35 protein-coding genes, 1 tRNA gene and 3 pseudogenes are annotated in these 47,494 nt (G+C 67.6%); 25 read left to right on the forward strand and 14 right to left on the reverse strand.

Going from position 1 to position 47,494, the window contains the following annotated elements; translation table 11 throughout:
• Positions 1–219 precede the first annotated feature (219 nt).
• From ureA to ABT115_RS26500, 10 genes are all read left to right on the forward strand, one after another.
• Positions 220–900, forward strand: a complete 681-nt coding sequence (gene ureA / locus ABT115_RS26455) for an urease subunit gamma (RefSeq protein WP_351794628.1) — start codon at positions 220–222, stop codon at positions 898–900.
• Complete coding sequence (locus ABT115_RS26460; protein WP_351794631.1) at positions 897–2,585, forward strand: urease subunit alpha; 1,689 nt, start codon at positions 897–899, stop codon at positions 2,583–2,585. The genes ureA and ABT115_RS26460 overlap by 4 nt, the downstream gene beginning before the upstream one ends.
• An 18-nt stretch (positions 2,586–2,603) precedes the next feature.
• Positions 2,604–3,617 (forward strand): agmatine deiminase family protein, encoded by a 1,014-nt coding sequence (locus tag ABT115_RS26465; RefSeq protein ID WP_351794634.1) that lies wholly within the window; start codon positions 2,604–2,606, stop codon positions 3,615–3,617.
• Positions 3,618–3,620: 3 nt separating this feature from the next.
• Positions 3,621–4,244 (forward strand): TetR/AcrR family transcriptional regulator, encoded by a 624-nt coding sequence (locus tag ABT115_RS26470; protein WP_351794637.1) that lies wholly within the window; start codon positions 3,621–3,623, stop codon positions 4,242–4,244.
• Between the two features lie 130 nt (positions 4,245–4,374).
• Positions 4,375–5,709: an MFS transporter gene (locus tag ABT115_RS26475; RefSeq protein ID WP_351794640.1), complete on the forward strand. Its 1,335-nt coding sequence runs from the start codon at positions 4,375–4,377 to the stop codon at positions 5,707–5,709.
• Between the two features lie 279 nt (positions 5,710–5,988).
• Entirely contained in the window at positions 5,989–7,593 is a 1,605-nt protein-coding gene (gene cimA / locus ABT115_RS26480; RefSeq protein WP_351794643.1) for a citramalate synthase, read from the forward strand.
• A 76-nt stretch (positions 7,594–7,669) separates the two neighbouring features.
• A complete protein-coding gene (locus ABT115_RS26485) occupies positions 7,670–9,034 on the forward strand; it encodes a hypothetical protein (protein ID WP_351794646.1) in 1,365 nt (454 codons plus the stop codon).
• Positions 9,035–9,198: 164 nt separating this feature from the next.
• Positions 9,199–11,901, forward strand: a complete 2,703-nt coding sequence (locus tag ABT115_RS26490; protein ID WP_351794649.1) for a SpoIIE family protein phosphatase — start codon at positions 9,199–9,201, stop codon at positions 11,899–11,901.
• A gap of 218 nt (positions 11,902–12,119) precedes the next feature.
• Entirely contained in the window at positions 12,120–12,362 is a 243-nt protein-coding gene (locus ABT115_RS26495) for a metallothionein (protein ID WP_351794717.1), read from the forward strand.
• 422 nt (positions 12,363–12,784) lie between these two features.
• Positions 12,785–13,309 (forward strand): hypothetical protein, encoded by a 525-nt coding sequence (locus tag ABT115_RS26500; RefSeq protein ID WP_351794652.1) that lies wholly within the window; start codon positions 12,785–12,787, stop codon positions 13,307–13,309.
• Between the two features lie 310 nt (positions 13,310–13,619).
• Here the strand turns inward: ABT115_RS26500 and ABT115_RS26505 are convergent, their stop codons facing one another.
• The 3 genes from ABT115_RS26505 to ABT115_RS26515 form a co-directional block, all read right to left on the reverse strand.
• Positions 13,620–14,039, reverse strand: a complete 420-nt coding sequence (locus ABT115_RS26505) for a hypothetical protein (RefSeq protein ID WP_351794655.1) — start codon at positions 14,037–14,039, stop codon at positions 13,620–13,622.
• Between the two features lie 332 nt (positions 14,040–14,371).
• Complete coding sequence (locus tag ABT115_RS26510) at positions 14,372–14,782, reverse strand: VOC family protein (protein ID WP_351794658.1); 411 nt, start codon at positions 14,780–14,782, stop codon at positions 14,372–14,374.
• A 104-nt stretch (positions 14,783–14,886) separates the two neighbouring features.
• Entirely contained in the window at positions 14,887–15,282 is a 396-nt protein-coding gene (locus tag ABT115_RS26515; RefSeq protein WP_351794661.1) for a helix-turn-helix domain-containing protein, read from the reverse strand.
• Positions 15,283–15,635: 353 nt separating this feature from the next.
• Here ABT115_RS26515 and ABT115_RS26520 point away from each other — a divergent pair, with 353 nt between their 5' ends.
• Positions 15,636–15,881 (forward strand): hypothetical protein, encoded by a 246-nt coding sequence (locus ABT115_RS26520; protein ID WP_351794663.1) that lies wholly within the window; start codon positions 15,636–15,638, stop codon positions 15,879–15,881.
• 33 nt (positions 15,882–15,914) lie between these two features.
• Here the strand turns inward: ABT115_RS26520 and ABT115_RS26525 are convergent, their stop codons facing one another.
• Positions 15,915–16,484 (reverse strand): DinB family protein, encoded by a 570-nt coding sequence (locus tag ABT115_RS26525; protein WP_351794666.1) that lies wholly within the window; start codon positions 16,482–16,484, stop codon positions 15,915–15,917.
• A 383-nt stretch (positions 16,485–16,867) separates the two neighbouring features.
• Positions 16,868–16,941: transfer RNA gene (locus tag ABT115_RS26530), tRNA-Ala, on the reverse strand.
• Between the two features lie 1,012 nt (positions 16,942–17,953).
• On the opposite strand from ABT115_RS26530, the gene ABT115_RS26535 reads away from it, so the two are divergent.
• From ABT115_RS26535 to ABT115_RS26555, 5 genes are all read left to right on the forward strand, one after another.
• Complete coding sequence (locus ABT115_RS26535; RefSeq protein WP_351794669.1) at positions 17,954–21,484, forward strand: laminin G domain-containing protein; 3,531 nt, start codon at positions 17,954–17,956, stop codon at positions 21,482–21,484.
• Positions 21,485–21,702: 218 nt separating this feature from the next.
• Positions 21,703–28,161: an RHS repeat-associated core domain-containing protein gene (locus ABT115_RS26540; protein ID WP_351794671.1), complete on the forward strand. Its 6,459-nt coding sequence runs from the start codon at positions 21,703–21,705 to the stop codon at positions 28,159–28,161.
• A gap of 191 nt (positions 28,162–28,352) precedes the next feature.
• A complete protein-coding gene (locus tag ABT115_RS26545; protein WP_351794674.1) occupies positions 28,353–28,553 on the forward strand; it encodes a hypothetical protein in 201 nt (66 codons plus the stop codon).
• Positions 28,554–29,212: 659 nt separating this feature from the next.
• Positions 29,213–30,055 (forward strand): DUF4253 domain-containing protein, encoded by an 843-nt coding sequence (locus ABT115_RS26550; RefSeq protein ID WP_351794677.1) that lies wholly within the window; start codon positions 29,213–29,215, stop codon positions 30,053–30,055.
• A complete protein-coding gene (locus tag ABT115_RS26555) occupies positions 30,034–30,186 on the forward strand; it encodes a hypothetical protein (RefSeq protein WP_351794680.1) in 153 nt (50 codons plus the stop codon). The genes ABT115_RS26550 and ABT115_RS26555 overlap by 22 nt, the downstream gene beginning before the upstream one ends.
• A gap of 812 nt (positions 30,187–30,998) precedes the next feature.
• Here the strand turns inward: ABT115_RS26555 and ABT115_RS26560 are convergent.
• Positions 30,999–32,390 carry an IS1380 family transposase gene (locus tag ABT115_RS26560; RefSeq protein ID WP_351794683.1) on the reverse strand — a complete coding sequence of 464 codons (1,392 nt, stop codon included), beginning with the start codon at positions 32,388–32,390 and terminating at the stop codon, positions 30,999–31,001.
• 214 nt (positions 32,391–32,604) lie between these two features.
• Here ABT115_RS26560 and ABT115_RS26565 point away from each other — a divergent pair, with 214 nt between their 5' ends.
• Positions 32,605–33,030: a hypothetical protein gene (locus tag ABT115_RS26565; RefSeq protein WP_351794686.1), complete on the forward strand. Its 426-nt coding sequence runs from the start codon at positions 32,605–32,607 to the stop codon at positions 33,028–33,030.
• 492 nt (positions 33,031–33,522) lie between these two features.
• Here ABT115_RS26565 and ABT115_RS26570 read toward each other — a convergent pair whose 3' ends face one another.
• The 5 genes and pseudogenes from ABT115_RS26570 to ABT115_RS26590 all read right to left on the reverse strand — a co-directional run bounded on the left by ABT115_RS26570 (position 33,523) and on the right by ABT115_RS26590 (position 35,086).
• The gene (locus tag ABT115_RS26570) at positions 33,523–33,795 is read right to left on the reverse strand and encodes a DUF1905 domain-containing protein (RefSeq protein ID WP_351794688.1); all 273 of its coding nucleotides are present in this window, start codon (positions 33,793–33,795) and stop codon (positions 33,523–33,525) included.
• Between the two features lie 56 nt (positions 33,796–33,851).
• Positions 33,852–34,030, reverse strand: a pseudogene (locus ABT115_RS26575) (beta-1,3-glucanase family protein); the annotation flags it as partial.
• Positions 34,019–34,141, reverse strand: a pseudogene (locus tag ABT115_RS26580) (helix-turn-helix domain-containing protein); the annotation flags it as partial. The pseudogenes ABT115_RS26580 and ABT115_RS26575, both read right to left, overlap by 12 nt.
• A gap of 97 nt (positions 34,142–34,238) precedes the next feature.
• Positions 34,239–34,628 carry a TetR family transcriptional regulator C-terminal domain-containing protein gene (locus tag ABT115_RS30945; RefSeq protein ID WP_502969169.1) on the reverse strand — a complete coding sequence of 130 codons (390 nt, stop codon included), beginning with the start codon at positions 34,626–34,628 and terminating at the stop codon, positions 34,239–34,241.
• Complete coding sequence (locus ABT115_RS26590; RefSeq protein WP_351794691.1) at positions 34,616–35,086, reverse strand: ArsI/CadI family heavy metal resistance metalloenzyme; 471 nt, start codon at positions 35,084–35,086, stop codon at positions 34,616–34,618. Before ABT115_RS26590 ends, ABT115_RS30945 begins: the two co-directional genes overlap by 13 nt.
• 80 nt (positions 35,087–35,166) lie before the next feature.
• On the opposite strand from ABT115_RS26590, the gene ABT115_RS26595 reads away from it, so the two are divergent.
• The 3 genes from ABT115_RS26595 to ABT115_RS26605 are packed head-to-tail and all read left to right on the forward strand — an operon-like array spanning position 35,167 to position 37,077.
• Positions 35,167–35,568: an ArsR/SmtB family transcription factor gene (locus ABT115_RS26595; protein ID WP_351794693.1), complete on the forward strand. Its 402-nt coding sequence runs from the start codon at positions 35,167–35,169 to the stop codon at positions 35,566–35,568.
• The gene (gene arsB, locus ABT115_RS26600; protein ID WP_351794696.1) at positions 35,565–36,677 is read left to right on the forward strand and encodes an ACR3 family arsenite efflux transporter; all 1,113 of its coding nucleotides are present in this window, start codon (positions 35,565–35,567) and stop codon (positions 36,675–36,677) included. The genes ABT115_RS26595 and arsB overlap by 4 nt, the downstream gene beginning before the upstream one ends.
• Positions 36,670–37,077, forward strand: coding sequence for an arsenate reductase ArsC (locus tag ABT115_RS26605; RefSeq protein ID WP_351794698.1), 408 nt, complete (start codon positions 36,670–36,672; stop codon positions 37,075–37,077). The genes arsB and ABT115_RS26605 overlap by 8 nt, the downstream gene beginning before the upstream one ends.
• 480 nt (positions 37,078–37,557) lie before the next feature.
• Here the strand turns inward: ABT115_RS26605 and ABT115_RS26610 are convergent, their stop codons facing one another.
• Together ABT115_RS26610 and ABT115_RS26615 are read right to left on the reverse strand one after the other, a co-directional pair.
• Entirely contained in the window at positions 37,558–37,821 is a 264-nt protein-coding gene (locus ABT115_RS26610; protein WP_351794701.1) for a DUF397 domain-containing protein, read from the reverse strand.
• Complete coding sequence (locus tag ABT115_RS26615; protein ID WP_351794704.1) at positions 37,818–38,555, reverse strand: helix-turn-helix domain-containing protein; 738 nt, start codon at positions 38,553–38,555, stop codon at positions 37,818–37,820. Before ABT115_RS26615 ends, ABT115_RS26610 begins: the two co-directional genes overlap by 4 nt.
• 196 nt (positions 38,556–38,751) lie before the next feature.
• On the opposite strand from ABT115_RS26615, the gene ABT115_RS26620 reads away from it, so the two are divergent.
• From ABT115_RS26620 to ABT115_RS26640, 5 genes are all read left to right on the forward strand, one after another.
• Positions 38,752–39,234: an ATP-binding protein gene (locus ABT115_RS26620; RefSeq protein WP_351794707.1), complete on the forward strand. Its 483-nt coding sequence runs from the start codon at positions 38,752–38,754 to the stop codon at positions 39,232–39,234.
• Between the two features lie 24 nt (positions 39,235–39,258).
• Complete coding sequence (locus tag ABT115_RS26625) at positions 39,259–40,743, forward strand: AAA family ATPase (protein ID WP_351794710.1); 1,485 nt, start codon at positions 39,259–39,261, stop codon at positions 40,741–40,743.
• Positions 40,744–40,973: 230 nt separating this feature from the next.
• A complete protein-coding gene (locus tag ABT115_RS26630; protein WP_351794712.1) occupies positions 40,974–44,849 on the forward strand; it encodes an endo-alpha-N-acetylgalactosaminidase family protein in 3,876 nt (1,291 codons plus the stop codon).
• A 442-nt stretch (positions 44,850–45,291) separates the two neighbouring features.
• Positions 45,292–46,875 carry an acyl-CoA carboxylase subunit beta gene (locus tag ABT115_RS26635; protein WP_351794715.1) on the forward strand — a complete coding sequence of 528 codons (1,584 nt, stop codon included), beginning with the start codon at positions 45,292–45,294 and terminating at the stop codon, positions 46,873–46,875.
• Between the two features lie 65 nt (positions 46,876–46,940).
• Positions 46,941–47,144 (forward strand): acyl-CoA carboxylase subunit epsilon, encoded by a 204-nt coding sequence (locus ABT115_RS26640; protein ID WP_093897832.1) that lies wholly within the window; start codon positions 46,941–46,943, stop codon positions 47,142–47,144.
• Positions 47,145–47,311: 167 nt separating this feature from the next.
• Here ABT115_RS26640 and ABT115_RS26645 read toward each other — a convergent pair.
• A pseudogene (locus tag ABT115_RS26645) lies at positions 47,312–47,494 on the reverse strand (ATP-binding protein); the annotation flags it as partial.

The raw sequence follows: 47,494 nt of genomic DNA on the forward strand, positions 1-47,494 counted from the left end.
ACCGAACTTCCCGGGGTCAGCCCTCAGATACAGAAGCGGCTGGATGCCGCGCATCACAGTGCCTCGCTCTGGGTGGAAGTTGGTTCCTGCCGGGCGCGGCCTTCGTCGTGTTCGCGGGTGGTCGCAGGATTGGAGCGCCACTCAAGAGTGACTAAGAACAATTTTCAATTCCCGTTGATCCATAGTTAGAGTGCTGCTCTAAACAGGAGGTGTGCGGGCGTGCGACTGACCCCGACGGAACGTGACCGGCTGCTGCTCTTCGGCGCCGCCGAACTGGCCCGGGCCCGCCGCGCCCGAGGGCTGAAGCTGAATGTGCCCGAGGCGACCGCCCTGATCGCGGACACGGTCTGCGAGGCGGCTCGCGACGGGCGCAGGCTCGCGGAGGCCATCGAGGCGGGACGGTCCGTGCTCGGCCCCGACGACGTCCTGCCGGGGGTCGCCGATGTCGTCACCGAGGTCCATGTGGAGGCCGTTTTCGACGACGGCTCGCGGCTCGCCGTGGTCTCCCGGCCGCTGGGCAGCGGGCTCGGCGATGACGCGCCCGGGGCCGTCGTTCCCGGTCCCGCCACACCCGAGCCGGAACCGGCGGCGCGCCTGATGGTTCATAACACCGCGACCGTGCCGGTCTCCGTGACGTCGCACTTCCACTTCTTCGAGGCCAACCCGCGGCTCGACTTCGACCGGGCGGCGGCGTACGGGATGCGGCTCTGCGTCCCCGCCGGCTCCTCCGTCCGCTTCGGGCCGGGGGAGTCGGTGGACGTGGGGCTGGTGCCGATCGGCGGAGACCGGATCGCCATCGGGTTCGCCGGACTGGTCGACGGACCGCTCGACGCACCCGGCGCACGCGAAGAGGCCCTGCGGCGCGCGGCGGCCTGTGGATACCTGGGAGCAGAACGATGAGCATCGATCGTCACGAGTACGCCTCCGTGCACGGCCCGCGCGCCGGGGACCGGGTCAGGCTCGGTGACTCCGGGCTGACCGTCCGTGTCGAGTCCGACGCACAGCGGTACGGCGAGGAGTTCCTCGCCGGATTCGGCAAGACCGCCCGCGACGGGCTGCACCTCAAGGCCGCCGCCGTCCGGGACACCTGCGATGTCGTCATCAGCAATGTGCTGGTCATCGATGCCGTGCAGGGCATCCGCAAGGTGTCGATCGGTATCCGCGAGGGCCGGATCGAGGCGATCGGGCGGGCCGGAAACCCGGACACCCTCGACGGCGTCGACGTCGTCGTCGGCACCGGGACCACCATCGTCTCCGGCGAGGGATTGATCGCGACGGCGGGCGCTGTGGACACCCACGTCCATCTGCTCTCGCCGCGGATCATGGAGGCATCGCTCGCCTCCGGCGTCACCACGATCATCGGCCAGGAGTTCGGGCCGGTCTGGGGCGTCGGCGTCAACTCGCCCTGGGCCCTGCGCCACGCCTTCAACGCGTTCGACGCCTGGCCGGTCAACATCGGCTTCCTGGGGCGCGGTTCGTCCTCCCACCAGGCTCCGTTGGTCGAGGCCCTTGCCGAGGGCGGGGCCTGCGGCTTCAAGGTCCACGAGGACATGGGCGCCCACACGCGCGCCCTGGACACCGCGCTGCGGGTCGCCGAGGAGTACGACGTCCAGGTCGCCCTGCACAGCGACGGGCTGAACGAGTGCCTGTCGGTCGAGGACACCCTGCGTGTCCTCGAAGGCCGCACGATCCACGCTTTCCACATCGAGGGCTGCGGCGGCGGACACGTCCCCAACGTCCTCAAGATGGCGGGCGTCGAGAACGTCATCGGCTCGTCCACCAACCCGACGCTGCCCTTCGGCCGGGACGCAGTCGCCGAGCACTACGGGATGATCGTCTCCGTACACGACCTCAAGACGGACCTGCCGGGCGACGCCGCCATGGCCCGCGACCGCATCCGTGCCGGAACGATGGGCGCCGAGGACGTCCTGCACGACCTGGGCGCCATCGGCATCACGTCCTCCGACGCACAGGGCATGGGGCGTGCCGGTGAGACGGTACGCCGCACCTTCGCGATGGCCGGGAAGATGAAGGCCGAGTTCGGCCCGATGGACGGCGACGGCCCGGCGGACGACAACGCCCGGGTGCTGCGCTACATCGCCAAGCTCACCATCAACCCCGCCATCGCCCATGGCCTGGCGCACGAGATCGGCTCCATCGAGACCGGGAAACTCGCCGACATCGTGCTGTGGCGGCCCGAGTTCTTCGGTGCCAAGCCGCAGCTCGTGCTGAAGTCCGGCTTCCCGGCGTACGGGGTCACGGGCGACCCGAACGCCGCCACCGACACCTGCGAACCCCTGGTCCTCGGACCGCAGTTCGGAGCGTACGGAGCCACCGCGGCCGATCTCTCGGTGGCCTTTGTCTCGCAGGCCGCGACCCAGCTCGGCGCGGACCTGATGCCCACGCGCCGGCGCCGTGTCGGAGTGCGCGGCACCCGCGGCATCGGCCCCGGCGACCTCCTCCACAACTCCCGTACCGGAGAAGTCGCGGTGGACGCCCGCAGCGGTCTGGTCACCCTGGACGGCGAACCGCTGCGCTGCGAGCCCGCCGACTCCGTCTCCCTCAACCGCCTCTACTTCCTCTGACGCTCATCAGGACACTTCATGACCTTCCGTATGCCGCCCGAGTGGGCCCCGCACGAACGCACCTGGATGGCGTGGCCGGGCCCCAACCCCACCTTCGACACCGGCGCCGAGCTGGCCGAGGCCCGCAATGCCTGGGCCACCGTCGCCCGCGCCGTCCGTCGCTTCGAACCCGTCACGATGGTCGTCGGCCCCGGCCAGGAGGACAGCGCCCGCGCACTCCTCGGCCCGGACATCGAGCTGGCCGTCCGCCCGCTCGACGACGCCTGGATGCGCGACATCGGTCCCACCTTCGTCAGCGACGGGCATCAACTGGCCGCCGTCGACTGGACGTTCAACGGCTGGGGAGCCCAGGACTGGGCCCGCTGGGAGCACGACCAGCACATCGCCCGCTCCGTCGCAGAGCTCGCTGCCGTACCCGTCCACAGCTCCACGCTCGTCAACGAGGGCGGCGCCATCCATGTCGACGGCGAGGGGACCGTCCTGCTCACCGAGACCGTCCAGCTCGGCAAGGAACGCAACCCCGACCGGACCCGCGAGCAGGTCGAGGCCGAGATCCACGCCAGGCTCGGCACCGAGAAGGCCATCTGGCTGCCTCGCGGACTGGCCGGTGACTACGGCACCTACGGCACCCTCGGTCATGTCGACATCGTCGCCGCCTTCGCCCGCCCCGGCACCGTCGTCGCCCACGTCCAGCCGGACCCGGCCCACCCTGATCACGAGATCACCCGTGAGACCGTCCGCATCCTGCGCGCCGCCACCGACGCCAGGGGCCGCCCCCTGAACGTCGTGGAGGTCCCCGCGCCCACCGTGCTGAAGGCCGACGGGGAGTGGGTCGACTACTCCTACATCAACCATTACCTCTGCAACGACGGCGTGGTCCTCTGCGCCTTCGACGACCCGCGCGACAAGGAAGCGGCAGCGATCTTCGGTGAGCTGTTCCCCGACCGTACGGTGACACTCGTCGACGCCCGTACGATCTTTGCCGGCGGTGGAGGCATCCACTGCATCACGCAGCAGCAGCCGAAGGTCTGAACCGTGCCCCCTGCTCCACGCCGTCGCAACACCGCCCCGCCACGCGGGGAACTGCTGGCCGCCGCCATGGCCACCATCGCCGAACGGGGCCTCGACGGCCTCACCATGGCCGGGCTGGGCCGTGAGGTCGGCATGAGCAGCGGCCACCTCCTCTACTACTTCCGCACCAAGGACGAGCTGCTGCTCCAGACCCTGGAGTGGAGCGAGGGCCGGCTCGGCGCGGAGCGGCGCACCCTGCTGTCCGGGCGGGCGACGGTCCGCGAACGGCTCGACGCGTACATCGATCTGTACCTCCCCGACGGCCACCGCGATCCGCACTGGACGCTCTGGCTGGAGGTCTGGAACCGTTCGCAGAACGCCGACGACGACGCACGCGCCCGGCAGGCCGCGATCGAGGGAGCCTGGCACCGCGACCTGGTGGCGCTGCTCGCGGAGGGCGCCTCGCGCGGGGAGTTCCGTACCGTCGACGCCGAACGGTTCGCGACCCGGCTGCGCGCCCTGCTCGACGGGTTCAGCGTCCATGTCGCCGTCGGTATCCCCGGCACCAGCCGCGCCCAAGTCGTAGCCCAGGTCCGGGAGTTCATCGATGACTCGCTCACCGCCCCGGAGCGGCCCGGGCTGTCGTGAACTGAACGCGCACAAGACCGACCGGCACACGGGGGCGGCGTCCCCCATGTGCCGGCCGGTCCAAGTACGCGTGATTGTTGCCCGTTGCGGCCTTGTCGTGTTCCCGGTTGTTCGGGCACGGTGACGGACCATGGGACGAGAGCAGTGGAAGAAAATCTGGGTCGGCTCCGCCGGCAACATGGTCGAGTGGTTCGACTGGTTCGTGTACGCGACCTTCGCGGTCTACTTCGCGGATTCGTTCTTCCCCGAAGGCAATGAGACCGCCAACCTCATGAACACCATGGGTATCTTCGCCGTCGGCTTCTTCATGAGGCCGGTCGGTGGCTGGCTGCTCGGCCGGATCGGCGACCGCAGAGGACGCAAGGCCGCGCTCACCCTCACCGTCACGCTGATGTCGGCCTCCGCGATCCTCATCGCCGCCGCGCCGACGTACGACGTGGCGGGGTACGGCGGTGTCGCCGTCCTGCTGGTGGCCCGGCTGCTCCAGGGGCTCAGCGTCGGGGGCGAGTACGCGGCCAGCGCCACCTATCTGACCGAGGCGTCCGCGCCCCACCGGCGCGGCTTCGCCTCCAGCTTCCAGTACGTGTCCATGACCGCGGGACAGCTCATCGGCCTCGGCCTCCAGATCATCCTGCAGCGCAACATGTCCGATGCGGCCCTGCACAGCTGGGGCTGGCGCATCCCGTTCATCGTCGGTGCACTCGGTGCCGCAGTCGTCTTCTATCTGCGCCGCTCGATGCTGGAGACCGAGGTGTACGCGGAGTCCGGCGCCGCCGAGCAGGAGGACCGCGGCACGCTGAAGGCGCTGTGGCAACACAAGCGCGAGGCGTTCCTGGTGATGGCGCTGACCATGGGCGGGACCGTCGCGTACTACACGTACACGACCTATCTCACCAAGTTCCTCTCCAAGAGCGCCGGCATGGAGAAGTCCACCGCCTCGCTCGTCAGCTTCTGCGCCCTGTTCGTCTTCATGTGCATCCAGCCGCTGGCCGGACTGCTCTCCGACCGGATCGGCCGCCGCCCACTGCTGATCACCTTCGCCCTCGGCTCCACCTTCCTGACCGTGCCGATCATGACGATGCTCAAGCACGCGGGCACTTTCTGGCCCGCGTTCGGCCTGGCGCTCCTCGCCCTGGTCGTCGTCACCGGGTACACCTCGATCAACGCCTGTGTGAAGGCCGAGCTCTTCCCGACCGGCATCCGCGCCCTGGGCGTCGCCCTCCCGTACGCCATCGCCAACGCGCTCTTCGGCGGCACCGCCGAATACGTGGCGCTCTGGTTCAAGAAGGCGGGCGTCGAGTCCGGCTTCTACTGGTACGTGGCGGGCTGCGCCGCAGTCTCCCTGGTCGTCTACCTGACCATGCGCGAGACCCGCGACATCGACCTGGGCAGGGTTGGTGCGGCCGACCGGCAGGCCGGCCAGGCGGAGTCGTCCGGGGCGACGAGCGTCACGCCCGCATCCTGAGACGGGCCACGTCACGGAGGCAGCCCTGTGCGAAACTGCCTCCGTGCCCTCGTTCGTCATGATTATTGGCAACAGGCGCGCCGGTCCGCAGTGACCGTCCCGTACCACCACGTGCGGCACGGCCACCGTGCCCCAGGCCCGCGCGCAGACCTCTCGCACCCGCGAGGGGTTTTTTCGTTTTCCGGCCCTCACCTCGGCCGGGGCGAGGCGCGCGGGATGATGGGGGCAAGTGGAGCCCAATCGTCCGGATCCACTCATCCGACAGGAGTTCAGACCAGCATGACCACCAAGGCCAAGCCTGATGACAGCTTCCATGTCTTCGACACCACACTGCGCGACGGGGCCCAGCGTGAAGGCATCAACCTGACGGTCGCGGACAAGCTGACCATTGCGCGGCACCTGGACAGCTTCGGCGTGGGCTTCATCGAGGGCGGCTGGCCCGGTGCCAATCCCCGCGACACCGAGTTCTTCGCCCGCGCCCAGCAGGAGATCGAGTTCAAGAACGCCGAACTGGTCGCCTTCGGCGCGACCCGCAGGGCCGGTGGCAAGGCCGCCGAGGACCCCCAGGTCAAGGCGCTGCTGGAGTCCGGTGCCCCCGTGATCACGCTGGTCGCCAAGTCCCACGACCGCCATGTGGAACTCGCCCTGCGCACCACCCTCGAAGAGAACCTGGAGATGGTCCGCGACACCGTCTCCTTCCTCCGTGAGCAGGGCCGCCGGGTCTTCGTGGACTGCGAGCACTTCTTCGACGGCTACCGCACCAACCCCGAGTACGCCAAGGCCGTCGTACGCGCCGCATCCGAGGCCGGCGCGGACGTCGTCATTCTCTGCGACACCAACGGCGGGATGCTCCCGGCCCAGGTCCAGGCCGTCGTCTCCACCGTTCTCGCCGACACCGGCGCCCGGCTCGGCATCCACGCCCAGGACGACACCGGCTGCGCCGTCGCCAACACCCTCGCCGCCGTGGACGCGGGTGCCACCCACGTCCAGTGCACCGCGAACGGCTATGGCGAGCGGGTCGGCAACGCCAACCTCTTCCCCGTCGTCGCCGCCCTGGAACTCAAGTACGGCAAGACCGTTCTCCCCGAGGGCGCACTCGCCGACATGACTCGTGTTTCGCATGCGATCGCCGAGGTCGTCAACCTGACGCCCTCCACCCACCAGCCCTATGTGGGTGTTTCCGCCTTCGCCCACAAGGCCGGACTGCACGCCTCCGCGATCAAGGTCGACCCCGACCTGTACCAGCACATCGACCCGGCGCTGGTCGGCAACACCATGCGGATGCTCGTCTCCGACATGGCGGGCCGCGCCTCCATCGAGCTCAAGGGCAAGGAGCTCGGCATCGACCTCGGCGGCGACCGCGAACTCGTCGGTCGGGTAGTCGAGCGCGTCAAGGCGCGCGAGCTCAAGGGCTACACGTACGAGGCCGCCGACGCCTCCTTCGAACTGCTGCTGCGCGCCGAGGCCGAGGGCCGGGTACGCCGCTACTTCCGCACCGAGTCCTGGCGCGCCATCGTCGAGGACCGGCCCGACGGCACACACGCCAACGAGGCGACGGTGAAGCTCTGGGCCAAGGGCGAGCGCATCGTCGCCACCGCCGAGGGCAACGGCCCGGTCAACGCACTCGACCGGGCGCTGCGCGTCGCGCTGGAGCGGATCTACCCGCAGCTCGCCAAGCTGGAACTGGTCGACTACAAGGTCCGCATCCTCGAAGGCCGCACCGGCACCGAGTCCACCACCCGAGTCCTCATCACCACGGGCGACGGCAGCGGCGAATGGGCGACGGTCGGCGTCGCGGAGAACGTCATCGCGGCGTCCTGGCAGGCGCTGGAGGACGCTTACACCTACGGGTTGCTCCGGGCCGGGATCGAGCCGACGGAGTAGCGCGACTTGTCCTCGACCGGAGCCGGCCCAGGTGGGTGGTGGCGCAGAAGCTACCCACCTGGGTTAGTTTCGAAATATGCGGAACAGGCTGTTCCCGACCTTGTTGGCCGGCCTGCTGCTGATTTTCTCGGCGGCCGTGCTCGCCATCGCGCCCGCTGCGCCCGCAGCGATCGGTGCATCCACCATCAATGATGTCGCGCAGGCGTTGCGCAAAGCCCCTGTGTACGTCGACCCGGCAGCCGCCGACCAGCTCACGCCGGGACAGACGGCCGCCCTGACGAAGAAGATCAAGGACGCCGACAAGCCCGTGTTCGTGGCGGTACTTCCACGCACCCCGGCGTTCCCCGAGCAGACCCTGCTGACCACCCTGCGTACCGACACCGGCATCACCGGCGTCTACGCGGTCCGCCTCGGCAACGGGTTCAACGCGGGCGCCGACCCACAGGTGATGTCCACCCAGGCGGTCCAGAACCTCACCGCCGCCGTGAAGGCACCCGGCACGGACGCCGACGCCGCGACCCAGCTGAACGCCTTCGTCGACCGGGCGGTCGAACAGGCCCGGGGCAGCGCCCCCGCCTCCTGGGGCGGGTCCTCCGCTCCCGGCGGATCGTCGTCCGTCGTCGGGCTGATCACGGTCGGCGCGATCCTGGTGGTGGGTGCCGGCGCGGCCTACACAGTCCTCCGACGCAACCGGAAGCGCAAGGAGGCCGAGGAACGGGCCGCACTCGACAAGCTCCGGGTCGTCGTGGACGAGGACATCACCGCGTACGGCGAAACCCTCAACCGGCTCGACTTCCACCCCGCCGAGCCGGGCGTCAACGACAACATGCGCGCCGACTACGAGCGGGCACTCGACTCCTACGAGAGGGCGAAATCCCGCATGTCCCATGCCCAGCACCCGTCCGACGTGCGCGGGGTCACCCAGGCCCTGGAGGACGGCCGCTTCTCCCTGGCCGTCCTGGAAGCCCGCCGCACGGGCGGTGAAGTGCCCGTCCGCCGCCCGCCGTGCTTCTTCGACCCGCGCCACGGCCCCTCGGTCGCCGACTTCCGGTGGTCCCCCTCCGGCGGCACGGCCCGCGAGGTCCCGGTCTGCGCGGCGGACGAGATCCGGCTGCGCGAGGGCGAGGAGCCGCTGAGCCGCACGGTCGACGCGGGCGACGGCCGGCGCCGCCCGTACTGGGAGGCGGGCCCGGCGTACGGCCCCTGGGCGGGCGGCTACTTCGGCGGCGGTCTGCTCCCCGGCCTGCTGGTCGGCACGATCCTCGGCTCGTCACTGGCGAGCCCGGCATATGCGCAGGAGTATGGCGGCGGCGACTTCGGCTCCGGCGGCGACTGGAGCGGCGGCGACTTCTCCGGCTCCGACTTCGACTCGTCGGGCTTCGACGGCGGAGGATTCGGCGGTGGCTTCGGTGGCGGTGGAGGCTTTGACGGCGGCTTCTGAGCCGCCGACCGGCGACCTCTCGGACGGGGGCGATTCATGCTAGATATGAAGCTATGTCTGGTATCGGTCGATTCCGGGCGATGCTGCGACGCTCTGCCGGGCGACCACATCGGCACGATGGGGGGCGCTCGGGCCAAGCCACCCCCGCGCCGCCCGGCCGGGACATGACCCGCCGACCCCTGGGCCGCGAACTGTTCTCCCTGTTCAGTCTGCGCACCGTGGCCGGCCAGGTCTTCTGCCTCGTGCTGGGGCTCGTCCTCCTGCTCATCGCGGGCGCCACGACCGCACTGGTGCTGCTGGGGCGCCGCGACAGCCTGCACGAGGCCCGGCAGCGCACCATGAGCGTGGCCGTGACATTCGCCCACTCGCCCGGGATCGTGACGGCGCTGGACAGCAAGAACCCCACCGCGATCCTGCAGCCACGCGCGGAGCAGATCCGCCGGCAGGCAGATGTCGATTCCGTCGTCGTCGCCAGCCCCCAGGGCATCCGCTACACCCACCCCGACCCCGCGCTGATCGGCAAGCACATCGTCGGTCCGTACGAGGACGCACTGAAAGGCAAGAGCTTCACCCGGACCTTCTCCACCAGCCTGGGGCCCTCGATCAACTCAGTGGTGCCTGTCGCCCGGCCCGACGGTTCGATTGCCGGGCTGGTGTCCGTCGGCCTCACCGACCGGTCGGTCAACAAGGTGGCCGACCGGTCCATCCCGGTCAGCATCTTCGCCGCGGCCGCCGCCGCCGCGGTCACCGCGGGCGGCGCGGCGCTCGTGAGCAGACGGCTCCGCCGCCAGACACACGGGCTCGGACCCGAAGAGATGACCCGGATGTACGAGCACCACGACGCGGTGCTGCACGCGGTCCGCGAGGCCGTCCTCATCATCGGGGCCGACCACCGGCTGACGCTGGCCAACGACGAAGCCCGCAGACTGCTCGACCTTCCCCCGGACGCCGAGGGCCGCGCAGTGGCGGACCTCGGGCTGGACGCCGAGACCGCGGAACTGCTCGCCTCCGGCCGGACCGTCACGGACGAGGTGCTGCGCGTCGGCAATCGTCTGCTGGCCGTCAACCTCCGGCCGACGGACGCGCGCGGCGGGCCTCCCGGCACCGTGGCGACCCTGCGCGACACCACCGAACTCCGCAAGGTCACGGGCAGAGCCGAACTGGTCCACGAACGCCTGCTGCTCCTCTACGAGGCCGGTGCCCGGATCGGCACCACCCTCGACGTGACCCGGACGGCCCAGGAACTGGCGGATGTGGCGACCCCCGGATTCGCCGACGTCACGACCGTCGACCTCGCCGATACCGCGCTCTCCGGGCAGGAACCGACCACGCCGGACAGGAACCTGCTGGACAGGAACCTGCTGGACATGCGCCGTACCGCGACCGCCACCGTGGATCCGCACCCGCCCCTGTACCCGGTCGGCCGCGTGGTCGGATTCGTTCCCTCCAGGACCCGGGCCATGCGCGTGAACATCGGCGAGACCGGGCTGGGGCCCGATGTGATCACGCAGCTGGGATGGCGGTACTGGGATCCCGAGCGCGCCGGGACGATCATCGCCTACGGATGCCACTCGGTGCTGTCCGTACCGCTGCACGCGCGAGGCGTCATCCTGGGCCTGGTCAACTTCTGGCGCGCGGGGAATCCCGAACCGTTCGACGAGGACGACCAGTCCTTCGCCGAGGAGATGGTGTCCCGGGCAGCCGTCAGCGTGGACAACGCCCGCCGGTACACGCGTGAGCACGAGCTGGCCGTGACGCTGCAGCGCAGCCTGCTGCCCCGCGACCTGCCCCAGCAGAACGCCCTCGATGTCGCCCATCGCTATCTGCCCGCGCGGGCCGAGGTCGGCGGCGACTGGTTCGACGTGATCCCGCTGTCCGGCGCCCGGGTCGCGCTGGTCGTCGGTGACGTGGTCGGACACGGACTGCACGCCGCGGCCACCATGGGGCGGCTGCGCACCAGCATCCACAACTTCTCCGCGCTGGACTTCGCGCCCGACGAACTACTCGGACATCTCGACGAACTGGTCGACCGGATCGACCGGGACGAAGCGGCCGGCGGTGGCGCCGAAATCACCGGAGCCGCCTGCCTGTACGCGATCTACGACGGGGTCTCCGGGAACTGCTCGGTGGCTCGGGCCGGCCATCCCGGGCCCGTACTGGTCCTCCCGGACGGCACCGTGGAAGTCCCCGAGGTTCCGATCGGCCTGCCCCTCGGTATCGGCGGCATGCCCTTCGAGGCGGCCGAGTTCCACGTACCCGAAGGGAGCCGTCTGGTCCTCTACACGGACGGTCTGGTCGAGCACCGCGACCGGGACTTCGACGTCGGCCAGGAACTGCTGCGCGCCACCCTCGCCGGCCGTGACCGGACACCGGAAGAGACCTGCGACGACGTGCTCGACGCGATGGTGAGCGGGCAGCCGACCGACGACGTCGTCCTCCTCGTGGCCCGCACCCACACCCTTGACCCCGAGCAGGTCGCGCGATGGGGCGTGGCCACCGACCCGGCGGCCGTCGCCGGAGTCCGCAAGAAAGTCGCCCAGTGGCTCACCGACCGCGGCCTGGACGAGGAGGCGTTCACCACCGAACTGATCCTGAGCGAGCTGGTCACCAACGCGGTGCGCTACGCCACCGGACCGATCGAGGTACGCCTGCTGTACGACCGCAACCTGATCTGCGAGGTGTCCGACACCAGCAACACCTCACCGCATCTCCGCTACGCGGCGACGACGGACGAGGGCGGCCGGGGCCTGTTCCTCGTCGCCCAGTTCGCCGAACGCTGGGGCACGCGTTACACGGAGACGGGCAAGGTGATCTGGTCGGAGCAGACGGTCGGCGAATCGGAGGAAGAGGGCGGGGCGGACAGCTGACCGAGACCGCCCTTTCGAGTCCCCGGTCGATGGCGGGATCGGGACCCGGGCATGGGCGCGAAGACTCTATGTGAGTGATTCCGGCAGAACAGTCGGGTCGCAGTCCACGCGCTGCCGGAGGATCGGTGCGCCTTTCGCTAATGTCCAGGGCGCCGCGCCTTCGTGGGCGAACATGCAGGCGCCCCAGCTCATCACTTCAGCAGCAAGGAATGATCACCATGGCCGTGTGCGAGGTCTGTCACAACGACTACGAGCTGGCGTTCGAGGTGCGGGCCGCGGGAGGGGCGGTCCACGTTTTCGACAGCATCGAGTGCGCCGCCCAGAAAATGGCCCCAACCTGTGTCAACTGCCAGTGCCGCATCCTCGGCCACGGCCTGCAGGCCGACGGACAGTACTTCTGCTGCGCGCACTGCGCGCGTGAAACAGGTTTGTCCCGGTCCCAGCTCATCGATCACGCCTGAGAAGGCGGCTGGTTCGCCGCAGTTGACGTGACGAAGCCCTTCCCCCGGCCGGGGGAAGGGCTTCGTGATGGAGCGCTGGGCAGGCCTTGCACCTGCATTTCCCCGCAGGAAGCGGGGCGTCTTTCCTTGGACTACCAACGCAGCTTCAGTCACACCGAGTTGCGGCGGACTTCCAAGATCAACTATAGCGCATGCGGCCGTCAGTCAGCCCCGGCCAATGCGCGGCGGATGCTGCTGGAGTTCCAGCAGACCTTGCTCCGCAAGGCCTTGGAGCGGTCCGACAAGGTCGCGGCCCCGGCGTCGGGCCTACATCGTGCCCCGTCTCCGCCCTGCAGAAATCGCACTTCACGATTACTGGCGACGCGCGTAGAACTCGGGCAGTATTTCCGTGCCTCTATTTGTCATGAGCAGGAGGAGTCCCCATGGTGTCCCGTATGACACTGCGCCCCGTCCTCACCGTCCTCGCCCTCGTCCTCGGCGTCCTCTTCGCCCCCGGCGTCGGCGTCCTCGGCAGCGGCGCCACCCAGGCCCACGCCGTCACGAAGCTCACCCACGCCCAGGCCACCGCCCGGTTCAGCTCCTCCGGAATCACTTGGTCGTCCTCCGGTAACTGCTCCAACCGCAACGTCGCCACATGCACCTCGTTCGACCAGCTCAATCTGGCCACCGCCCAGGGCGCCCAGACCCTCAAGAGCGCCACGGGCTGCGCGCTGAACATCACCGGCGGCACCGAGACCGGGCACGCCAGTGGTACGTACTCGCACTGGAACGGCTACAAGCTCGACTTCGGCAAGTCCACCTGCCTCACGAACTACGTGCACGGCGTCTTCACCTACATAGGGCTGCGCGGTGACGGCGCTCCCCAGTACAAGTCGGGTTCCGGCAACATCTACGCGGACGAGGGCAACCACTGGGACGTGACGTACTACAACTGCGGCGGTTGCTGACCGCGCGCTGGATCCGCACGCACGGGTGCCCCCGTTCCGCCGGAACGGGGGCACCCGCCGCCGTCAACGCCGACGGCCGCATGCGCTATAGTTGATCTTGGAAGTTCGCCGCAACTCACGGCGAATGACGCTGCGTTGGTGGTCCAAGGAAAGACGCCCCGCTTCCTGCGGGGAAATGCAGGTGCAAGGCCTGCCCAGCGCTCGCTCACGAGGCCCTTCCCTCCACCGGGGGAAGGGCCTCGTCACGTTCCCCGCGTGCTCTGGACCCCCTGGTGCCGACAGCCCACCTCTACCGCGGTGGCAGCGCGCCTCAGCGGACCGTTACGTTGAAGACCGGCGAGGCCGTGGTGCCGCTGACGATGCGCAGGTCGTTCTTGCCCTTCAGCCCGAGCTTGACGCCGAGCGAGTAGGAGCCGTCCCGCGAGATGCTCGTGGACGCGGGCAGGCTGACCCACTTGCCGTGCTGCTTCTGCTGAAGGGTCACCTCGCTGCTCGCCTTGAGACCGGTCGTCTGGCCCGTGACCCGGAACAGCTGCCAGGCATGGACCAAGGACACCGACGGCTTGGCCGTGATGCCGGCCTTGGCGGGCACGGCCTTCTGTGCGACGACGACCGGGGTTGCGTTGTGTGCGGCCGGGGTTGCTGCCATCGCGGTGCCCGTAAGGGCGAGGGAGGCCGCGCCGAAGACACCGACGACGGCCAGGCGCAGGGAGCGCCGCTTCGAGATCATCACAGAACTGCCCCTTTCTATGGTGAGAACAGCCTTTCGCGCCAAAGGGCACCTACGTACCGATTGGCGTAGTCACTAGGAACGACGGCGCAGCGGAGAAAGAAGTTCATCGGGACTTTGTCGCTGTCGTGTAACAGCCCGAGCGGCGCCGGGCGACAGCGGCTGGAACAGCTCGGCGGCGAGGTGGCGGCGGGCCGGTACGACGGCGAACTCCTCATCCGCCGCGCAACCGGAGACGGCGGCACTGCGGCGGCTGCTGACCGCGCGCTGCATCCGCACGCACGTAACGGGTGCCCCCGCTCCGCCGGAACGGGGGCACCCGTGCGCAGTTCTCAGGCCCTCGGCTGGGTGAAGCGGATGCTGTTGCCGAAGGGGTCGCGCAGGCCGCAGTCGGTTCCGTACGGGCGGTCGGTGGGTTCCTCGGTGAACTCGACGCCCCGGCCCAGCAGCGTCTCGTACGTCTTGCGGCAGTCGTCCGTGGCGAAGATGAGCGAGCCGCCGGTCGCCCCCTTGGTCACCAGCTCGCGGACCTGCTGCGCCGTCTCCTCGGACATCGCGGGAGGCCCCGGCTTCTCCAGCAGGATCTGGCGCTCCGGGTGACCGGGGACACTGACGGTCAGCCAGCGCATGAAGCCCATGTCGACATCGGCGTTGACTTCCAGGCCGAGCTTGCCGACGTAGAAGTCGAGGGCCTCGTCCTGGTCGAGAACGTAGATCTGTGAGTGCGTGATGGCGTTGAACATGTGCATCACGCTACGGGGCAAGCCGGACGAAAACTTATCCAAAACTGCTCAGTCGACGGACGGTACGGGCGCGTGGGCAGGCAGTACGGACGTCCATGCGACGGTCAGGCGCTCGGACGCGTCCACGCCATCGTGAAGCACGTCGGCACGCCCGCGACCGCCGCCGATTCCTTGCGGTACGTCCTCGGTGACCGGCCGACGATGTCGCGGAAGGTGCGGCTGAAGGTTCCCGGGCTGCCGAAGCCCACTTGGAAGCAGATGTCCGTCACGCTGCGGTCGGTCTCCCGCAGCAAGAACATCGCACGCTCGACACGGCGGCGCTGCAGGTAGCGGTGCGGCGTCTCGCCGAACGTGGCCCGGAAGGTGCGCGTGAAGTGCGCCGGGGACACATGGGCGATCCGTGCCAGGGCCGGGACGTCCAGCGGCTGGGCGTAGGCGCGGTCCATCGCATCCCGTGCCCGGAGCATGCGGCGATTGGTCTCTTCTGCGGCGCGGCTCACGGTGTCATCACATCACGGTTCTCCGCGGCCCGTGACGGACACGGTGGCGGATGGCTCCGGCCCATGAACTGGACTGTGGTGATGGCGGGTTGTTCGCCTCTCCCTTCCCGCTGTCCTGGCGGCGGTCGCGGTCACGAACTTGTGACGATGGGCATGTCCGACTCCCAGGTTATGACCCGAGCTGCTGGACGCGGCATGCCGCGGGATCGGCCAACACGATCGGTAAGTTCGGTGGGAAGATATTCGGTGCACCGGTCGCCGCGACGGGAATCGACTTCTTACGCCCCGTCGAAGAAGGAACCCGGTGATACCCATGTGGTAGCACCAGCAGAACCAGCAAAGGTGAGGTACCGGTGAAGCACTCCGCAGGCCCGCCGCCGCCCGGTCGCCGCAGCCCGAACATGGGGCACTGGCTACGACCTCGGACTTCGCGGACGTTCGTCCTCGGTATCTGCATGGCTGTCGGCGGGCTCGCCGGCGGGGTGCGCTCCGCGGTGGACGGAAAGGGGATCTGGACGGCCCTCGGCATCTTCGGCGTGGGGGTGCTCGGAGTCGTTCTCACCGCCGCGTGGATCGTGACGTACACGCGGGAGCGCTGAGGAGGGGGGCTCAGGCCTTCACCCTCGCCCTTGTCACTGACCCACCCTTCCGTCGACGCACTCGCGCAACAGGTCGGCGTGCCCGCAGTGACGGGCGTACTCCTCGACCCGGTGCACCATCAGCTCCCGGACCGCGGTGCGGTCCTTCCCCAGGCGCTCGCCCATATCCGGGTGTTCGGCCAGCGCGGCGTCGGTCGCGGCCTGCTCGCGCTCCAGATCGGCGTACGCGGCGTCGACCAGGGCCTGATCGGCGACGGCTCCGTCGAAGTCCGCGTCACGCACGCCGTACAGCTTCGGGAGCGGATCGCCGTCGCTGATCCAATTGCGCCAGTCCCGTTCCGCCTCGGCGAGGTGACGGAGCAGACCGAGCAGCGACATCGTCGACGGCGGAACCGACCGCCGGGCCAACTGCTCCGCGTCCAGGCCCTCGCACTTCATCCGCAGGGTCAAGCGGTACCCCGTCAGGAAGTCTTCCAGCGTCGCAAGCTCGCCGTCCGGACTGGTTCCGTTGTTGTTGCGGGGATCGTTGTCCGGGTCTGCCCACATATCGGGGTAGACGGTCGCCTGGCTCCATCGTGCGGGTTGATCACTCATATGCCACATGGTCGTCCCCAACGACCCGACCCGCCACCGTTTTGTGTCCGCAGGCGCCACGGCAACGACGAAGCCCACGCGCTGCGCACACGAGGTGACGGCGGATACCGGCGCCAGGGGTGTCTGCACATGACGATCAGGGACTGCCTCGACCGGCTGCAGGCTTGGTGCACCGGCCAGGAGGGGTGGGGGCCCACGCCTTCCAAACGGGTTCTGTTGGCCTGACAGAAGGCGGCCCGCGTCGCAGACGTCCGTAGAACGCGTTTTCACGGACATAGCCGAGCAGAGCGAGCAGCGCGATGCGGCCGGCGCTGAGTGGCCATTCGAGGGCGCTGCCTGGCTCCCGGTGTGGCATTCGGAAACAACCGGTTGTTGCCGGGTAAGAGGTGGGATAGGGCCGACCGGATTCGAACCGGCGTCCTCCCACATGCGGTGAAGGCGCGACGACCACTGCGCTACGAGCCCCATCCCGCTCGCGAGTATACGAGCCACCTGCGCTCTGTCGCTCACGAATATTCGTGACGACGGATATCTCGGCGGGGCCGCGTCACCGTAAGTCGATCGCGAGGGTGCGGTCCGGGGCGGTGTCGGCGCGGACGAGCGGTGTGCCCCGGTCGAAGCAGCCCGCGCCGACTTGCCTCAGGCCCCACGCTCACCGTGAAGCGGCGCGGGTTGCGGGTCGTTCGCGGCGCCTCGGTCGACCGAGGCGCGCAGCCTCCTGCGCATACGCAACCACTTATATGTAATGCCGTGCCTCTGTCGATGCATCACGATTGTCACGCATGACAGGTTCTGGGCGTCGGACGCCCGACCGAGCCCTGGGCCCGGGCAACCGCAGTCGCTAATTTCCTGACGGCTACGCAGAGTTGTTGGCCATGACTCGGATCCGTCGAGCGGCTGCTATCGGTTGCCCGTTCACGTCCTGGCGGTTGTCGCTCTGGACAGTGCTCGCGTGCGCCTTCGGGCAATCCTCGACACAGGGCGAACGAGATTCGCATTGTGAAACATGGTGCGGTGTGGAGCGGAGGCGCCGACAGCGGTAATGCGGGCGTGCCGGGGGAGTTGGACTGCCTCTTGGGGTGAGAGTCGCCATGGTTTTTTTAGACCTTGCGGTCTGTTCCTCGCGCCCGGGTGGCCGGGTTCCCGCTTGTGGTCTCAGCCTCTTCGCTGCGGCAACTTGCCCGTGGTGTGGCCCGGATCACTCTTGACCGGTCCTGATCTTGACCCGATATTTGGCTGACTTTTGTGAAGGCTATGTGGGTGACGGGGCGGGGTCTGTGAACGGTAGATTTTGGCGTCGAGCGCGTCACGGTGTGTGTGCGCTGGCTGTCGCTGTCACGGTGGCGGGCTCGCTTCCCGCTCTGACCTCGCAGGCTGCGGCGGCATCCGCGTCCTTCGGCAGACTCTCGGGGGAGTCGGTTTCACCGGAGTCGAGGGCTTCGGCTGCTGCGGCAGCGTCGGGTGAGCGTGTAGAGGTTGTGGAGGAGCGCACCGAGCGGGAGACGGTGTTCGCGAATCCTGACGGGACGACGTTCACGCTGGAGAAGTCGATCGTGCCGGTGCGGGTCGCCGTCCAGGGTGGCGGGTGGGTGGATCCTGATGCGACGTTGGTGAAAAAATCCGACGGTTCGGTCGGTCCGAAGGCTGCGGCTGTTGATCTGTCGTTCTCGCCGGGCGGTGCCGGAGCGAACTTGGTCACCATCGCTGAGGGCACGCAGTCGGTGTCACTGGGTTGGCCTGGCACCTTGCCGGCTCCACGGCTTGATGGCGCACGTGCGGTTTACGAAAACGTGCTGCCCGATGTGGACCTGGTCCTCACCGCGACGGTCGAGGGATTCCGTCAGGTCCTGGAGGTGAAGACCCCCGAGGCTGCGGCGAACCCGGCGCTGGACCGTATCGAATACCAGCTCGGTGCGCAGAACTTGACGGTCCAGGCCGGCGCAGGGGGCGGGGTGGACGCACTGGACGGCAACGGCCGTCCGGTGTTTCGGTCGCCTGCGGCACGCATGTGGAACTCCGCGGGTGACAACACCGCCCCTGCGGTTGCGCAGCGCTCGCTGTACCTTGCCGGACAGGCTCAGGCCGATGCGGGCGAGTTTGTACCTGCGGGCCCTGCGGAGGAGGGGGACCCGTTGGCCGGCCCGGGCGCGGGCGACGCGTCCTCGGTCCTCGGCCTGGCTGTTACCGACAAAACAGTGACGGTGAAGCCGGACCCTGAGCTTCTGGCAGCTACCGACGAGGCGGACTTCCCGCTGTACATCGACCCGTCGATTGAGCTCAACGAGTCGGAGCGCACCGTGCTGTCGTCGGACGGTGATGTGTTCTGGAACTTCTCCGGCGGCGACAACGGTATGAGCGTCGGCAAGTGCGGATCCGCAGTGATCGGCGGCATCTCCTACTACTGCGGCAACGGCTATGTGAACCGAATGTACTTCGAATTCGACCCGGGCAAGCTGAAGGGGAAGCACATTCTGGACGCGCGGTTCCGTGTCACGGAGACGTGGTCGTTCTCCTGCGACGCGCGGTGGGTCGATCTGGAGCGCACGAACAACATCTCCTCGGCGTCGAAGTGGCCTGGCCCCACGAAGCTGGACCAGATGGGCGACCGGAACGTTTCCGCCGGCCGGGGCAGCAACTGTGACCCTTCCCAGCCGCGTGCTCCGATCGAGTTCCACGACTACGCGCCGGAACCGGACGAGAACTTGACGCCGACGGTCCGGAGCTTTGCCGACGGGAAGATCTCGCGTCTGACGTTGATGTTGATGGCGAAAAACGAGTCGGACACCATCTCCTGGAAGCGGTTCGACGATGACGCGGTTTTGAGCGTGGAGTACGTCGGCAAGCCCGCGAAGCCCAGCGCCATCGGCCTGGTCACGGGGTCCAGCCAGACGTGCACGACCAACGAGTCCGCCCCGTCGATCGCCACCGACCCCACCCCGGCACTGACCGCCACAGCCCAGACGGAATCAGGCGGAGAATCAGAGGCCAAACTGCGGATCGTCATGGCTCTGGACAAGAAGACCGGCACGACCTGGACCAAGGCAATAGGTGACATGCTCGTCCCGTCCAGCCCGGTCGGCGACAACGTCAAGGTCACCGCGTCGCCCTCCACCGCGCTGGAAGAGAACACGCTCTACCGCTACCGGGCCTGGACCCGGTCGTACTACGGGTCCGAATACCTGCCCGGCCCGTCGAACGCCTCCACAACCGGTTGGTGCTACTTCAAGGTCGACAGCAAGGCCCCAAAGCCCCCGACCATCACGTTCAACAAAATTGCCCCGTACACCCCGTGCACAGCGAACGAATGTGTCCCGGGAGGCAAGCCCGGGCAGGCGGGGTCCTTCACTCTTGGCCCGGCCGCGGGGGACGTCAATACCGCTTACCGGTACAAGCTGTCCACCGACACAGCATGGTCGCCCTACGTGTCCGGAGCGACCGTGACGATCGCACCGGTGCCCCCGACCTCGGGCACGATGACCCTGCAGGTGGAAGCGAAGGACACCTACGGTCCAGGAGCCGCCAACTCTGTTGACTTCGTGGTCAAGGAGGGCGATGGACCAGTCGGACGATGGAACTTCCACGACACAGGGAACGAGGCGATCGACTCCTCCACCACCGACCCCACACTCCAGGACAACGCCACCCTGACCGGCGGCGCGACCCGAACCGACCAGGGACGCCGCGGCGAGATCACGATCACCCCGGCCACGGAGACCGCCCCGGCGGTGAAGGAAACGGACAGCGGACTCAGCCTCAACGGCACCACCAGCTACGCCGCGACCGCCGGCCCCGTCATCGACACCCGCGCCTCGTACACAGTGTCTGCGTGGGTCCGCCTGAACGCAGACACACGCGACGCCACCGTGGTGGGGCAGGACGGTGTCAACCGCAGTCCGTTCCTGCTGGGCTACGAGCAGAGCACCAAGAAGTGGTCCTTCCGCGAGGTCAACGCCGACGCGCCCGCAGCCGGAACATGGACTTACCAGCGGGTCACCTCCAAGAACCAGGCCGTTCCCAAGGTATGGACCCACCTGGCGGGCGTGTTCAACTCCGCCGACAACACGATCAGCCTCTACGTCAACGGTGACCTTCAGGGCACCACACCGTTCACGACGGCATGGGCGGCGACCGGACCGCTGCAGATCGGCCGCGTTCAATGGTCGGGCACGTACGCGGACTACTTCCCCGGCACGATCGATGAAGTCGCCATGTGGCAGGAAGCTCTGACCGAGGTGCAGGTCAAGCAGGAAAGCATGCTGCTCGACGCGTACAGAAAGCCTGCTGCAGAACTCGTCGTCTCGTGGAATCCCGCTCAGGCGACTGGCACGTCGCTGGCCAACAGCGCACCGGGTTATGACGGCACCCTGTCTCTCTCCTCCGGCGCTTCACTGGTCGACGATGAACTGGTGCTGGACGGCACTTCGGGGGCCGGGACCACACCGGGCCCGGTGGTTGACGACTCTGGGTCGTTCACGGTGACGACACAGGCAGTCGTTGATGCCGCCCAGGTCGTGACGAAGCCTGACGGCTACAAGGCCCAGATCCTTGGCCAGCGTACGGCGACCGGGTCTTCCTGGAGCCTGTGGTTCGAGAAGACGGGTACCCGGCAGGAACCCGAGTTCGATGAGAACGGCGATCCGGTCCTCGACGAGAACGGCAATCCGGTGAACAGGACCGTGCCGGTGGGCCGGTGGCATTTCGGTCGCCTGACCGCCGACGGCACAGGGGCATCGGTCGTCAGCAAGGACGACGCCGTCCTCGATTCCGAGGTCCGCCTCACGGGTGTCTACAACGCCCAGGACAGGACTATCCAGCTCTATCTCACCTCGGATCGTCAGAGCGACGACGCCATGGCCTATACCGCGGAGGTCGGCACGGGCGAGCTCTCCGTCGGCAAGGGATATCTCGGGGCGTGGGGTAACTACCTGCCTGGACGGATCGGAGACATCCGGATCTGGTCGGGAGCGCTGAGCGACGGACGTCAGGTGAGCGACATCGTCGGTATCTGACTCTCACTGCCCCTCCCCTGACCGCAATTGCAGGGGGTCGGCCTTCATGGCGGCCCCCGCGAGCTCTCAGCCCTGCTCTGCCACATCGCCGCCGCTCGTTGCCGGAGGACGGCATCTCCTGGAGAGAAGACGTGTCTGTGTCCAGATCCTTTGCCTCGTTCCTGAAAAACGGCGGAAGACGCCGCTCCGTACCTGGCGCCCGGAAACTCCGTGTCCCTGTGATCGGAGCACTGGTCCTGGTCCTGTCCGTACCGGTTGGGCTCGCGCCGCTCGCCGCAGCCGCCGAACCACTTGGGCGTCCGGATATTCCGGCGCCCCGGGTGAGCAAGGTCAAGACGGTCTCCGCGCTCGGGGCGAAGGAGGCCCGCGAGCGGGCTGCGAAGAACAGAGCCACCAACAAAAAGCAGGCCGCCCGGGCGCGCAGTGATCACGCCGCCCACTGGCCGAAGGCTTCACACAGCACCCAGAAGATATCCGGCAAGCCCGGGACATCCACCGTCTCCGTCACCGCTCCCCGTCCCACAAAGGCCGCAGCACGCAACGGAAAGCCGGCCGCAGCTGCCGCAGGCACCGCCACGGTGAACGTGCTCGACCAGAAGGCAGCCCGCAGCGCGGGAATCACCGGCGTCGTGTTCACCGCCACAGCTGAATCCCCCGGCACTGTGGGGATCACCGTCGACTACTCCACCTTCGCCGATGTGATCGGCGGCCACTGGGGATCCCGCCTCAGTCTGGTCTCCCTGCCCGCCTGCGCGCTCACCAGCCCGCAGAAGGCCAAGTGCCGCACGCAGACACCCGTCTCTTCCAGAAACGATGCCACGAAGCAGAACGTCTCCGCGCAGGTCTCCCTGCCGCAGACGACCGCTGCCAAGAGCGCTGCGCCAGCAGCCGGTGTCTTCGCCGTGACTGCGGCCGCCGCCGCTCCGGCATCCGGGTCCGGTGACTACAAGGCGACCCCGCTCACTGCCTCCTCCAGCTGGGAAGCAGGCGGTTCATCCGGGGCGTTCACCTGGTCCTACCCGATCAGCGTGCCACCCGCAGCAGCGGGCCCCGCCCCGTCGCTCTCGCTGTCCTACGACTCGGGCAGCACCGACGGGCGGACCGCGAACACCAACAACCAGGGCTCCATGCTCGGTGAGGGCTTCGATCTCACCTCCTCCTACATCGAGCGCAAGTACGGCTCGTGCGAGGACGACGGCCAGGACGACAAGTCCGACCAGTGCTGGAAGTACGAGAACGCCTCCCTCGTCCTCAACGGCAAGGCCACCGAACTCGTCAAGGACGACACCAAGGGCACCTGGCACCTGAAGAACGACGACGCCTCCCAGGTCACCCACGAGACCGGCGCCGACAACGGCGACGACGGCGACAACATCGTCGACGGCAAGGGCGACGGCAAGGGGGAATACTGGAAGGTCGTCACCGGTGACGGCACCACCTACACCTTCGGCCTGAACAAACTCCCCGGCGCCGACACCGAGCGCACCAACTCCGTCTGGACCGTCCCCGTCTTCGGCGACGACTCCGGAGAACCCGGATACTCCTCCGACACCAGCTTCTCCGGACGCGCCAAAACACAGGCATGGCGCTGGAACCTCGACCTCGTCACCGACACCCACGGCAACGCCTCCACCTACTGGTACAAGACGGAGACGAACCACTACGCCAAGAACGGCGACAAGACCAAGCTAGCCGCCTACACCCGCGGCGGCTACCTCGAACAGATCAAGTACGGACAGCGCTCCGACACACTGTTCACCGGCAAGACCTCCGGCACCGTGGAATTCACCTACCAGGAACGCTGCACCGCCGCGGACTGCTCCTCCCTGACCGAGGACACCGCGAAAAACTGGCCCGATGTCCCCTTCGACGCCATCTGCACGGCCAGCGAGACCGACTGCCTCTTTACCGGGCCGGCGTTCTTCACCCGCAAAATGCTGACCGGCATCAACACGAGCGTTTGGTCCACCGCTGCCGAGCCCGATGCGTACAAGCCGGTCGACAGCTACAGCCTGACCTACCAGTTCCTGGACGGCGCGGACATCGGCAACCCGTCCGACAAGACGCTGACCCTCAAGTCGCTCCAGCGCACCGGGAAGAACGGCGGAAGCATCACGGTGCCGCCGGTGGAATTCGGCTACCACATGCGGCCCAACCGCGTGGACTCCGACAGTGACAATATCCTTCCGCTGACCCGCCCCCGCATCAACACCATCACCACCGAGACCGGCGCCATCACCACGGTCACCCTCTCCGACCCGGAGTGTGTCCGCGGCAGCAAGATGCCCAAGGCCGAGGACGACAACAACCTGTCCTGCTACCCCGTGTACTGGCCCATCAATGGCGGTGACCCGGAACTGGACTGGTTCCACAAGTACAACGTCATCTCCGTGTCCACCTCGGATCCGGCCGGTCAGAACGAGGCCGTGGAGAATTCCTACACCTACGAGAGTCCCGGCTGGCACTACAACAAGGACCCCTTCACGCCCGAGGACGAGCGCACCTGGTCCAGCTGGCGCGGCTACCGCAAGGTCACCACTTACACAGGTGACGCCGACCATCTCCAGTCCAAGACCGTCCGCCAGTACATGCAGGGCATGCACGGCGACAAACGCCTGGACGGCACCACCCGTACCGCCGTTATCCCCGGCATCGATGTCGCTGGCCTGGACATAACCGACGCCACCGACCACGACCAGTACGCAGGATTCCTCCGCGAGGAACTCACCTACAACGGTGACCAGCCCGTCTCCGTCACAGTCCACAACATCTGGGCCAAGGAAACCGCCAGCCAGCAGCGGTCCTATGCCAACACCAAGGCCTACTTCATACGCACAGGCCGCACTTACACCTACACCTACCTGCCCGTCAGCGACACCTGGCGGCGCAGCTACACCGCACACACCTACGACGACACCTATGGCATGGTCACCCAGACTGAAGCCATCGGCGACCAGGCCAAGACCGGGGACGAGACCTGTACCCGTATCTGGTACGCCCGCAACCCTGACAAGGGCCTCACCAGCCTCGTCTCCCGAACCCGAGTCGTCGGGTCCGCCTGCCTGGACTCCGCCGGGGCCGTCATCACCGACGACAAACTGAACCTCCCGGCAAACTCCAAGACCCGCGGCGACGTGCTCTCCGACACTGCCGCCGTCTACGACGACACGGCCGCCACCGGCTGGTCCGCCTCGCAGACCCCGACCCGCGGCCTTGCCACCTGGACCGGCAGAGCCAAGGCATACCCGGCCGCCATCGGCACGAATGACCGCACCCCGGCCCTCAACGGCGGCTGGCAGACGGTCACCAAAACCACCCACGACACCCTCGGACGCCCCCTCAGCGTCACGGACGCCAAGGGCAACGCCACTACCACGACGTACTACCCCGCAGCCGCCGGCCCGCTCACCTCCACCGTTGTCGCCGCCCCCAAGCTCGCCTCCAACGGCCAGTCCCACAAGACGTACACCTACGTCGACCCGGCACGCGGATCGGTCACCAGCATCCTCGACGCCAACGTCAAGAAGACCGAGAACTCCTACGACGCACTGGGCCGGATCACCGACACCTGGGCACCCAACCGCACCAAGGGCATCGACACCCCCACGGTGAAGTACGCCTACAACTTCGCCCGCGGCAGCCAGCCCTGGACCTCCGTCGCCACCATCAAGGCCGACGGCCAGAGCTACCAGACCAGTTACGCCATCACCGACGCACTCCTGCGCCCCCTCCAAACCCAGAGCGCCTCACCCCTCGGCGGCCGAATCCTGACCGACACCCGCTACGACTCACGCGGCCTCGCCTACGAGACGTACGCCGACATCTACGACGACACCACGGCTCCGAACGGCACCTACGCCCGTGCCTCCTACGCGCACACCCCGGCCCTGACCCGGACCACGTACGACGCGGCAGCGCGCCCCGTAACCAGCACGTTCACGGTGTTCGGCGAGGACCGGTGGTCGACCACCACCAGCTACACCGGTGACTCCACGGCCACGACCGCCGTCAAGGGCGGCAACGCCACCCGCACCATCACTGACGCGCTGGGCCGCACCACGGAAACCCGCACCTACGCAGGCACTGAGCCGAACGACACCGCGTACGGGGCCATGACCGGCACCGACTACACCCGGGTGAAGTACGACTACACCCGCGACGGCAAGCAGTCACAGATCACCGGCATCGACGACGCCAAGTGGACCTACAGCTACGACCTGTTCGGCCGCCAGACCAGCGCCACCGACCCGGACAAGGGCACATCGACCACCGAGTACACCGACCTCGACCAGGTCGACACCACCACCGACTCACGCAACGCCGCACTCCTGTACGGGTACGACGAAATCGGCCGCAAGAACGACTTGTGGCAGACCGCGAGGACGGACGCCAACAAACTCGCCCACTGGAGCTACGACACTCTGCTCAAGGGCAAGCCCACCGCTTCCACCCGCTACGTCGGCGGCACGACCGGCAAGGCCTACACCAAGCAGATCACGGCCTACGACACCCTCGGCCGCGCCATCAGCACCGATGTCGTACTGCCGGCCGACGACCCCCTGGTCACCTCCGGGGCGGTACCGTCCACGACTACCTTCGGCACGGACTACCGACTCGACGGCACTGTCAACAACACCAAAGAGCCGGGCGTCGCCGGACTCCCCAAGGAAATCGTCGAACCCAAGTACAACTCCGTCGGCCTGACCACCGAACTCTCCGGAACCAACACCTACCTCCTCGGCGTCACCTACTCCGCCCTCGGCCAGGCCGAACAGCTCACCCTTGGCGCCGGCGCAAAGAACACCTACATCACCAACAAATACGAGGCGGGCACCGGCCGTCTCACCCGCAGCCACGTCACGGACCAGACCCACCCGTACATGCTGCAGGACCTCAACTTCACCCAGGACGACGCCGGCAACGTCCAGTCCATCTTCGATCCCACCACCCTCGGCGGCACCACCGAGGCCGACAACCAGTGCTTCACCTACGACGCCAACCGGCGCCTGACCGAAGCCTGGACCCCCGAGACTGCCGACTGCGCCACCGGTGGCCGTACCACCGCCAACCTCGACGGCGCCGCCCCGTACTGGACCAGCTACACCTACAACAACGCCGGCCAGCGCGACACCGAGACAACCCACACGGCCACGGGCGACGCCACCACCACGTATGGATACAAGACACCGACCGGCCAGCCCCACCCGCTCGTCAAGACCACCGGCGCCAAGGCCGCCACATACGAGTACGACGCGGCAGGCAACACCACAGGACGCCCCGGCACCCAAGCAACACAAACCCTGGTCTGGAACACCGAAGGCGAACTCGCCTCCACCACCGAACCAGCAGCCGGCACCAAACCCGCCCTCGGCACCACCTACCTCTACGACGCCGACGGCGAACTCCTCATCCGCCGCGCCACCGGAGACGGCGACACCGTCCTCTACCTCGGCGCCACCGAAGTACGCCTCACCACCAAGGGCGCAACCGAAACGATCTCCGGAACCCGCTACTACACCGCCGCGGGCCAGACCATCGCCGTCCGCACCGCAACGGCCGGCACCGCGGGCAGCAAGCTCAGCTTCCTCGCCGCCGACCACCACGGCACCAGCAGCATCGCCACCGACGCCACCACCCAGGACGTCACCAAGCGCTACACCACCCCCTTCGGTGCCCCCCGCGGAACCACCCCCACCACCTGGCCCGACGACAAGGCATTTCTGGGCAAGCCCGCCGACACCACCACCGGCCTCACCCACATCGGCGCCCGCGAATATGACCCGGCCGTCGGCCAGTTCATCAGCGTCGACCCTGTGTTGGATTCCGGTCAGCACCAGTCCCTGAACGGCTACGCGTACGGCAACAACAACCCTGTGACGTCCGCAGACCCCACCGGCATGTGGATCGACGACGGCACAGGTCACAGCGAGCCCAGGCGCGACGGAGGGCCCGCCGGGCCGTCGAGCCCCACTCCGGGGAGGTCTGGAGGCACGAGTGGAACACATAGCGGCGCTACAAATAGCAGCAGGAACAACGAACTCGGATCACGCGCGCGGGCTGCATACAGGGGGGGAGTCCCGTTTAACCCGGTGTACCTTGACCCAAATGCAACGCAGGTAGTTACCTTGTGGTTCATCGGAGCGACTCCTGATGTCTACAATTTTGACGAGCACGATCAATTCACAGACGGGGTCAAACAGCACATCTGGCTTGATGTGGTGCGTAGATACTTGAGTCACCGTTCGGGAACAAAGCTCGGCGAGAAAATCAAGGGTTTGGATTACCGGACATCATATGGTGCCAGTCTCACCGGGCTTCCACTGAAGATGTTGATGGCTGGTGAGGTCTCCTCCGCGCTTAATCAAGTGTTCGGTGGATCCGGTGCCGATGAAGGGGCGACGCGTGCCGCCCTCGGGTCGTTCAATCTGTCTGCCACGGTTGTGAAATATAATAAATTGAATAATAAGGGGACGGTCAACTTCAAACTCACCCAGAAGATGACGGTGGAGTCTCTGACTAGGGGAGTCTCGAAAGAGGGGTATACCGACGGGGCGAAAGATTCCCGGGCTGTGAAGTTGTCCGAGGCAATGAAGGCGCTATTTCCGAATGGGCAGAAAGATCTGACCTTCAACGTCAGTTGGACAGAGCGCATCCCCATGCCTAGCGTCGAGGATTGACTGGCGGGGGAGGGGGCTATGGCGCGGCACCGCAGCCCCCTCCCCCACACCTGCGTAGGATGATGTGATATTGCACAAATGTGCACAGTTTGTCTTTTCGGTAGCGGTGCACATCTTTCGGGTGGCGGCGTGGTGGATCCATCTGATGGTTATCTTTGGTTGGTGATTTCAGTGTCGATATTTAGTGCGGGATGATCATGAAGAGCGATTCTCCTCGGGGCGATGATGAGTGGTTCAAGGAAATTAATGAGCGAGAGAAGAACGTAATCCGTTTTGGTTGGACTGCGATTTCCGCTGTGGCCGGGCTTGTTGGGATTGCTGTAGTCGCTTTGGTGGCTGTGATCCTCATTGCTGCTGTGGTGATGATGTATATCGTTGTAGCTATGGGCTAACAAGGCGCTGGCTGTCCAGCCACACCCGATACGTCGTGGTGACGCGAGCGTCCCCGCTGACGGTCACCGAGGCGTGGTGCCCAGGTCGGGTTTTGCGCCTGCGGCCGGTTCGGTGGCGGAGGCGAGTTCGCCTTCGGTGTTCTAGTCCAGAGTCTGGTGGCCTGGGTGTCGGGGCGGGCTTCGGTGTCGCCCGCCTTGTCGTACGCGTACGTGGCGGCCTTGGCACCCGTCGTTTCGACGAGCGGTGAACCTCTTCGGAAGTGGGGAGGGGCTGGCAGAAGATTCCGCAAGGAGCGCGGATCGAACGAGCAAGGTACACAAACAGGGTCGGCGGATGCGACAACAGCGTCACGGTCCTGATCCAGGAGCTGCGCACCGATGAAGTGAGGGCCTATCTGTCCATGGTCTGCGCCTCGTGATCCGCCCCGTGCGAGGTACTACACCCCCGGTCGATGTCAGGGGCTGGAAGTGTCTGGGGGCGTAGGGGCCTTGACGCAGCGGGCGACATTGCGCGGCAACTCGTCAACGCGGACCGCATGCTCCAGGGTGGACTCGGTTATCAGATCCCAGCAGAAGTCGATTGACCTGACCGCGGTCCGTATGCAGGGCGACGGACACGATTTCATCTAGTACCTGCGAGCACGACCGAGGAGGTCGGTGTGCCGAAGGATCCGCACGGGCTCACGGCGGACGACGTATGCGCCCTCATGAGGGCGCACAGCTTCGGCATCCCGCCGGGTCAGGTGAGGGCCGCAGTCTCGGCCCACGGGGTCCATGTCATGGGGTTCCCCGTCCGGCATCCCGACGCCCTCGCCGTGTGGCAGCTGTGGCTCGACCGGCGTGATGTCACCGGCCGGTATCCGGTTGTCACGCCGCTCGACCCGGACGGTCTGGTTTCGGACCCGCCCAGGCGGCTTGGCGCGGGCGGGCGTGAGGCCCTTGCCGCCGCCCTGGCGCGTGACCCCGACGCGGTCGTGGAGGAGGTCGTTGTGGCGGCAGTGCGCGACACCCTCGCGAAAACTGCTGACGAGGAGGACGTAGAGGAATGGCTCGACGAGCTTCTTCCCGAGCGACTCGCGGATGCGTTGAAAGAGGCTGCCGCCACCCCCCAGGAGGGCGACATCTGGGAGGGCATGCACCTCGGTAACGCACCGAAGCTGTGGCTGTGCCTCGTGGAGGCGAAGCAGGGCCATGAGATCCCGGCCCTGCTCCCCGGGCACCCGGACGCCCCGAATTGGTGGAGCGAGCCCACCGGGCGGCGGCTGCTGCCCGCCGACCATGTGGCGTTCTTGCTCAGCTGGCACGAGCGCTTCGGCGCCGACCTGTTCTTTCTGAACGGCAGTAGCATGCGCCTCGTCGTGCGGAGACCGCCTCTCGCCCCCGCCACCGCTGCCCGTGCGGCGGTGGAGCGTTTCGCCTACTGCAGTGACGGGCTTCCGGACCTGCCGGTGCTCGGCGACGGCGAGGTCCGGTCGACGGCATGGAGATTCTGGTGGGACTGATGAGGAGGAGCGCCCGGATTCTGACGACTGTCGTGGCAGTCCTGGTTGTGGGCTGTGGCACGGAGCGTGCCACCGTGGACGACGCGGCCCGCCTCCTGGCCACCCCGGAAGCCAGCAACCCTCTGCGCTAACAAGTAGGCAAGGGCCGGGGTGCGCATGGCGGTTATGGACTTGCGATCGACGACCATGAGACGGAGGTCGGAGACATGGTCCTGGGCCTGGAGCCGCTCTGACGGGCGGTGCGGTGCGGGGGTTTGCGGTTGAAGAGCTTCTGCCGATCGAGTCGGCCCGCTACCCACTCCCCCCGATCTTCCACCTCCAGAGGTGGGTAGAGGCAGGAGAAGACGAACCGGGCGTACACCTCGGGGTGAAGGAGGCCCGCGAGCGGGTGGTGAAGAACAGAGCCGCCAACGACAAGCAGGCCGCTCAGGCACGCAGTGAGCGGGCCGCTCGTTGGCCGAAGGCTTCACACAGCACACAGAAGGTATCCGGCAAGCCGGGAACGGCTCCCGTCTTCGTCACCGCCCACCGCCCCGCGAAGGCCGCAGCACGTGACGGAAAGCCGGCCGCTGCCGCCGCAGGCACTGCCACGGTGAAGGTGTCGACCAGAAGGCAGCCCGCAGCGCGCGTGTCAGGCCGGGGACGACAACGGCCTGTCCTGCTACCCCGCGCACTGGCCCATCAACGGCGGCGGCCCGCAACTGGACTGATTCCACAAGTGCAACGTCACCTCCGTCTCCACATCGGCAACTCCAATTTCACTCTTTCTGGCGGCGGCTGAACCCGGATCCACCGGCTTGATTCCGGAGTGATTGTTTCGGGGGGTGTCCTGGCGGTCGGCGAGATGATCTGGCTGTTCGGGCAGGGAGTACCCGCTGGTTTGCCCAGCTTTTCCACGTGTTCGGCGGTCTCGGGCCCTTGCGGGCGGGATGGTCAGAGCTCTTCAGGTTGTGGGTGGTGGTGCGTGCACCAGGTCGAAGAGCCGGGTGAAGTCGTTGGCCCAGGGCCAGTGTTCGGCCAGGTGGAGGGTGAGGCGGCGGGCTGAACGGGCCAGGCGGGCGGGCACGTTGATCAGGTGGTCGCGGATCGTTGCGGTGGTGGCCTTGGCGTGGAAGGCGGACGCCAGGGCGCCGGCGGCGCGGGTCAGATTGTGCGCGAGAGCGGCCAGCGCGAGCCAGGCGGCGTTCGCCTGGAAGTGCCCGGAGGGGGCGTGGGCGAACGGGCCGTTCTTCAAGTCCGCGATCACCTGTTCCACGACAGCGTGCCGCCTGTGATCACGCTCGGTATCGGCCAGGGCGAGCGGTGAGTCGGTGAACGCGGCGTGGTAGCGCCAGGTGTCGAAGAGCGTGCCCTGTCCCTCGGGTACCGCCGCCGGGTTGAGCCGTTTGACGCGGCGCACGATCAGACGGGCGGTGACCTGCTGCTTCTTCGGCTTGGACGTGAAGGCGGTGTAGGTGGTCTCGGCTATCTCCGCGTCCGATATCCAGCTCTGCCCCTCCTCGTCCCAGACCGCCTTGGGGTACTTGATCGCCTTCCACGCGGTTTCGTCGATGCCCGCGATCGCGGCCTTGACCGAGGCGTTCATCCGCACCGTGACCGAGAACCGGACGCCCAGGGCCCGGCAGGCGTTGATGACATCGGCGCCGTAGAACGCGGCGTCGGTCCGCACGATCAGCAGCCCGCTCGCGCCGCATGCTCTCGCGGTGCGGATCGATTCGGCGACGAACGCAGCCGCACCTCGGGCGGAGTTGGATGGTCCCTTGCGCAGGCGGGTGGCGGCGATCACCTGAGCGGCCAGCGGGGTGGAGACGATCCCGAGCAGCGCGTTCAAGCCCTTGACCTTGCTGTATCCGTAGCCGGCTCCCTGCTTGGCGTAGCCGTACGTTTGGCGGATCGTGTCGTCGATGTCCAGGTAGGCCACTTGGTCGGCGCCGGGCAGCAGCGGGGTGCGCGCGGCCAGTTCGGGCAGGAACCGGCGGGCCACCGCGTGCAGTTGTTTCACGTGTCCGTGGCTGAAGGAGCGCAGGTACGAGCCCAGCGTGGAGGGCGCGCGCACCCCGCTGAACAGCCGCGGCAGCCCACCGTGCCGCAGCCGGTCCATGTCATCGATGCTGTCCGCCCCGGCGACCATGCCGCCGACCAGCGACATCAGCTTTGCCGCGGGGAAGGCCCCGGTGCCGTCCTTCGAGGCCGGCAGCCGGACGTGCTCGTCGACGAGTGCGGGCAGTCCGCACCGCTCGGCCAGCCGCACCACCGGGGCCAGCCCGCCGTACCCGACCAGATTCGGATCATCAAACCGTGCGGAGACCCTCGCTGCGGCATGGGAAGATTGCATCTCGGAAGTGCCCTCGTGGTCGTGCGTGCTGGAAGCGTGAAGAACTCCCATCATCGCAGGTCACAGGGCACTTCCTCGTTTCCGGAGAAGCTATCCACAGACATCAAGCCGGTGGATCCGGGCTGACTCAATCGGGGGCGCGCTCGCGGTTAGCATATCTGTGGACGCCGCAGGGTGAAGTGGTGACTGGCCAGTTAGGGTGAGGGGTTGCTGAATGACTTACGAGGATTTTAAAGGGTTTTCCGGCTTTGAGCGTGATTTTGAGATCGATTTGGGGATTGAGAGGCTTTCCGATGTCGGCATGAAGCGCTTTTCAGAGTTGGTTAAATCTGATCTCGAGGGGATTTTGAACGTCTCCTTCAGGGTTGTCGATTTCAGAGGGGGTGGTCCATTTAAGCGTCACTTCCACTTCATGGATCACCGATCCAGTGTCGGGCTCGTCGTTGATGCGCCCCGTGACCCGTGGCCTTATAGCGTGCTACCGGCTTCTCTGACTGTGAAGTCGAACGAGGTCCCGGCGTGGGAGGTCGCGGCTGGTATTTATTTGAGAATGGAAAGCCTTGGAAAGTATCTCCTTTTGGCGACGCTGGAGGGTGGTGGGTTTATTTCCTCGAATTTCGCTTCCAGGGAAAATATTTGAACTCCTTTTGCATCGAGATGTGCGGCATCTGCCGCCGTCGGCGCAGGAGGTCCTGCATACGGGGGCGTCGCCACGTTGGTAGCAGGTCAGACCGTCAGATGTGGTGGCGGCGAGGTCCCATCCTCAGACCAGGGCAGCATCCGTTCCGGCTGGGACGCCGGCCGTACCTCGAGCGAGTAGGGAAAGGCCCCCATGTCCAGCGACTCCGGAATCCCCGCGACATCGGTATAGCCCGTGCGAGTTCCGCAGGCCGCAACCGTGAGCGCGAGTCCCACCGCGACCATCGCGCAAAGAATTCGGCGTCTGACCGGCATCAATCGATCCTCCCCATGGTGAACAGCGGGGGACTCTACGCTGCGGGTCGAGGGGAAGGGGTACCCCCTCCGCCGTCAGACACCTCGCGAAATGATTCGGCCCGTCGAGCAGCTCGGCGGAGACGGCCGGTCGCGATCCTGCCGACGCCCACATCGCGTGACTGCTACAGCTGAACGGTCAGGTCACGGTCACCTCGTCGCCTGCCGAGAGTCCCTGCGGCTTGCGGACCGCGTTCTTGAGCGGCAGCAGATAGCTGCCGTCCTTGGGGAAGAGCGACGTGGTGAAGGCGGTATCGCCGATACGCGCTTCCACGGGGACCGCGCCCCAGCCGTACGTGGCCAGCGCGGCCACCTCGCGGATGTCGGCGGCCTGTTCGGTCGGCACGGCGGCGAAGTAGAACGGTGAAGGCCCCCGCCATTCGATGACGCGGCCGGTGAATACAACGTGCACGGGGCGATCCGTTCATCGAGGGAGCCGAATGCCGGGCAGCGTACCCGCGGGCCCACGCAGAAGGACCAGGTGCGGCCGTAGTTGGCGTCGGTGGATGTCGCGAACGCCGGCTCGACCAGGGCGGGTCCGGGGTGAGATGGAACGTGAGCGTGTTGTCGCGTACGAAGTAGACCGGGGGGGCGCCATACATCTGGGGGAGGGTGAGCACCACCGGTCCGCCGCCTGCCGCGTTCACATGGGCGATCCGCGCCAGGGCCGGGATGTCCAGCGGCTGGGCGTAGGCGCGGTCCATCGCATCCCGTGTCCGGAGCATGCGACGGTTGGTCTCTTCTGCGGCGCGGCTCACGGTGCCATCACATCACGGTTCTCCGCGGCCCGTGACGGACACGGTGCGCTGCGCGACGCCGAGAGCGCGAAGTCCGGGTTGTTCCACCAGTCCGGGCTCACAACCGACGACTACACACCCAAGCCCGCCTTCGAGACCCTGAGGATGCTGGTCGAACAGCTCGGCGCCTGACGAGCTCGTACCGGCGGCAGCGGCCGGGGAAGACGGCCTGGACGCGTGTGGTGACGAGGTCGAAGGCGATACGGGAGGTGGCCGCGCCGAGATCGGACCCGAGCTGCAGGGCCAGGCCCTCGACCAAGGAGTGAAGTTCGAGGGCGGCGAGGGCCGGATCGGTGTCGTCCGGGACCTTGCCGCACTCATTCCCGTTGTGGACGGCCGTCGCGAGCAGCGAGCGGATGGGCCGACCCGTCTCGGCGTGGGCACGCGCGAGGTTCGGTTTGTCGACGGTGCGGTCCAGGAAGCAAGCGCAGTACCTCAGCTGCCGCATGCGCAGCCTGCGGGCGCCGCAGCTTCGATGCTCTCGTCCGGGGCGGTACAGCAGGCGTGGCCGTCCAGGGCGGCACTCTTGCCCATCTGGTCGGCGTCGGCCTTGACGACGTAGACCTCCCACGGCTCCTTGCCCGGGCCGGTCACCCACACCTTGTCCTGGAGCGCGTAGCAGCAGGACGTGTCGTTCTCCTCGAAGGTCGCGAGCCCGGCGTCCTTGAGGCGGGTGGTGGCGGCGGTGACCTCCTCGGTTGTCTCGACCTCGACGCCGAGGTGGTCGAGGCGGGTCTCCTGCCCCGGCTCGCCCTCGATGAGCACGAGCTTGAGGGGCGGGGTGGTAATGGCGAAGTTCGCGTAGCCGGGACGGCGCTTGGCGGGCTCGACGCCGAAGAGCTTGGAGTAGAAGGTCACCGACGCCTCAAGGTCGGCGACGTTGAGCGCGAGCTGCACACGGGACATGGCGGTCTCCCTGGTTGGGTTGTATCGATGTCTGTTGATGCAACCTTGTGCCTTGAATTGAAAAACGTCAACATAGAAGCATGTCGAAACAAGAGATTGTGGTGCTTGGCCAGGGTGGCGCGGACGGATGCTGCCCTGGACTGCTTAGCGCCCCGCTGGACGAGGACCAGGCCGAGACGCTGGCCCAGGTGTTCAAGGCCCTGGGGGACCCGGTGCGGCTGCGGCTGCTGTCGATGATCGCCTCCCGTGCGGGCGGCGAAGTCTGTGTCTGCGACCTCACCCCGGCTTTCGACGTGTCCCAGCCGACGATCTCCCACCATCTCAAGCTGCTGAAGCAGGCCGGTCTCATCGACTCCGAGCGGCGCGGAACGTGGGTGTACTACCGGCTGCTGCCGCAGATGACCGACCGCCTCGCCGCGATCCTCACCCGCCCCGCCGGACCCCCGCTCCCTGAGACCGCGTCCGCCGGGGCCGCCTCGTGAGCACCGGCACCGCCGCGCCGGCAGAGGCCGTCGCCGCCCGGCTGTCGTTCCTGGACCGGTTCCTCGCCGTGTGGATTCTCCTCGCAATGGCCTCCGGTATCGGGCTCGGTCGCCTCGTTCCCGGCCTCGGTGACGCGCTCGCGAAGGTCACCGTCACCGGCGTCTCGCTGCCGATCGCGCTCGGCCTGCTCGTGATGATGTACCCGGTGCTCGCCAAGGTCCGCTACGACCGCCTGGACACCGTCACCCGCGACTGGCGCCTGCTCATCCCCTCCCTGGTCCTGAACTGGATCGTCGGCCCGGCCCTGATGTTCGCCTTGGCCTGGCTCTTCCTGCCCGACCTGCCCGAGTACCGCACCGGCCTGATCATCGTCGGCCTCGCCCGCTGTATCGCCATGGTCATCATCTGGAACGACCTCGCCTGCGGCGATCGCGAAGCCGCCGCCGTCCTGGTCGCGCTCAACTCCGTCTTCCAGGTCCTCGCCTTCAGCCTGCTGGGCTGGTTCTACCTCTCCGTCCTGCCTGGCTGGCTCGGCCTGGATCAGACCGCACTCGACGTGTCCGTGTGGGAGATCGCCCGCTCCGTCCTGATCTTCCTCGGCATCCCCCTGCTGGCCGGGTTCCTCACCCGCCGTCTCGGCGAGCAGGCCCGGGGCCGCACCTGGTACGAGACGAAGCTGATCCCCAGGATCGGCCCATTCGCCCTGTACGGACTGCTGTTCACCATCGTCGTGCTCTTCGCCCTCCAGGGCGACGCGATCACCTCCAAGCCCCTGGACGTCGCCCGGATCGCGCTGCCCCTGCTGGTGTACTTCGCCGTGATGTGGGCCGGGTCCATGGCCGTCGGCCGCGCGGTCGGCCTGGACTACCCGAGGGCCACCACGCTGGCGTTCACCGCCGCGGGCAACAACTTCGAGCTCGCCATCGCGGTCGCCATCGCCACCTTCGGCGCCGCCTCCGGCCAGGCCCTCGCCGGAGTCGTCGGCCCCCTGATCGAAGTTCCCGTCCTCATCGGCTTGGTCCACGTCGCCCTGGCCGCCCGCCGCTTCTTTCCTCAGCCCGAACCGACGGCCGAACCGGCCTTCTCCCCGGGTTCCGCCCGTGTCTGAGTCCAAGCCGTCGGTGCTGTTCGTGTGCGTCCACAACGCCGGACGCTCGCAGATCGCCGCCGCCTTCCTCACCCACCTCTCCGACGGCCGGGTCGAGGTCCGCTCCGCCGGGTCCGCACCTGCCGACGCCGTGAACCCGGCCGCCGTTCAAGCGATGGCGGAGGTCGGTATCGACTTGTCCGCCGAAACGCCGAAGGTGCTGACCGTCGAGGCCGTGCAGGCATCCGACCTGGTGATCACCATGGGCTGCGGCGACACCTGCCCCGTCTTCCCTGGCAAGCAGTACCTCGACTGGAAACTCGACGACCCGGCAGGACAGGGCATCGACGCGGTCCGGCCGATCCGGGACGAGATCGAGCAGCGCATCCGCAGCCTGCTCGCCGAACTCCAGCTCCACTGAAACTTCCCGGCAGAACGGCTGACGTTGTCGTGGCAGATGACAGACGCGACGGAGGTGGAGTCGCTGCGTCGGTTCGGGGAGGAGCTGGGCCAGTACATGGGGGCGGCCGGACCGCTGCGTTTCGATCGATGGGAGCAGTGCGTCGATGCGCTGCTCGCGCTGGGACGGGAGAAACCGGTGCCGGTGGTGATCGACGAGTTTCCCCACCTCGCCCGTGCCACCCCGTCCCTCCCATCATGGTTCAGGTGGCCTGCGGTCCGCGCCGCCCCGAGCGGCTGGAGTCCCGAAGCAGGCTGCTCCTGTCCGGCAGTTCGCTCGCGTGCCGGGCAGTACGCGCTGCGTGACGTCATCTACGGTGCTATGGAGATCGGTGTCCGCTACCTGAGCGTGTATGCGCTGTCCACAGAGAACTGGGCCCGACCGGCGCAGGAGATCGAGGGGGATCCGGGCCGTGTCACCTTGTGTGCCAGCCGCCGGTCCTCACACCGTGGCGTCGATGAAGGCGGACCAGGCGGCGGGGGGAACGGTGAGGACGGGGCCGTCGGTGACCTTGGAGTCGCGGATGTGCACGGCGGCGGGGTGGGTGGCGACCTCGACGCAGTCACCGCCCTGGCTGCCGCTGTAGCTCGACTTGCGCCAGTCGTAGGCGACTTCGACGCAGTTGCCGCCCTGGTCACTGCTGTAGCTGGACTTGAACCAGGCGAGGGCGGTGGTATGGGGGGCCGGGTGTGCTGCGCGGGTCATTTCTCTCCAAGCAGTTCGTCCAGTAGGCGTGCGCTCGCCTCGACGGAAAGCGCCTGCGAACGCAGCATCCCATATTTCTGCTGGAGCACGCTGACGTCATCTGGATCTTCGTGCAGGTAGCTGGTCAGCTGCCCCTCCACGTAGGCGAGGTGGTTGTGATCTGGGGTCTCCAGCAGCACCATCGGCCCCGCGAGTCCGGCGTGCTTCGGCAGTTTCATCGGCATGATCTGAAGTCCGAGGAAGGGGAGTTCCATGCATCGGCGCAGATGCCGGACCTGCTCTCGCATCATGATGGGATCTCCGATCTCGCTGCGCAGAATGCTCTCCTCCAGCACGAAATGCAGTATCGGGCGGGGCCTGCGTTCGAGGAGCTTCTGCCGGTCGAGTCTGCCTGCTACCCACTCCTCCAGCTGGTCCTGTTCGATCGGCGGATAGAGGCAGGAGAAGACGAACCGGGCGTAACCCTCGGTCTGGAGCATCCCCGGTACAGCCTGGTTCTCGTAGGAGAGCAGGGTCAGCACCTCCTGCTCGTACTCCACGAAGTCCTGTACGAACGCCGGGAATCGCTCCTTCTTCGGGACCTTCGACACCGCGACCTGCAACACCCCCTTGGTGTCGAACAGTTCGTCCAGCTGCGCCGCGAAGTCCGCCTGAAGCGGCCTGCGCCCCTGCTCGATCGAAGCGATCGTGTCCTCGCCCACACAGCACTGATCAGCCAGTGCCGTCTGTGTCATCCGGGCCGCCTTGCGGAACGTCGCCAGCTGGGCGCCGGGTCAGGTGCCAGGACGTGATCCGCTTGTTCCTCTTTGCCGAGTGCATGAACTGCCTCTCCCCGTTGCCGACCCCGGATGACCCGCCAGAAGCCGTACAAGTCCGTTGTACGACTCGACGCGCTGATCAACGGTAGTGACTTTGTGTGACGTTGGCTGCGTGAATGAATCAACTCAACTCCCCCACTTCCGCGAGGCGTTCTACCGTCGCGAACACCGGTCCGTGCCGCTCGTACGACAGTTCGTGCGGCAGTCACTCGTCGACTGGGCGTGCGACGCCCGCGCCGAAGACGTATTGCTCTGCGTGAGCGAACTCGCCACCAATGCCCTGCTGTACGGCGTCCCGCCCGGTCGCGGTTTCCGTGTCCACCTCTACTTGGAGCCGGCCGACGGCATCCTGCGCGTAGAAGTCCACGACAGCGGCGAGGGGGAGGTGCGCCCCGTCGTCGCGGACGCGGCTCCCGATGCGGAGGGCGGGCGCGGGCTGCTGCTGGTGGCGGCACTCGCCGACAAGTGGGGAGTGGGGGAGCGGAACCCCGGCAAGGTGGTGTGGTGCGAGTTCGCGATGCGGGGGCCGGCCCCGTGTCCCGAGCCGGACGGGCTCGTTAACAGAAATGTACTTCTGGGAAGTGTGATTCCGTAAGCCGCACGAAGGTGGTCGCTCCTCATGGCTGGGAAACCCCGCAATCTCGCCAAGCCGTCCGACATGTTCGACCGGGACTGGGAGTGGAGCGAGCTCACCGCGTTCGCTGCCGACCCGGGCCCCGAGGCGACTCTCGGCGTCGTGTCGGGGCGGCGGCGGCAGGGAAAGTCGTTCCTTCTCGACTCGCTCGCACGGGCTGCGGGCGGCTTCTACTTCTGCGCGTACGAGGCGACGGAGGCGGAGTCGCTGCGTCGCTTCGGGGAGGAGCTGGGCCAGTACACGGGGGCGGCCGGGCCGCTGCGTTTCGACCGGTGGGAGCTGTGCGTCGATGCGCTGCTCGCGCTGGGGCGGGAGAAACCGGTGCCGGTGGTCATCGATGAGTTTCCCTACCTTGCCCGCGCCACCCCCTCCCTCCCTTCCATTGTTCAGGTCGCCTATGGCCCGCGCCGCCCCGAGCGGCTGGAGTCCCGCACCAGGCTTCTGCTGTGCGGCAGTTCACTCGCGTTCATGGGCGGGCTACTCGGCGGAACGTCTCCGCTCCGGGGGAGAGCGAGTCTCGAACTCATCGTCCAACCGCTCGACTTCCGGCAGGCAGCAAGCTTCTGGGGCATCGATGATCCCCGGCTCGCACTTCTCGTGCACAGCGTGGTGGGCGGCACCCCCGCGTACCGCCGCGAGTTCGTACGCGACGATGTCCCTGCCGGGCTCGACGACTTCGACGCCTGGGTGTGCCGTACCGCCCTGTCGCCGCGCTCGCCGCTCTACCGTGAGGCGCGATACCTGCTGGCCGACGAATCCGATCTGCGGGACCGGGCGCTTTACCACTCCGTGCTTGCCGCACTGGCCTCGGGAAACGCTACGGCAGGTGGGATCGCGGGCTGCCTGGGGCGACCGGCGGGCGACATCACGCATCCGCTCACGGTGCTCCAGGATTGCGGCCTCGTACGCCGTGAAGTGGACGCCTTCCGCAAGAACCGGAGTGTCTACCGCATCGGTGAACCACTGATCGCGTTCGATCACGTCGTCTCCCGGACCAAGCTTGCCCTGCTCGACCGGGGACTGGCGGAGCAGGTCTGGGAAAACTCCCGTGCCCGGTTCCTGTCGGCGGTGGTCGGGCCGCACTTCGAGCAGATCTGCCGGGAATGGGTGGCGCACTTTGCGGCCCCGGAGACGTTCGGCGGCATGCCGATCGATGTCTCGTACGGGACGGTCGCCGACCCGGCGGTCCGCACCAGCCACGAAGTAGATGTGGTCGTGCGCGGGGCCGTCGGGCAGGACAACGGGGTGCTGCTCTCTCTGGGTGAGGCCAAGTGGGACCAGGTCATGGGGGAGAAACATCTGGAGCGGCTGCGGCACATCACGGCGCTGCTCGCGGGCCGTGGGACCGACACTTCTGCCGTACGGCTCGCCTGTTACAGCGGGGCGGGCTTTACCGACGACCTGTGGAGCGCTCAGGCCAGGGGTGAGGTCGTTCTCGTGGATCTGCGGCGTCTGTACGCGGCGGATTGAACGTCCGGACGGCATATCGCGGGCGTCCTCCTCCGGTCCGCACGATGATTCCCTGCCAACGCACCCTTCGCCGTTCAGGGCCGCCAGCGGGGGCCCGGTCTCCCGCCCCTTGCGTCACGTGGTGGACGCACACCGTCCACTTGGACTTACGCATCACGGTTGTTGGACTGGAGCGCCCCGAGGAGCCGTACGACGTTGACGGTGTCCGGACAGCGGACTACTCAGAGCACATGTCGCGAAGATTCACTTCGGCGGGCGCGGTCGCCGCCGCCTCAGCCGCCGTCCTGGCGCTGGTGGGGACCGCGCTCCCCGCCACCGCCGCCGCCCCATCACCCGCCGCGGTCGAGTCGGCGGCCGTACCCGCGGACGCCACCGTCATCCGGTCCGCGCAGCTCTCGGTCGCCGTCGCCGACGACTTCCCGCGCGTCCTGGCGTACACCGACAAGGCCAGTGGCAGCCGGCTGCTCGGCAGTACGCAGCCGGTCACCACCGTGACCCTCAATGGCACCGCGCACCCGGTGAAGCTCAAGGCCGCCCCCGAGGTCACCGCCTCGGCCGCCCGCTACACGCTGACCTTCACCGACCTGCCCGGCATCGAGATCGACGCCTCGCTCTCCGTCTCCGGACGTGCCACCACGTTCAAGGTGACGGCCGTCCGCGACACCGAGGCGTTCCGCGTCCGCACCATCGACATACCCGGCCACGACCTGGTCTCCGTCGGCTCCACGGACACCGGCGCCGCCACCGCCTTCACGCGGCTGGACAACGACTCGACGAAGACCGCCGACGTCTTCGCCCAGGTCACCCCGGACACCGCAGCCGACGTGGCGCCGGTCGGTGCCTCGTACGCGTTTCTCAACACCGGCTCGCTCGCCGCGGCCGTGGAGTCCAACTCCTCGTACGACAAGCCCTCCGGCGCCACCGGCGGCGACGACGCCCGGTTCTGGCACCAGGCCCGCAAGGCCGGCGACGGCAGCGTCCGGGTCGGCGTCTGGTCCGGGCAGTGGACCTACCGCGGCGACGGCGCGTCGCAGCCGGAGAGCGGGGACAACCTCCCCTGGGCGAAGGTCGTCGTCACTCCCGACGCCAACGGCGACAAGAGGGTCGACTGGCAGGACGGAGCCGTCGCGTTCCGCTCGATCGGCATCAAGGCGCCCGGCAGCAAGGACACCCCGGACCGGGTCATCACCCACATCCCGTTCAACTTCGCCAGCCAGGCCACCCACCCCTTCCTGCGCACCCTCGACGACGTCAAGCGGATCTCGCTCGCCACCGACGGCCTCGGGCAGATGGCGCTCCTCAAGGGGTACGCCTCCGAGGGCCACGACTCCGCCCACCCCGACTACGGCGGCAACTACAACAAGCGCGCCGGCGGGCTGAAGGATCTCAACGAGCTCCTCAAGGACGGCAAGAAGTGGGGCGCCACCTTCGGCGTCCACGTCAACGCCACCGAGGCGTACCCGGATGCCAAGGCCTTTGACGAGAAGCTCGTCGACAAGACCAAGCCCGGCTGGAACTGGCTCGGCCAGAGCTACTACATCGACCAGCGCCGCGACATCAACAGCGGTGACCTGGCCAAGCGCTTCCAGCAACTGCGCGACGAGACGGACAAAAACCTCAGCCTGCTCTACATCGACGTCTACTACACCCACGGCTGGATCGCGGACAAGACCCTCCAGACCGTGCGGAAGCAGGGCTGGAACGTCGCCACCGAGTGGGCCGACAAATTCGAGCGCGGTTCGCTCTGGTCGCACTGGGCCAATGACCTCGACTACGGCGGAGCCACCAACAAGGGCCTCAACTCGAAGATCATCCGGTTCATCCGCAACGACGAGAAGGACGTCTGGAACAACGATCCGGTCCTCGGTCAGACCGCCATCGAGGAGTTCGAGGGCTGGACCAACGAGACCGACTGGAATGCCTTCTACGACAACATCTGGCAGCGCGACCTGCCCGCGAAGTACCTCCAGCAGCAGAAGATCACCCGCTGGGACGGCAACGACATCACCTTCACCGGCGGTGTCCGCGGCGCGGTCGAGGACGGCAGGCGGACCTTCTACGACCACGGCCGCAAGGTTCTGAGCGGCACCGACTACCTGCTGCCGTGGGACGACGGCAAGAAGCTGTACCACTACAGCAAGTCCGGCGGTACGAGCAGCTGGGCGGTGCCGTCCAAGGGCGCGTACAGCGTCTACGAACTCACCGACAACGGGCGGGCCAAGACCGGCACGGTGCGGCCGGTGGACGGGAAGATCACGTTGACGGCCGAGGCCGGTCAGCCGTACGTCCTCTACCCGGACCAGGCGCCGCCGGCCACCGACCCCCGGTGGGGCGAGGGCACCCCGGTCGACGACCCGGGCTTCAACGACAACGGGCTGACCGCCTGGTCGAAGACCGGAACCGTCACCCGCGACACCGACGGCAAGGGCCGCAACAGCGCCAAGCTCTCCGGCAGCGCCCCGGCCGCGCTCTCTCAGGCCATCGACGGCCTCACACCCGGCAAGCGCTACACCGCATCCGCGCTCATCGAGGTCCAGCCCGGAAGGACCCGGCACACGACGCTCTCGGCCGGCGGCAGGTCCGTCGCCGTGGACCGCTCCACCGCCGAGGACTACGTCGCCGCTTCCGACTGGCACGGCACGTACTTCCAGCGCGCCAAGGTGAACTTCACCGCCCCCGCGAACGGCCGCACCACATTCCGTATCGAAGCGGCCGAGGGCAGTACGGCGAGCGTACGGGCCGATGACGTACGCATCGTCGCGGGTGCCCCGGCCACCGCCGAGAACACCGTGGTGTACGAGGACTTCGAGAACGTCGACCAGGGCTGGGGCCCCTTCCTCAAGGGCGATGCGGGTGGCTCCACCGACCCCCGGACCGTCATCTCCCAGCTGCACGCCCCGTACACCCAGGCCGGCTGGAACGGAAAGCTCGTCGACGACGTCATCGGCGGCAAAGAGTCCCTCAAGGCCCACGAGGAGAACACCGGACTCGTCTACCGCACCGCCCCCTGGACCGCGCCGATGACCGACGGCCACCGCTACAAGGTCGAGTACGACTACCAGTCCAGCCACGCCGGCGCCTATGAGTGGGTCGACGGCTACGACCGGATCACCGCCGAAGGAAAGCCCGACTCGGTCGAGACCCGGACCACCCCCATCGGACAGCAGCGCACCACCGGCCACTTCAGCGAGACCGTCACCGCGGGCTGCGGCGACACCTGGACCGGACTGCGCAAGCGCGGCGACGCACCCGACCGAGCCGACTTCGTCCTCGACGCGTTCACCGTGACCGACCTCGGCCCGGCCCCCGCCTCCGAGCAGGCCGCCTGCGGCACGCTCACCGTCGACCCGGCCGCCGAGACCCTGGAGCCGGGCACGGCCAACACCGTCAAGGCGAGCTTCACCAACTACGAGGCCACCGCGGCGACCGGTGTCGCGCTGAGCCTGACCGTCCCCGAGGGATGGAAGGCTGAGCCCGCGGGCGCCGTCACCTTCGACTCGGTCGCGGCAGGCGCCAAGGTCACCGGCAGCTGGCAGGTCACCCCGCCGGTGGACGCCAAGTACCGGACGTACGGCCTGAGTTCCGAGGCGGCATACACGGTCGGCGGCGCACCGCGCACGCTCGGCGCGCAGACCTCCGTACGGACCCTGCCGCCGCCGCCCACCACGGACAGCTGGGCCAGCGACCTCGACTGGACGGCTGCCGAGAACGGCTGGGGGCCCGTCGAGCGGGACCTCTCCAACGGCGAGCAGGGCAGTGGCGACGGCACCCCGCTGAAGATCGGCGGCGCCTCCTACACCAAGGGCCTGGGGAGCCACGCTCCGGCGAAGATTCGCTACTACCTGGGCGGCAAGTGCACCTCGTTCACCGCCCAGGTCGGCGTGGACGACGTACAGACCTCACGCGGCAGCGTGCAGTTCGGCGTCACTGCCGACGGCACCGAGAAGGTGAAGTCCCCTGTACTGAAGGCGGCCGACAACGCCTGGCAGCTCACGGCGGACGTCACCGGCGCCAAGTACGTCGAACTGGTCGTCGGTGACGGCGGCGACGGCAACGGAAACGACCACGCGGACTGGGGCGACGCACGCTTCCATTGCGGCGGTTGAGGCAGGATGCGGGACGGGTGCGCAGGGCAGGGCCTCGGCTCGACCCTGGACGCCCGCAATCTGGCAGCCGGGTGCCGGTCCGCTCTCCGCCACGGCCGCGGCGAGCCATACGGGAGGGCCGGGCATTCGAGGAAGGCGTATCCTCGCGGCAGTCCGCCGTGCGTCCCGTTCCCGCCCCGGCGACCGGTGCGGGAACGGTGCGGGACCGGCCGGAAGCCGTCCGCAAGGACCAAGGCCGCCCGACCGGACCACACCCGGAGGCTGACACGAGTGTGCAGCAGACCACAGTGACTTTGTTGGACCCGCACAAAGACGGACCGGTAACGGATGGCACTTCGCCTGCCTACGTCCGAGATTCTGTCAGGCTCCACCAGGAAACAGGTCAGGAGACTGTACGGAGTCGACGGCAGGATTTTCTTGCCAGGCTTCGTAGGGTCGATGCATGACCGTTGTGGAGGAAATCCCGGGCGAGCCGAGCGACACCCGTGGCCGTGTGTCCGAACTGCTGGCGCTGCGCGAGCAGGCCCGGCGCGGACCGAGTGACCGCGCGACCGAGGCGCAGCACGCCAAGGGCAAGCTGACGGCGCGTGAGCGCATCGAGCTGCTGGTCGACCCGGGTTCGTTCAAGGAGGTCGAGCAGCTTCGCCGGCACCGGGCGACCGGCTTCGGCCTGGAGCAGAAGAAGCCCTACACCGACGGTGTCATCACCGGCTGGGGCACGGTCGACGGCCGCACGGTCTTCGTCTACGCGCACGACTTCCGGATCTTCGGCGGTGCGCTGGGCGAGGCCCACGCCACCAAAATCCACAAGATCATGGACATGGCCATCTCGGCGGGTGCGCCGCTGGTCTCGCTGAACGACGGCGCGGGCGCCCGTATCCAGGAGGGCGTCTCGGCGCTCGCCGGGTACGGCGGCATCTTCCAGCGCAACACGCGGGCCTCGGGGGTCATCCCGCAGATCAGCGTGATGCTCGGCCCGTGCGCGGGCGGTGCGGCCTACAGCCCGGCGCTGACCGACTTCGTGTTCATGGTCCGCGAGACCTCCCAGATGTTCATCACCGGCCCGGACGTCGTCAAGGCGGTCACCGGCGAGGAGATCACTCAGAACGGCCTCGGCGGCGCGGACGTGCACGCCGAGACGTCGGGCGTCGCGCACTTCGCGTACGACGACGAGGAGACCTGCATCGCCGAGGTCCGCTACCTCATCGGGATGCTGCCGTCCAACAACCGGGAGAACCCGCCCACCGTGGCGAGCGACGACCCGGTCGACCGGCGCGGCGACGTCCTGCTGGACCTGGTGCCGGCCGACGGCAACCGCCCGTACGACATGCACAAGGTCATCGAGGAACTCGTCGACGACGGCGACTACCTGGAGATCCACGAGCGCTGGGCCCGCAACATCGTCTGCGCCCTGGCCCGTCTGGACGGCCAGGTCGTCGGCATCGTCGCCAACCAGCCGCAGTCCCTCGCCGGTGTCCTGGACATCGAGGCGTCCGAGAAGGCGGCCCGGTTCGTCCAGATGTGTGATGCATTCAACATTCCCATCATCACTCTTTTGGACGTACCCGGCTTTCTGCCCGGGGTGGATCAGGAGCACGGTGGAATCATTCGGCACGGTGCGAAGCTTCTCTACGCGTACTGCAACGCCACTGTGCCGAGGATCTCGCTGATCCTGCGCAAGGCCTACGGCGGTGCGTACATCGTGATGGACAGCCAGTCCATCGGTGCGGATCTGACCTACGCCTGGCCGACCAACGAGATCGCGGTGATGGGCGCCGAAGGTGCCGCCAACGTCATCTTCCGTCGGCAGATCGCCGACGCCGAGGACCCGGAAGCCATGCGGACCCGCATGGTCAAGGAGTACAAGGCCGAACTGATGCACCCGTACTACGCCGCCGAGCGTGGCCTGGTCGACGACGTCATCGACCCTGCCGAGACCCGCGAGGTGCTGATCGCCTCGCTGGCCATGCTCCGTTCCAAGCACGCCGACCTGCCGTCCCGCAAGCACGGCAACCCCCCGCAGTAGTCCGCAGCCCCGCAGCAACACTGCCGAGCCCGCGAAGACCTGCCGAGAAGACGGAGAAACCACCCATGAGCACTGCCGCCGAGTCCGTGCTGCGTGTCGAGAAGGGTCTTGCCGACCCCGAGGAACTGGCCGCCATAACCGCGGTCCTGCTCGCCCGCGCCGCCGCCCAGCCCGCAGCGACCCCGGCCCACCGTGGCCGCAGCACCGCCGGATGGCGCCGCCTGGAACGCACCCCGGGCTTCCGTGCCCCGCACTCCTGGCAGGGCTGACAGACGCTCTTGCCATGCGTGAGGCCCCGCACTCCTCGAGGAGTGCGGGGCCTCACGCATTGCGAGACTCTCGGCCACGCTCTGTCCTCGAACGCCGGACGGGCTCGATTTTCGAGCCCGTCCGGCGTTCGAGGACAAGACGGCTGCCGGACGAGCCGGCGAAACGCCTACCGCAACCGCGCCATCAGCGCATGCTCCACAAGCGTGATCAGCGCACTCTTCGCGTCCGCGCGGTGCCGCGCGTCCGTGGTCAGAATCGGGGTGTCGGGTCCGATCTGGAGTGCTTCGCGGACTTCGTCGGGGGTGTAGGGCTGGTGTCCGTCGAAGCCGTTGAGGGCGATGACGAAGGG

Origin of the sequence: Streptomyces sp. NPDC001832, from assembly GCF_040297265.1 — a bacterium.
In the GTDB taxonomy this organism is placed as follows: Bacteria; Actinomycetota; Actinomycetes; order Streptomycetales; family Streptomycetaceae; genus Streptomyces.

Excerpts from the sequence above, each read along its gene's own strand:
- ABT115_RS26460 (WP_351794631.1), top strand. The coding sequence starts at position 897 with ATGAGCATCGATCGTCACGAGTACGCCTCCGTGCACGGCCCGCGCGCC.
- ABT115_RS26465 (WP_351794634.1), top strand. The coding sequence starts at position 2,604 with ATGACCTTCCGTATGCCGCCCGAGTGGGCCCCGCACGAACGCACCTGG.
- ABT115_RS26475 (WP_351794640.1), top strand. The coding sequence starts at position 4,375 with ATGGGACGAGAGCAGTGGAAGAAAATCTGGGTCGGCTCCGCCGGCAAC.
- cimA (WP_351794643.1), top strand. The coding sequence starts at position 5,989 with ATGACCACCAAGGCCAAGCCTGATGACAGCTTCCATGTCTTCGACACC.
- ABT115_RS26485 (WP_351794646.1), top strand. The coding sequence starts at position 7,670 with ATGCGGAACAGGCTGTTCCCGACCTTGTTGGCCGGCCTGCTGCTGATT.
- ABT115_RS26490 (WP_351794649.1), top strand. The coding sequence starts at position 9,199 with ATGACCCGCCGACCCCTGGGCCGCGAACTGTTCTCCCTGTTCAGTCTG.
- ABT115_RS26495 (WP_351794717.1), top strand. The coding sequence starts at position 12,120 with ATGGCCGTGTGCGAGGTCTGTCACAACGACTACGAGCTGGCGTTCGAG.
- ABT115_RS26500 (WP_351794652.1), top strand. The coding sequence starts at position 12,785 with ATGGTGTCCCGTATGACACTGCGCCCCGTCCTCACCGTCCTCGCCCTC.
- ABT115_RS26505 (WP_351794655.1), bottom strand. The coding sequence starts at position 14,039 with ATGATCTCGAAGCGGCGCTCCCTGCGCCTGGCCGTCGTCGGTGTCTTC.
- ABT115_RS26510 (WP_351794658.1), bottom strand. The coding sequence starts at position 14,782 with ATGTTCAACGCCATCACGCACTCACAGATCTACGTTCTCGACCAGGAC.
- ABT115_RS26525 (WP_351794666.1), bottom strand. The coding sequence starts at position 16,484 with ATGTGGCATATGAGTGATCAACCCGCACGATGGAGCCAGGCGACCGTC.
- ABT115_RS26545 (WP_351794674.1), top strand. The coding sequence starts at position 28,353 with ATGATCATGAAGAGCGATTCTCCTCGGGGCGATGATGAGTGGTTCAAG.
- ABT115_RS26555 (WP_351794680.1), top strand. The coding sequence starts at position 30,034 with ATGGAGATTCTGGTGGGACTGATGAGGAGGAGCGCCCGGATTCTGACG.
- ABT115_RS26560 (WP_351794683.1), bottom strand. The coding sequence starts at position 32,390 with ATGCAATCTTCCCATGCCGCAGCGAGGGTCTCCGCACGGTTTGATGAT.
- ABT115_RS26565 (WP_351794686.1), top strand. The coding sequence starts at position 32,605 with ATGACTTACGAGGATTTTAAAGGGTTTTCCGGCTTTGAGCGTGATTTT.
- ABT115_RS30945 (WP_502969169.1), bottom strand. The coding sequence starts at position 34,628 with ATGCGGCAGCTGAGGTACTGCGCTTGCTTCCTGGACCGCACCGTCGAC.
- ABT115_RS26590 (WP_351794691.1), bottom strand. The coding sequence starts at position 35,086 with ATGTCCCGTGTGCAGCTCGCGCTCAACGTCGCCGACCTTGAGGCGTCG.
- ABT115_RS26595 (WP_351794693.1), top strand. The coding sequence starts at position 35,167 with ATGTCGAAACAAGAGATTGTGGTGCTTGGCCAGGGTGGCGCGGACGGA.
- ABT115_RS26610 (WP_351794701.1), bottom strand. The coding sequence starts at position 37,821 with ATGACCCGCGCAGCACACCCGGCCCCCCATACCACCGCCCTCGCCTGG.
- ABT115_RS26615 (WP_351794704.1), bottom strand. The coding sequence starts at position 38,555 with ATGACACAGACGGCACTGGCTGATCAGTGCTGTGTGGGCGAGGACACG.
- ABT115_RS26625 (WP_351794710.1), top strand. The coding sequence starts at position 39,259 with ATGGCTGGGAAACCCCGCAATCTCGCCAAGCCGTCCGACATGTTCGAC.
- ABT115_RS26630 (WP_351794712.1), top strand. The coding sequence starts at position 40,974 with ATGTCGCGAAGATTCACTTCGGCGGGCGCGGTCGCCGCCGCCTCAGCC.
- ABT115_RS26635 (WP_351794715.1), top strand. The coding sequence starts at position 45,292 with ATGACCGTTGTGGAGGAAATCCCGGGCGAGCCGAGCGACACCCGTGGC.
- ABT115_RS26640 (WP_093897832.1), top strand. The coding sequence starts at position 46,941 with ATGAGCACTGCCGCCGAGTCCGTGCTGCGTGTCGAGAAGGGTCTTGCC.